Here is a 57,671-nt window from a genome sequence, read left to right as displayed (position 1 = left end):
AAAAACAAGGTTTACCATGGCTAATGGTATTTTAGCATCACTTTTAATTCGTGTTCCACTTGCATATGTATTAAGTATTTATATACCTGAAAGTTTACTAGGAATAGGGCTTGCAGCACCAATTGCAACAAGTATTTCAGTTATAATATCATTTATATATATAAGAAGTGGAAAATGGAAACATAGTTGTATAGAGTAAAATATATGTTATATTAATAGACTTAGCTTTTAAATTTACTTTAAAATTGTTTTAATTAAATTAGTACATTTAATTAAGCTTTTAGTAATATATTTAAAAAAAGTTAGTATAATACGTATATAGTGATATAATAATAATAAAATGTAATTATTGGGAGGATTATTATTATGAGAAGTTTAAATCAAGTTGCCCTAGTAGGCTCCGTGCAAAGACTGTAGGAGACAAAGAACAGTTTGTTCGGAGCCGAAGTAAAATAAGGCTATAGTTTTGTGCAGTCTTTGCTTTTTATTTACAACATAAATTTGTAGATAGAGGAGCGAGGATTTTATGAGATATGAAAAAGCACAAAATATATTACCAGAAGATATGATTGAACTTATACAAGAATATATGGATGGTGGATATTTATATATACCAAGAAAAGATAAGAATAAGAAAAGTTGGGGAGATAATACTGGAGTTAAAGATGAACTAAAAATAAGAAATATGGAAATATATAATAAATATAATGCTGGAAAATCTATTAAGGAATTATCAGAAATATATTATTTAACCGAAACTAGTATTAGAAGGATTATAAGAGAACAAAAATCATATGACCCATAATTAAATATATTATAAGGTATTAGGAATAGTTTATAATTTATCTTATGGTAAGTAGTTTATAAATAAAAATTTTTAAAGACAATATTTCAATAATTGAGATATTGTCTTTATTTTTTTAGAAAACATGTTTAATACAGAAGTATTTGTGTTCTTGAGAAGTGAAGTTATGAAATGATAACATTAATTATAGAAAAAGAATTTTAAGCATGTAAGGAATGAGAAAAATGAGTATTTTAAACGTAGAAAATATGACACATGGATTTGGAGAAAAAACAGTTTTTGATAAAGTTTCTTTTAGACTTTTAAAAGGTGAACATGTTGGATTAATAGGAGCAAATGGTGAAGGAAAAACAACTTTTATGAATATTATAACTAATAAGCTTTTGCCCGATAATGGGAATGTTGAATGGAGCAAAAAAGTTAGTGTAGGATATATGGATCAGCATACAAACCTTAAAGAAGGAAAAGTTGTAAGGGAAGTATTAAAAGAAGCGTTTAATAGGTTTTATAAAATTGAAGAAGAAATGAATAGTTTATATAATAATTTAGAAAAAATGAATGAAAATGATATGATAAAGAATATAGAAAAAGCAACAAAAATTCAAGAATATTTAGAAAAAAACGATTTTTATTCAATAAATTCTAGAGTGGAAGGAACTGCTAAAGGTTTAGGAATTGATGAATTGTTAAATAGAAATGTAAATAAATTAAGTGGAGGACAAAGAACTAAGGTACTTCTTGCAAAATTGCTTTTAGAAAAGCCAGATATTCTTCTTTTAGATGAACCAACTAACTATCTTGATAAAGAGCATATTGATTTTTTAACCGCATATCTTAAAAATTATGAAAATGCATTTATCTTAATATCCCATGAAATGGAGTTTTTAAATAATGTAGTCAATGTAATATGGCATATAGAAAACAGAAAAATGGATAGATATAGTGGAAATTATGATAAATTTTTAAAACTTCATGATGAACGGAGAAAACAAGTAATATCTAATTATAATAAACAACAAAGAGAAATTGAAAAGCTTGAAGATTATATAAGAAGGAATAAAGTTAGAGCGTCAACTGCACAAATGGCTCATTCTAGAGAAAAAAAATTAAACAAAATAGAGCGAATAGAGATAAAGAAAAATTTACCTAAGCCACACTTTTATTTTAAACCTGCAAGGACTTCAGGAAGGTTAATTTTAGAAACTAAAGATTTAGTTATTGGTTATGATAAACCACTTACTAAGAAGTTAAATTTAAAGGTTGAGAGAGGTGATAAAATTGCACTGATAGGTGCTAATGGAATAGGAAAAACTACACTTTTAAAAAGTCTTATGGGTCTTATAGATTCATTAAGTGGAAAAATAGAATATGGTGACTATGGTTTTTGGGGATATTTTGAACAAGAAGTTAAAGGTTTAAATAGAAATACTGCTTTGGAAGAAATATGGAATGAATATCCAAGTAGTACGAAATTTGAAATGAGAAGTGCACTTGCTAAATGTGGCCTTACTGAAGAGCATATTAGAAGTGAAATGACAGTGTTAAGTGGTGGGGAACAAGCTAAAGTAAGACTATGTAAGCTTTTGAATAAACAAACAAATATTTTAATCTTAGATGAACCTACTAATCATCTAGATATAATTGCTAAAGAAGAATTGAAGAGAGCATTAAAAGAATATGAAGGAACTGTGCTTTTAGTATGTCATGAACCTGAATTTTATGATGGATTAGCAAATAGTGTATGGAATTGTGAAGAATGGTGCGTAAATTGTACTTAAAAGGTATATATCATTGTAAGAATATAAATTTTAGATAGACTTTAATATAGTTTTATATGAATAAACTTAAGCTATAAATCATAAATTGATTTATAGCTGAATGATAGAATTTATAGGATGGTGATATGGTGAATAAAAAGAGATTTAGTGTAACTGAAATTGAAGGTATGATAGAATCTTTTAGAGTTATCGTAGATAATAAAACAGGTGTTAATTATTTATATGTTAGTAATGGAACTTCAGGAGGACTGTCTGTGCTTTTTGATTCTAATGGGAAACCAATTGTTACAAATACAAAAATTGATAAAAAATGAACTTAGCAATTACAGTATGTAAGATAATTAAATACAACCAAAATTATAAGGAAAAAATTAATGTTAGCATAGTGGACATGTCCATAAGTTTTGAAAACTTTATCCACTCATCATCTAATTTAATTTTAGCATTTGAGTTGTAGCCATTATAAAAAGAAGAGTAGATAGAATCAGGAAGGTGGATTTAGTATTTTTGATCTACTATCTATATTCAAAGAAGTTACGGCTTCATAAGAAAAAATATTATTTGCAGCTGAGCAAACTAATATTTTAAGTAAGAATGTTACAAAGTCACCTCATATTTTAATTGATATGAAATATAATATGAGAGAAGAATTAGATGTATTTACAATAAAAAATTAAAGATAAACTTCAATTATATAGTTATAAAAAATACGCTTAATCATATGATTAAGCGTATTTTTAGGAAGATGAATTAAATTTATTTAAAATGTCTATTTAATAGACCATTAAAAGCACAACCGTGTCTAGCTTCATCTTTACACATTTCATGAACAGTATCATGAATAGCATCTAAATTTAATTTTTTAGCAAGTGTTGCTAAATCCTTTTTACCTTGACAAGCTCCATGTTCAGCATCAACTCTAGCTTGTAAATTAGCTTTAGTATCAGCTACAACAACTTCTCCTAAAATTTCAGCAAATTTGGCAGCATGTTCAGCTTCTTCCCATGCTATTCTCTTATAAGCTTCAGCAACTTCAGGGAAACCTTCTCTATCAGCTTGACGACTCATAGCAATGTACATACCAACTTCAGTACATTCCCCAATAAAATTAGCTCTTAAACCTTCAATAACTTCAGGATCTATATCTTTAGCAATTCCTATTCTATGCTCATCAGCAAAAACCATAGTATCGCTCTTTTCAACAAATTTATCAGCACCTACTTTACAAACTGGGCAAATTTCTGGTGCACTTTCTCCTTCATGAATATAACCACAAACTGTACAAACAAATTTTTTCATAATATATCCTCCTCAAAATTCAATACTTTTTTTATTTATAATTTATAATGTTTTATTAATCTTTCGTCCTTACAATATTTATTATAAAGCATAAAATAATAATTATCAACAAATAATAATTATTATTTTATAAAATTTTAATATTAAAAAATAAACTTATAAATTAATACAAATGTAATTATTATATAACAATATAAATTCATGGTATTATATAGGAAAACAAGCTCGAATTTAAAACTATTTTTCTAACTGTAAATATATTGATTTCAAAATTATGCTTTATTTTAAGGCGTTTTTGATCTAGTTTCACTCTTATAGCAATCCAAGTTTAACTTTTAAGTTATTCATGTTTCAGTTGATAAATTATATGAAAATTAACGATTAACGATGAACAATTAACAACTTATAGCCCCCTTAATTACATTGGACAAAGTTAATTTAAATATTTACAATTATATTAATGAAATTAGGAGGGTTACAATATGTCAAAAGTTGTTTTTAAAAGAACTTTTTCAGAAGAGCAAAGAGTTGCTTATGTTAAAGAAGTTCTTGAATCTGGTAGTAATATTTTAATAGCTAAAAAATACGATATTAATCCTGTTCAATTAAGTACTTGGGTTAATAATTATCGTAGATATTCTCAAACCTTAAAACCAAAGAATCCGAAGGAAGGTGAAATTGTACCTAACTATAAAAAGGAATATCAAAAGTTTAAAGGTGAAAATGAAGAGCTAAAATTAAAAATAGCAATACTTGAAGATCTTCTAAAAAAAAACAGCCAACGCTAGATGATAGAATTGTAATTGCTCATAAATGGATAAAATTAGGCTATAAAGTTATTACTGTACTAAATATTCTAGAAGTATCTAAGTCGTCTTATTATTATAAAGTAAAGCAAGAAAAAGATCAGAGAAGCTACGCTAATACAGGCCGTAGGATTCCTGGATTTAGCTATAGCTTTAATGGAATAAAAATTAATGACTTAGATATACAAAACTATATAGTTAAAATCAAGTCTCAAAAAACTAGTAAGTTCTATGGCTATAAAAAGGTTACTGTTGTTTTAAGAAACAATTACAATATCAAAATTAACAAGAAGAAAGTTAGAAGGTTAATGAAAAACCTAAGTTTGCTAGATACAGATAGAAAACGTACTCTAAAACGAGTATCTCGTGTATGAGAAAGCAGAGCAGTAACAAAATCAAACCAGTTATGGCAAATGGACATAAAGTATGCATTCATAGCAGGAACAAAGAAAACTGCGTATATAACTTCTATAATAGATGTATTTGATAGAGAAATTGTAAGCACATCAATAGATTTATCTGCAACTGGTGAAGTTGCTAAAAAGGTTTTAATTCAGGGTTTATACTCTAGAGGTATCAAAGATAATCCAAATGGACTAGTCATCCGTACGGATAATGGTAGTCAATTTATTAGTGGTACCTTTGAAAAATCATGCCTTGATGAAAATGTTTTGCATGAAAGAATACCTGTTAGAAGCCCGAATTATAATGCTTTTATCGAATCATATCATAGATATCTACAAGATGAATGTCTTACTGGCAGCATATATTGGAGTTTAGATGAAATACGTAATGATGTAAATGATTTTGTTTATAGATATAACAATGAAAGAATTCATTCCTCAATTGGATATATCTCCCCGCATCAATATTATCTTAACAAGTTAAGGTGTGCTTAAAAATCTAAGTATATACTAGCATAAGTTAATTATGTCCAATTAGCGGGGAGCCATCCGACAATCATTGTTAATTATGGATTTATAGAAAAGGTTAACAAAATAGATATGCACCTGAAATTCAAAAGTTATATTAATTATATGTAATTTTGGGGTTATAGAGTATAAATAGACGATTTAAGTAAGTATATAAATATAGGTGAGATTTTAGATAAAGATATTTTTGCTAGTGCTAATATGAGGAAGAGATTGTATTCGTTAGCTGTTGGATATGGATGGATTTCATCAGAAATTAAAAATGAAATAGTTATGGAGGTTTATAAAAATATAAGTAGGTTGAATATATGTTAATAATAAGAAATTTTAAAAATATCAAGAGAGAGAATTTTAATTTGGATTTAGGAATATAATTGGAGATGATAATAGATGGAGTTTAAAGAAGTAAAAATTGAAATATATGTTCCAGAGGAATATATAACAGAATTAAGAAATGAGCTTAACAATGTAAATGCATGCAAGGTTGGATATTATGATAATGTTATATCAATAACAGATGTTAGAGGATATTGGAGACCATTAAAAGATGCTACCCCTTTTCAAGGCGAAATAGGTGAAATTTGTGAAGGGAGAGAGTGCAAAATGGAATTAAGATGTAGAAGTCAATATGTTAAGAAAGCACTTGAAGTAATAAGGAAAATACATCCTTATGAAGAACCATTAATTAATGTGATACCTATATTAAATGAATTATTTGAATAAAAGAGAATTCATTTATAATATTTTATATTTGCTCTTTAGTTTTTAATCTAAATATTTCTAAACATATAAATGCTTTTGAATATGACATTGCTAATAGTTATAGCGTATTTTCAATTATAAGATAAAAAAGTAAGATTTTATGTAAAAATATTGAAATAAATAGAATATAAAGGTAATATAATGTATGTAACTATAAATTCAAAAGTTGAAAAATATCATAAATAAATACATTGAAAGTTATAGAAACTAAAAAATAGTTATATACTGTAATTATTATAAAAAGAAAGGATGTATTGTGTTAAAAAAAATGAGAAGAAAAGATAAAGAAATAAAAAATAAAGAAGCCATGGAGTTATTAAAAAAGTGTGACCATGGTGTTCTATCTACAGTTGATAGTAATGGATATCCATATGGAGTGCCTATAAGTTATGTATATAAGAATGATTCAATATATTTTCATTGTGCAATAGAAGGGAAGAAACTAGAAAACATATTATGTAATGATAAAGTATCATTTTGTGTTGTTGGAGACACTAAGCTTATTCCAGAGAAATTTACTTTCAAATATGAAAGCGTTATAGTGTTTGGAATAGCAAGTGAAGTTAATGATAATGAAAAAAATGAAGTGCTTCTAGAATTAATAAAAAAATATGCTGAAGATTATGTAGAAAAAGGAAAAGAATATATTATAAACTCTTGTGCTAAAACAAGAGTTATTAAAATAGATATTGAACATATTTCAGGAAAAGGAAATATGTGAAACATAAAAATTTAAATTAATAGTAGTGAATTTTAAAATACTTTTTAGCTTTAAACATGTTGATTTGAAGATAATTGTTTATTTTAAAATTATAAGAATCAATATATGAAATATAACTAAATAAGTATTAAGTATTTATATAAATTAGGGAGAATTTATTATGAATTATTGTATTAATGGGGTACCAACAAAGGAAGAAGCAATGAGTATGTTAAATGAAGCTAAGGATTTAAATCCAGGTCCATGGTTTGAACATTCTATTAATGTAGCAGAGTCAGCAAGGCTTATAGCAGAGGAAATAGAAGAATTAGATTCAGAACTTGCTTATATTTTAGGACTTCTACATGATATAGGTAGAAGAGAGGGTATACATGGCATGAGGCATGGATTTGATGGATTTAAATATTTAAAAGAAAATGGATATGAAATGGCAGGAAAAATTTGTTTAAGCCATACATCTTTTGAGCTTGATAATGAAGTTATTATTGTTGGAAGATGGGATGGAACAGAAGAAGAACATAAGTTTGTAACTGAATATTTAAGTAGAGAGAAAGAATCAGATTATGATAAATTGATAAAGTTATGTGATTATATATCATTACCAAGTGGGCATTGTCTAATTGAAAAAAGACTTGTAGATACCACACTTAGAGGTGGGTTTAATGAATATACAATACCAAGATGGAAATCAACTTTTGAAAATAAGGAATATTTAGAAAACAAGATGAGAAAATCAATTTATGATGTACTACCAAATGTGAAGGAAAATACATTTAAGTAGAAAATAAGTTATTTATCAAAGAACACTTTTAACAGGAATTAAAAGTGTTCTTTAGTATAATTTTAAAAAGAAAGAGGATATAGGGAAACAAGCTCGAATTCAAAACTATTTTTAAAGCTGTAAATATATCGCTTTTAAAAGAAATGCTTACTTTAAAATGATTCGGAGCTAGTCTCACTCTTGAGGGTGTCCAAATTTTTGAAGCAATAATTTTAAAGATGAACTTGAAACCCTATATAGGGTTCCAAGGTGAAAAATGAAATTATTCAAATATTAAATTAGAATGGTAGTAGGAAAAGAAAAAAGTTTTTCAATTGAGAAAGACATTACTTTAAATTTGGAACTCTATAGCATAATTTTAAAAAGAAATAAGATATGAATAAGAACTAGTAAACAATCAAAAAAATTTATTTATAAAAAGTATCATAGGCATTGGAGATGAGGGTTATGTTAACAAAAACCTTTGGAATTAAGTTAGAAAATGAAGTGTATAGAGACAGAGAGGGTGTTTATGCCATTATTTTTAATAATGAAGGAAATGTAGCAACAGTAAGAACAAATAAGGGTAATTTTCTTATTGGTGGTGGAATAAAGTATAAAGAAAATCATGAAGAATGTCTTAAAAGAGAGTGCATTGAAGAAACTGGTTATGATGTAGAAGTAAAAGAAATTTTATGTAAAGCAGATAAATATTGTTTGTCAGAGGATAAAGGAGATTATTTTCACCCAATAGGATATTTTTATAGTGCAAATTTGAAAGAAAAAATAAAAGATCCTATAGAAAAAAATCATAAGTTTGAATGGATTTCTATAAGTGATTTGAATAGTAAAATGTATTTAGAACATCAAAAATGGGCTGTAGAACAAGCTGTCTTAAACAGAATTTAATAATAAATATGTATAAGGAGTATTTCATGATTATTTATAAAGTATCATTAGATGAAATTCAGTGGGATAAACTTTGTGAATTGTATGAGAGAGTAGGATTGTTAAAAAGATTTATAAACAATAATGAATATGAAAAAATTAAAATTGCATTTGAAAGCAGTTATAAGGTTGTAACTGCTTGGGATAAAGAAAAATTAGTTGGTGCTGGAAGAATGATATCAGACGGAGTATGCTATGGTGCTATATTTGATGTGGGGGTATTACCTGAATATCAAAAAAAAGGTATAGGAAGAGGAGTAATGAATGAATTATTAAAAGGTAATGATAATATTCCAATTCACTTAACTTCAACTTTTGGAAATGAAGAATTTTATAAGAAATTAAGTTTTAAAAAACATAAAACAGCATATTCAAGATATCCTTTCAAAACAGATTATGTAGAAGATTAGGGGAAAGTAGAATGTTTGAATTTATATCTAAGTTTGATGAATTAGAAAATGATATAGTTCATTTAAAAATAATTGAAAAGTCTAAAGGAGATAAAAATTTATTGCCATTTTATTATTATGATATATATGAAAATAAATCAAATAAAAATATTGGTAAAATAAGTATAAGAATAGGAGAGAATTATGATTCATACTATAACGGAAATATTGGATATGAAATTGATAAAAGTTTTAGAGGGCATTCATATTCATTTCATGCGTCTAAATTAGTTTTAAACATAGCAAAAGAACATGGTATGGATTTTATTTATATAACATGTAATGAATTTAATTATGCATCAAGAAGAATAATTGAAAGATTAGGTGGAATTTTAAAAGAAATAACTGATGTGCCTAAGGATTATTTTGCATGGTATGATGGAATATGTAGACATTGTATATATAAATTGATATTGTGAAAAAATTAGAGGGATGTGTTTGATATGTTAAATCATAAGGGAACAGAAAATTTAGAAACTAAGAGACTTACTTTAAGAAGATTTAGAGAAGATGATGCAATAGATATGTTTAATAATTGGTCATCGCATAGTGAGGTAACAAAATACTTATCTTGGACACCTCATAATAATATAGAAACAAGTAAAAAACTTGTGGACTTTTGGGTAAATGGTTATAAAAATGAAAAACAGTATAATTGGGCTATTGAGTTAAAAGAATATAAGGGTGTTATTGGGAATATCACTTTATTAGAGATTGATGATGATACTGAAAATTGCGAGGTAGGATATTGTATTGGAGAGGCATTTTGGAATAGAGGGATTATGACAGAAGCATTATTAAAAGTAATTGACTTTGGATTCAATGAAATAGGATTTAAGCGTATAGCAGCTAGATTTGATGTAAACAATATTGCATCAGAAAAAGTTATGAAAAAGTGCAATTTAACTTATGAAGGTACACTAAGAAAAATTGCTAGAAATAATGAAGGAAATTTAGTTGATTGTAGTTATTATTCAATACTTAAAGAAGAATATTATAATAGTGAGGATAAATAATTATGAAAAAGAGAACTAATGTACAAGCATTTGTTTTTTGTTTAAATCCATATTTTAATGTTTTAATTTTAAAACGTACACCAGAAAGAAGTGGTTATTGGCAGCCTGTTTCAGGAGGTGTTGAAAACAAAGAAGAATTAAGAGACACAGTAATTCGTGAAGTTTTTGAAGAAACAGGAATAGTTAATGTAGATGATATTATAGATTTAAATTATACATTTGAATATGAAGAACCAAAGAATGGTGAATTAATGGAGATGAAAGACTATTGCTTTGCAGTTAAAATTAAAAATATTGTAGACATAAAAATATCAAATGAGCATGAAGAATATAAATGGTGTTCATATGATGAAGCAAAAAAATATTTAAAATGGAAGCATAATTTAGTTGCATTAGAAAAACTCTATAATATTCAAAGTAAATTTTAAATGAAATTTCTATAAGATTTCAAATTTGAAAATAAGATTATTTAAGTATCAAATAAAGGTAATGTTATTAATGTTTCAGTTGAGAATTCTAATTAGTTTAATTGAAAATGAATGTAAAATTTGGATTTCCAAACTCTTACTTGGTTCCAAATATAAAAATAGAAAAAATTGTAAGTTTAACAATATCATTTCATAAAGATGTTATTTAAAATTTGAATTTGGAACCCTATAAATAGAGGCAACTGATTTAAGATCAGTTGCCTCTAACGTTTTTGTGATTATAAAATTTTATGGTAAGGGGTGTTTTATTGACATTTGTTTAATAATAAAGTAAAATAAAAAACGCTTACATGAATATGTGTTCAAATATTCCTAAATAATTCATATTTTATAAAAAAATATATTAATTAGAAAATATAGGCAATGTATTCACAAATAAAGTGAAAAATTTCAAGTTTCCTTATTAACTTATTCATTCCAAAACTTGAAATTAAACAAGACAAGCCACAAGGTTTATTTAAAATATTATAACTTTGTGTGGAAAGAGGAGATGTTTTATTATGAGAAAGAAAAGTATAGCTTTAATTTTAGCAATGGTAGGCGCTATAAATATAGCTTTTTACAGCAGTAGTTTTTCAGTAGTTTATGGTGCTGAAAAAACAATAGAAGATGCAAATGCGGAATTAGATAAGGTAATTGAAAATTTAAGAAACTTAGAGAAAGAAACTGAAAAATTACAAAGTCAAATAGATAGTACTAAAAAAAATATTGCTAATATAGAAAGTGAAAATGCTAAATTAGAAAAAGAAAATGAGAAAATAAAAAAAGATATAGAAGCTGCTGAAGTTTCTAAAAAAGAAAAATATGAACTTATAAGATCTGTTATGAAGATTCAATATGAACAAAATGCTACAGGTTATTTAGCGTTATTATTGCAATCTAAAGATTTAAATAATTTTATAATGAGATTTGAAATGGTAAGCAATTTAATAAAAAATAATAATTCATTAGTAGATGAAATTAATGAACTTGAAAGCAACTTAAAAGAAAAGAAAACTAAATTAGAAAATCAAATAAAAGAAATTGAAGAAAAGAAAAAAGTTGCAGAAACTGAAAAAGTAAAACTTGAAGGCTTGAAGAGTAAACAAACTGAAGAAAAGAAAAAGTTATCAAAAATTCAAAGTGACCTAGAAGAAGAAATTAAAACATTAGAAAAAGAAGCAGCAAGTATGGCTAGTGGAGGAAAATATGAAGGCGGTCAAATGATGTGGCCAGTTGTGGGATACTACAATATTTCTTCTTATTTTGGATATAGAGCAGATCCATTTACTGGAGAAACTAAGTATCATAATGCAATAGATATACCAGCACCAGCTGGAACACCAGTAGTTGCAGCTAATGGAGGAACTGTAATTACATCTAGTTACAGCTCATCTTATGGAAATTTAGTTATAATAGATCATGGTGGCGGATTACTTACTTATTATGCACATAATACTTCACTTTTAGTCAGTGTAGGTCAAAAGGTTTCAAAAGGACAAAATATAGCAACTGTAGGAACAACAGGAAATTCTACAGGTAATCATAGTCATTTTGGAGTGCAATTAAATGGTTCATTTGTGGATCCAATGGGTTATTTACAAAAGTAAATGGAGGCTTATTAATGATAAACTTTAAAAATGTTACAAAAAATTATAATGATAAAAATGTAGCAGTAAATAATATAAATATGAAAGTTAGTTCAGGAGAGTTTGTTTTTTTAGTTGGATTATCTGGTTCAGGGAAATCTTCTGTAATAAAAATGATATTAGGAGAAACAAAAGCAACAAAAGGTATAATTAATGTTGATAATTGTAATATTTTTTCAATTAAAGAAAAGGACATGCCTTATTTTAGAAGAAAAATTGGTGTAGTATTTCAAGATTTTAGATTACTACCACAAAAAACAGTATATCAAAATGTTGAATATGCAATGAAAGTAGTTGAAGCAGAGGAAAATGATATAAATAAAAAAGTTCCTCAAATATTAAAATTAGTAGGACTTCATAAGAAAGCAAATTGTTATCCTCATGAATTATCGGGTGGAGAACAACAAAGAGTTGCAGTAGCAAGGGCAATTATAAATGAACCTAAAATATTACTTGCAGATGAGCCTACAGGAAATTTAGATCCAATTACAGCAAAAGAAATTGTGGATTTATTAGTTGATATAAATAATCGTGGTACAACTGTAATTATGGCTACCCATGATACTAATATTGTTAACTCTTTGAAAAAGAGAGTAATTAGTATGAGCAAAGGAGTAATTATTAGTGATAATGAGGATGGTGAGTATATAATTGAAGCTTAAAACTGCAACAGGATTATTTAAAGAAGGATTTTATAATATGCTAAAAAATAGGCTAGTTTCTATTGTAGCTATTAGTACAGTTTTTATATCATTAAGTATATTTGGAATAGTATACATGTTTATAAATATAGTTAATGAAAACATTAATAATATGCAAGGTGAAGTTGAAGTAGTTGCTTTTTTAGATGAAAATATAGAAAAAAGTGAAGTAGCATCATTGCAAAAAGAAATAGAGAATATGGATAATGTTAAAAGTGTAGAATATGTTTCATCAGAAGAGGGACTTAAAGAATACAATGAAAGCTTATCTACACAAGGTGACACAGAAATGGCTCAAATTCTTAATGAAGTAGTGGAAGAAACCAAAAATCCAATACCAGCAAGTTTTTCTATAAAAACTGTAGAGCCTACTAAAAATGAGGAAGTAAAGGAAAATGTAGATTCCTTGGAAGCTATATATAAGGTTAATGATAGTAGTGTAATAACAAGCTTTTTACAAAAGTTTAGTAAGTATACTAAGATTATAGGTGGAGCTTTTATAATTGGATTAGTTGTTGCATCAGTACTTTTAATATCTAATAGTATTAAAGTAGCAATTTTTGTGAGAAAAAAAGAAATTAGTATAATTAAGTACATAGGAGCAACTAATAATTACATACGATTGCCATTTATAATGGAAGGATTTTTAATTGGAACTATAGGAGCACTTTTAAGTGCAGGAGTAATATCCATAATATACTATAGTGCAACAGGAACTATAACCAATGTTCTTAGTCAAATGATAAGTGGATTCGTTATGCCAAGTTTAAGCAGTCTTTTAATTCTATTAGTACCTATAATGATTTTAATAGGTAGTGGAATTGGGATTCTTGGAAGTTTAATATCAATTAGAAAATATTTAAAAGTATAGAATAAAATATAAATCATATCAAAATAATTTATACTATTTTGATATGATTTTTCTATTTTAAAGGAATTGAAAATATTATAAAGAAATATATATTATATGATATAAAGGGGTGATTTATTGATTAATAAATTTATAGTTAAGATAAATTCTTGTTTTGGACAAGAGTTAGATAATTTATTTTTGACACATACACCTAAATCAAAGTCTATTGTAGTAATATTTCCAGGTAGTGATGGAACATGTAGTGATCCAATATTACACTATGCTAGAAAGGCAACATTATTGTCAGGTTGTGATGTATTAAGTTTAGAATATGGATATTATAAAGCAAATAAAACATATGAAGAAAATTTTTTAAAACAAATAGTTTTTGAATCAAAGGAAGTTATCAAAAAGTGTATGAATAATTCATATGAAAACATATTTTTTATTAGTAAAAGTTTAGGAACAGTAATTGCAGGTGAAATTAGTAAATTTATAGGATATGATAAAGTTGATAATTTATTTTTAACACCTGTAATTGATACAATGCAATATATGAAAAATTGTAAATGTGATGTAATTGTAGGAACAAACGATAAATTTTTTAATAAACAATATATTAATGAAATAGAAAAATATGATTTAGTAAACTTATATATAATTGAAGATGCCACACATTCACTTGAAATAGATAATAGTTATATTAAGAGTTTAGAAATTTTGGAGTATGTAACTAAATTATGTGCAAAATTTGTGAGGGTCAAAATTAAAAAATATCTATAACTAATTATTATATAATGCAAATAAAGTTTTGAATAATGTAAGTAGATATTTTTAATTTTTATCCTATAATTATCTAAAAAATGAAATAAATTTGAATAATGTTAATTTTTGTTATATAATTACAAAGAAAAGTTTAAAATTTAGGTGGTGATGTTATGGAAAAAGCATTAAATACTAAGAAATGGGGAATCGGGAGTTTGACAGTGCCATTTTCTTTATTTGCTATTTTATTTTCATTTAGTAGCATAGGTGGTAAAGAAATAGGACGATATTTTTTCGAATTTATAGGAATACCATTTCCTCATGTTATTATATCAACAATTTTTTTAATTGTTGCAGTAATTTTAGGATTTAAACATAAAGATGATTACCTAGCTAAAGGTGGAAGCATTTTGGCTTTATTTATGTTAGTAATGGAGAGTATATGTATAATAGGAACTTCATTAGCTAATTGTGGTATTATCTAAATAGGAATTAAAATGGTAGTATAAGTTATGCTACCATTTTAATTTTTGTAAAAATAATAATTTAATAAAAGGAAATATACGATGAATGATATAAAGATTACGGAAGAGATGTGCAAAAATGCTTTAAATAAATTGAAAAGAAAAAATCCTTATGGCTGGGATTTAAATATTTATAGGGGATGTCAGCATGGCTGTAAATACTGCTTTGCTATGTATTCACATAAATACATGAATTCATCAGAATTTTTTAATGATATTCATATAAAAACTAATATAGTAGATGAGCTTGAAAAGGAACTTAAAAGTAATAGTTGGAAGAGAGAGATTATAAATATTGGAGGTGTAACAGATAGTTATCAACCAATTGAAAACAAATATAAAATTATGCCAGAAATATTAAAATTACTTATAAAATATAAAACACATGCTATAATTTCTACTAAATCAAAACTTATTTTAAGAGATTATGATTTAATAGATGAATTATCAAGGTTAACTTATGTTAATGTGGCAGAAACAATAACCACTATGGATGAAAATATTAGAAAAAAGATAGAGCCATTTGGTGCTAAAAGCTTAGAAAGGTTTGAAGTTTTAAAAGAATTTAGAAAGACTAATGTAAGTACTGGATTACATGTTATGCCCATAATTCCATATATAACAGATAAGTATGAGAATTTTGATGAGATGTTTAAAATTGCAAGTGAATGCAAAGTGGACTATGTACTTCCAGGAACACTGTATTTAAGAGGGAATACAAGAGTATTGTTTTTTAATTTTATAAAAGAAGAGTTTTCTGAATTATATGATGATTTTGGGGCGTTATATAAAAATGGAGGAGCTAATAAAGAATACAAAAATGACTTGTATTTAATGATAAATGAGTTAAGGGATAAATATAATCTTTCAAGTAGCTATACAAAACCAATGAAAGAAAAATTAAATCAATCAGAAAATGTTCAATTATCAATATTCGATTATATATAAATTAAGAGTTTAAAATAGTGTAATTGGGGTTTCGATTTTTTACAATATTATAGGGAAACAAGCTCGAATTTAAAACTATTTTTTAAGTTGTAAATATATTGCTTTCAAAAGAAATACTTACTATAAAATGATTCCGAGCTAGTCTCACTCTTAAGGGTATCCAAGTTTTGGAACTAATAATTATGAAGATGAACTTGGAACCCTATATTGTAATATGTCAATTTAGAAAATCTAGATTTAAATTCTTAATTGAAATATGAATAATTTTAATTTATATTCTTATAAAAATTTGGGGGATGGAGAAATGAATAATGATTTTAAAATATACGTGGAAAATACAAAAAAACCGTGGAATGAATTGTTCTATAAAATGCTTTGGGAGCAGTTACCTAAAATAGAGAATTGCAAGGTGCTTGATTTTGGAAGTGGGCTTGGAATTACTTCAAATTATTTAGCAATTAATAATGATGTAATGGCAATTGAACCGGATATGGATATGGTAAAGACACGATTGTGTGAGAATAATTATAACCAAATTATTGGTGGTATAGAAAAACTTACAAACCAATCTGATAATTATTTTGATGTTATATTATGTCATAATGTTTTTGAGTATGCAAAAGAAAGAGAAGATATATTTAAAGAATTTTATAGGATACTTAAACCAAATGGATTAATATCTATTGTAAAACATAATCATAATGGACGTATAATGCAAAAGGCAATTTTTGAAAATAATATAGATGAGGCGATTTCAATATTTAATGGTGAAGAAGCTAATGCTGCTTATTTTGGAAATATAAATTATTATAATGTAAATGACATAAAAAATTGGTGTTCTGACATGGATATTAACGTTGAAAAAACATTTGGAATTAGGACGTTTTTTGGATTAGGTCAAAATAATGAAATAAAGTATGAAGAGAGTTGGAAAGAAAAAATGTTTCAACTGGAAATGAAAGTTTCAGAAATAGAGGATTATAAAAATATAGCATTTTATAATCATATTTTATTAAGAAAGGGTATCTAATTTAAAATAGCTATATAGTTTATTAGATAAATCACGATGTTATTTAATAGAGGTGGTAGATATGATAGATAAAATTGGAAATAATTTTCAAGTTAATAAAATAAGTGATAATTTTAATAAAATAAATAATACTGAAAATGATTCTAAAGTTGATTTAAGTAAGGAATATAAAGATATTATAGAGATAAGTTCAGAGGCGAGTAGTTATGCACAAGATAAGAATAATTGGGTAAGCAATGGAACTGGTGGACTTACTCCAGTTTTAAAAGGCATGGTTAAAGTAGGACGAGGTGATTTTAATAAAATACAATCAGCGGCTTTAACGCCTCCATTATCTAATAATGTAATGGAGTTAGGAAAAGATGAGAGATGTAGGTGGATTGTAATAGATGGTGTTAGATATGAAACACCATTAGCAGAAAATGAAAAACCTAAAAAACAAAAAACACTTATAGAATTACTAAATGAAAGTAGTAAGAAAATCGATGAAATAAAAGAAAAAGAAAAATCATATGAAAAAGTAGAAGTAATGAATTTAGGTGAAAGTAAAGTAATAACATATGGTGAGTTACCGGAAGAAGCTAAGGCAATGTTATTAAACATATTAGGTAATAATGTATTAGAATAGATAAAAGCTAATTTGAAAAATAAAAAGTATAATATAAAAAGAAGATGGATAGAAATTCTAATATTACTAGTCATCTTTTTTTGTATTGCTAAATTAAAGGGATTTAGTTAGTTATGTAGAAATAATAAATAATTCGCAAAATTCAGTAGACGAAGGAGAAGAATTATGCCTAATTATATTGAAGATTTAAGAAAAATAATAGGAACAAGACCTATAATAATGTGTGGAGCAAATGTAATTATATTAGATAAAAATAATAGAATATTATTACATCATAGAATTGACAATGATATGTGGGGATTGCCTGGTGGTGCAATGGAACTTAAAGAATCATTAGAAGATACAGCTATACGAGAAGTAAAAGAAGAAGTTGGACTCTTATGCAAAGGGCTAAATATTTTCAATATTTATTCTGGTAAGAAGCTTTATTATAAATATCCAGATGGAAATGAAGTATATAATGTAACAGCTACATATATATGTAAAGATTTTGAGGGGGAAATTGTAGTTGATAAAAGTGAAGGAAAGGATGCGAGGTTTTTTGAAATAGATAATATACCTAAAAAAATAAGTCCACCTATAAGATGTATAATAGATGATTTTATAAAACATTATAAAAATATAATTATTTAATCATATTAGTACAAAAAGGAGGATAGGTTATGAACTATTTTTATGCTGCGTTAACAGTATTTTTTATAGTATATGTATTGACACCTATTTTAATAAAGCTTGCAAATAAAATTGATTTTTTAGATAAACCAACAAAAAGAAAAAAACAAGAAAAAGCAGTTCCTTTATTAGGAGGTGTTGGATTTTATATAGCTTTCTTTTGTGGGTGTTTTATATTTATAAGACCATTAGAAAAGGAAGTAATACATATTTTAATAGCATCATTGTTGATTTTTGGAATTGGAATAATTGATGATTGGTATAAAACCAAGGGTAAAGAATTTGGCGTTTTACCTAGGTTAATAATTCAAATTGTAGCAGCTATTATTATATATTATGGGGGAATTGCATTTAAAGGATATACAGACCCATTTAGAAATGAATACATTATGCTTCCTAAAGAAATAAGCTTTATTTTGACTATTACTTGGATTTTAGGAGTAACAACTGTTATAAATTGGTCAGATGGAGTAGATGGACTTGCGGGAACATTATCATCTATTGCAGGTACAACATTATTTATAGTTGCACTTGCAAAAAATCAGACTGATTCTGCAATGATGTCTATACTATTAGTTGGATCATTAATTGGATTTTTAAAATATAATAAATATCCAGCCAAGATTTATATGGGTGATTCAGGAGCTAATTTTACAGGGTTTATATTAGCAATAATTGCTCTTGATGGTGCATTCAAACAAGCTACAGTAATATCAATTGGCATACCTATTTTAGTTTTAGGTGTTCCTATATTTGATAATATATATGTAGTTATAAAAAGAGCTTTGAAGGGCAAACCTATTTATGCAGCAGATGCAAGTCAGATTCACCATAGATTATTAGCAACTGGATTAAAGCCAAAGCAAGTTGTTGTATTTATATCATTAATAAGCATATGTTTAAGTTTGTCTTCAATTATTTTATTGCTACTTAAGTTATAAAATAATTGTTAGAAAGGGAAGAAAATATGAGTAATTATGTATCAGAATTAAGAAATTTAGTTGGACATAGACCACTTATTTTAGTGGGAGCTACTACAATTATTATAAATGATGAGAATAAAATATTATTGCAAAAACGTAAAACTACAGCATATGGAAGATGGGGATTACCAGGAGGACTCATGGAATTAGGTGAATCTATAGAAGACACAGCTAGAAGAGAAGTATTTGAAGAAACAGGGTTAAAAGTTGGAAAGTTAAATCTTATAGATGTGTTTTCAGGACCAGGAAATTTTATAAAAATTGCCAATGGTGATGAATTTCATTCAGTTACTGTTGCATATTATACAAAAGAAGTAAAAGGAATTTTAAATATTGATGAAAGTGAATCATTAGGATTTAATTATTTTCATATTAGCGAATTACCAGATAATGTTGTAAAAAGTCATAGAAAGATGATAAATAAATTTTTAGAATTACATATATAATTTAAATTAATAAAAAGAATGCTATATAAATAAGGTAAAATGTATTTATACAGCATTCTTTTTATTTAACTAATCTTTAATATCATTATTAGAATTACACATTGTTTTAAAATATATAAATTCTATGGGAATATATGTGTTTTTCAGTATATCTGAAAAACACCCTTTTTTAGGCAACTACTTAACATTATTTGCAAAATAGAACTTGAAAACCTGTAGTAATTTATTAATTAAAAGTACTTTTTTGCCCAATTTTCTATTTCTTTTATTGTTGAAGTTAATTCTTTGCCCATGGTTGTTAAAGAATATTCTACTCTAGGTGGATTTTCAAAATAATCAGTTCGTACAATAAGATTGTCATCTTCAAGCTCTTTTAATTTTTCAGTTAAAACTTTATGACTTACGCCATTAGTTATACGTTGAAGTTCTAAAAATCTTTGAGGACCATCATACATATGGCATAACAAAACAGCTTTCCATTTTCCACGAATTAAGTCCATTGCTAAATCCAATAAACATACATAAGTTTTTCCTTTATTAGTGACCATAAATTGCACCTACCTTGTAAACAGATCATAAATTATAGATTTATTATAGTATTAATCTTTATAGTACAACAATATTCACATACGAAAAAGCAATACTAAAAGTTTTAAAGCCAGTTACTAAAAAGTGCATAATTGTTATGAAAGATTTTAAAGAATATACTATGTTCATAAAAGAAAATAGCATTAAGTTAACATAAAAATTAGATAAACTTTGGAGGTATTTTATGAAATCACTTTTTGATAAAACAAAATTACTAGATATGGAAATGAAAAATAGATTTATAAGAGGGGCATTATGGGAAGCATTGGCATCTAATGATGGTCATTTGACAAAGGAATTATCAGATGTATATGAAGAATTAGCTAAAGGAGGAGTAGGAACTATAATTACAGGATATGCATTTGTAACAAAGGGTGAACAACCTAATGAAGGAATGATGGGAATATATGATGATTCTTTTATAGAAGAATATAAATGCTTTACAGATAAGATACATTCCTATGGTGCTAATATCATAATGCAAATAGTTTACGGTGGTTTTATGACAAATTATAATGTGGGAAAAAGAACTATATGGGGACCATCTACTATGCAAAATGAAGTTACTAAAACTTTAGCAAAGGAGATGACAAAAGATGAAATAAAATACTTAGTGGATGCTTATGCAGAAGCAGCAAATAGAGTGAAAAGGTCAGGCTTTGATGGAGTAGAAATTCATAGTGGTCATGGATATTTACTAAGCCAATTCTTATCACCATATTATAATAAAAGAACTGATGAATATGGTGGTTGTATTGAAAATAGAGGAAGAATTATATTTGAAATATATGAGGCTATAAGAAAAAAAGTGGGAAAAGATTTTCCGATACTTATAAAGTTAAATTCTTCAGATTATGTAAAAGAAGGTGGTTTAACTAAAGAAGATAGCTTGTTTGTAGCTACAAAACTTTCAGAAATGGGTATAGATGCCATAGAAGTTACAGGTGGAAATGAATCTATTAAAGAAGTTGTAGATAATAATCTAGGGGCGGCAAGAACTAAAGTAGTTACTTCTAAAGAGAGGGAATCCTATTTTAAAGACTATGCTACTGAACTTGCGGAAAAAGTAAATGTACCAGTAATATTAGTCGGTGGGAATAGACACTTTGAAGTGATGGAAGAATTATTAAATGAAACTAAAATAGAATATTTTACATTATCAAGACCACTAACAGCAGAACCTGACTTAATAAATAAATGGAAAAACACAGATAATAAAAAGAAACCTAAATGTGTATCTTGTAATATGTGTTATAACACCCCAGGAAAAAGATGCATTATGAATATAAAAAGATAAAAATTAACGCAGATGGATAGAAGTTTTAATATTACTAGCCATCTTTTTGTTTAGCATAGATGTGTAGAAGATAATATATTATAAGTATCATACCATTTTAATGCTATTTTAAAATCTGTAAATCTCATAGAAAAATTCTTTTTTATATCTGATAATAAATTAATTTTATATTAAGTAATTGTAAAATATAGGAAAAACTATTGAATGATACAAGTAAATTTTTTACAATAAATACAAGCTACAGTTACAATATGTGTCTAAAGTTGTAGCTATAATTATTGGAGAGGTAATTAAAATGAATAAAGCCTATTATAAAAGTTTAGATTTTTTTATGATGAGAAATCCAATTTTATCTTTTGAAAATTATAAAGATATATTTTGTGCTGATATATCAAGAGAAGAATTTATAGAAAAATTAATTTCAATTTCTAAAGATCCTATAATTCATGAAGCAATTCTTATTTCAAGCACATCATTAAATGAGGCTATAGATAGATTAAATAGTGAGAAAAATATAGCTAAGAAAGAACAAATAATAAGTTCAATTTTAAAATATTTTATAAGAATGACATCAAGAACAACTCCATATGGATTATTTTCAGGGGTAACTACAGGAACTTTTGGAGATAGGACAAGTCTTAAAATAAATAATGTAATATTTCATAAAAAGAGAGCAAGACCAGATATGGAGTGGCTTTATGGAATAATGAAGATCATAGAACAAAATCAAAGTATTCTTCGTAAATTGAAACTTAAATCAAATACACTTTGTTTAGATAATGGAATAAGATTGGACATGCCTTATATAAGTAATTATGGACAAATAAAAAAAGATTTAGAAGAAAGTAGTCTTAGTGCATCTATAAGATTTACATCTCCTGTTAAACTAGTTATGAATGAAGCAAAGGAATTAATACCATTTGAAAAGCTATTTAAAAAAATTTTAGAAGCCAATCCTGGAATAAATGAAAACATTGTAGAAAACTTTATTAATCAGTTATTAGAAAATGAATATTTAATAACTGATATAAGAACACCACTTATAAACAAAGATCCCTTAAGTTACGTAATAGAAAAAATTAAAAATATTGAACAAGCTAGTGAAATATACAATAAACTTTCAAACATAAAAACATTAATAGATAATTACAATAAGCTACCTATTGGAAAAGGAATAAATGAATATAAAGATTTAACTAAGTTAATGAAAGAAATATTTGAATGTGATAATTACTTACAAGTAGATTTAGCTATAGATAAAGAAAATATAGTTTTATGTGAAAAAATTAAAGAAGAAATAATTGATACTATAGAATTTTTAATAAGTATGTCTACTTTAAATGGAGAACAAGAATATATAAAATCTTATAAAGAAGAATTTATGGAGTTTTATGGAATGGATAGAGAAGTTCCAGTATTAGAACTTCTTGATGAAGATAAAGGATTAGGTGCTCCAGCTACTTATACAACACCGTTTAGTTCAAAGCAAGTACAAAAAACAAGAAAACTTCAAGAAGATGAGAAATTTTATAAATTTATTATTAGAGAAGTAGAAAGGTGTATTTTAAAAGGAGATAAAGAAGTTGTACTTAAAAAAGAAAATTTAAAGCTTATGGGTGGCAGAAATATAGAAGACATAAAATTTCATGAAATGCCTAAGTCAATAGACTATTATACATTTTTAAGTGCTAAAAATTATGAGGAGCTTAATAGTGGGAATTTTAGAATGTCTATAAGTCCTAATCCAGGTATTGCTGGAGCAGGAAGAACTTTTGGTAGGTTTATTGATATATTAGGTGATGATATACATGAAAATATGAAAATAATAAATGAAGAAGAAAAAAAATTATTAGGAAATGACTATGTTATAGCAGAAATTGTTGAGTTACCTCAAAGCGGAAGAGTTTCTAATGTAACATTAAACTGGAATGCTAAAGATTATGAGATGGTCATAGCTGATAATTACAGCGAAAATAAAAAGAAATTAGAAATAAAAGATTTATATATAGGTATAGATGGAATTACTAATAAATTTTATATAAGGAGCAAGAGCTTAAACAAACGAATTATAGCAGCATCAAGTCATATGTTAAATATTATGTCAGGTAGTAATATTTACAGATTTCTTAGAGAAATATCTCAGTACGACACTATAGAAGTTTTTCAAAGAATATATGAAAATGGACTAGAAAATTTTAGTTATATACCAAGGATTGTATATAATAGAACAATTATTATGCCAGCAACTTGGAGGATATCTTTAGATGGATTAGGCATTACTAAAACAAGTTCACTAGAAAAATTCAAAATTATTATAGAGAATTGGCGAAAAGAGTATAATGTTCCTAGTTATGTATATGAAAAGGATAGTGATAATAGATTGCTTTTAAATTTAAATAATCCACTTCATGTAGAGGAATTATTTAATATATTAAAAGCTAGGGGAAATGCTGATGTAATTTTAAATGAAGTTGAAGTAGATATAGATAATCTTTTATTAAAAGGTGAGGATGGAGGATATTTTTCTGAGTTTGTATTTCCACTTATTTTAAATAAAGAAAAATATATTGAAAATAAATCAAGTAAAGAAGATGTATTAACTACAAAATATGATTATGTTAAAAATCATGCTAAATTAAATACATTAAATGATAAAAGACAAGTATTTATAGGTGATGAATGGATATATCTTAAACTTTATGGCAATTACAAGAGAATAGATGAATTTTTAGGATTTGAACTTTTAGATTTTTGCAATAGTTTAAAAGAAGAAAATTTAATAGATAAGTTTTTCTTTTTAAGATATGCAGATCCTCAAAGTCATATAAGACTTAGATTAAAGTGTAAAAAAGTAGATGAAGATTTTATAAATATATTGAACAAGTGGTTTAAACATTTAAGGGACGAAGGACTTTTAACTAAAGTAGTTTTTGATACTTACTTTAAAGAAGTTGAAAGATATGGTGGAGAAGAACTTATAGAACTAGCAGAAGATGTTTTTTATAAAGATAGTTTACTAATTCTAAATTTAATTAACTTGCTTAGAGTAGGAAAATTAGATATGGATATAGTTCATATAGCTATGGTTAACATTGTTAATATATTAGAAGGCTTAGGGCTAGATTATGAATTACAAAAGCAAGTATTTGAAAATAGATTTGATCAAAGTAAGTATAGAGATATATTTAAAAAAGATAGAAAAAAATTTATGTCTTTAATTAATTCACAAAATAACTGGGAAAGCTTAAGAAAAATAGAAAATGGAGAAACTTTATATAATTTATTTGAAATAAATAGAGAAGCATTAGAAAATTTTAAAACAAAATTAGAAGAGTTAGACAGTAAAAAACAACTTTGGAACTCAAAGGATAGTATTTTATTTAGTTTAACACATATGCACTGTAATAGACTTATAGGAAACAATATGATAGAAGAAGAAATCATGCATCTTATAAGACATTCGTTACATGCAATAGAATATTTAAGAAAGAAAAATAGTGGAGATTAGAAATAATGGATAATGAATATGAAAAAATTTCGATAAAAGAAATATTTTCTTCTTTCAAGTGTTGGCCTCAAGTTTTTAAGTTTATAAAAAGTATAGACAATAAATATTTAGTTATAATATTTTTTTTAAGTATAGTGCAAGGATTTTTACCTAGTATTACTATAGTTGCTACTCAAAATTTAATTAATGAAATTCAGTTTAAAATGACTCAAAAACAGAAGGGTTTAGTAGCTACATTTTTATTCTTTATTGGTATAAATTTTTTAGCATCTATAATTGGACAAGTAAAAGGATACTTAGAGTCTGTATTTAGGTTAAAGCTTTCTTATAAAACTAGTGTAATAGTTTTAGAAAAATCAACTACTTTAGAACTTGAACATTTTGAAAATTCAGATATATATGACATGATAAGGAGAGCACAAGGGGAAAATGGTGATAGACTTTATGAAGTATTTTCTAAAATGTTAGAGTTGCTTGCTCAAATTATAACACTAGTTTCAACAGCAGCACTTTTAATAATGTGGAAATGGTGGATTGTAATAATAATATTAATAGTTCCTATATTATCGTCTATATACTCAATTAAAATAGGAAATTTGCAATACAAGATTCAAAAAGAAAGAGCTCAAGATTCCAGAAAATCATGGTATTTGACCTATTTATTGACTAATGACATTTCATTTAAGGAAATAAAATTATATAGTTTATCATCTTATTTTTTAGATAAATTTAAATTTATAAATAAAATATTTATAAAACAAGATAAAAATATATTAAATAAAAGAACAAAAATGAATTTTATATTTGAAGTATTAGATCAAGTTATTGGGGCGTTCGTTATGTTTCTAATAATAAGAGCAGGATATGTAGGAGAGATTCTTATAGGAAATGTAATTGCTTATATAAGGTGTATATCTAATGTTCAAAGCAATACATCAGCACTATTATGGAGCTTAGTAAGTTTATATCAAAATAATCTTTATATAAATATGTTTTTTGAATTTATAAATTTAGAGGTTAAACATAAGAAAATTTGTGAAGGAAGAAAAATTGAAAAAATAGAGAATATAGAGCTTGTAAATGTAAGTTACAAGTATGAAAAAAGAAGTAGCTATGCTATAAAAAATATAAATTTGAAATTAGATAAAGATAGCAAAATAGCTTTAGTCGGTCATAATGGTTCAGGAAAAACAACATTAATTAAAATAATATGTGGTTTTTATGATAATTATGAAGGTGATATTTTAATTAATGGTATAAATTTAAAAGAACTAGACTTAGAAAGCTATAGAAGAAAAATGGGAATAGTATTTCAAGATTATAGTAGGTATGAATTATCATTAAGAGAAAATATAGCATCTGGAGATATAGAGAAAATAAATGAGGATTTAAAAATAGTGAATGCTATAGAAAATTCAGATGGTAGTGATATCTTAGAAAATGTATCTGAAGGATTAGATAGCCAATTAGGAGTATGGTTTGATGATGGTGTTCAACTTTCAGGAGGACAATGGCAAAAACTTGCACTAAGTAGAGCTTTTTTTAGGGATTCGGATATCTATATATTGGACGAGCCTAGTTCAGCATTAGATCCTATATCTGAATACAATATGCTTTGTAAATGTTGTGAGCTTATAAAAGATAAGATGGGAATATTTATAACTCACAGGCTTTTTAGTATTAAAAGAATGGCAGCAGAAATAGTAGTATTAAAAAATGGAGAAATAGTAGAAAATGGAACTCATGAAAAGCTTATGAATGAAGATGGATATTATGCTTACTTATATAACATGCAAAATTTAGATGAAAACATTTCAAACTTATAAATGATATCTAAAAAAGATATAAAATATTTTTATGAAAGGAGGTGAGGTAATGCCAAATTACAAAGATTTTGATTTAGATTTGACAAATAAGAAAGTTATAACTAATGAGATTAAGGACAAAACAATACAAGCTAATATAGCTAGGACATATGGACCAGTAAAGAGTTGTCAATATATATGTAGACTTTCAGAGAATATTGAAGATTGTCAATAGAATTGTAAGTTGAAATTTATACTAAAACAGAAAAAATAAATCTGGGAATTTATATTATCCAAAGCATAATAAGAGAGAAAGAAACTGTAGTATATTTTTATAAATAAAAAGCAAAATTAGTACAGTTCCTTTCTCAGTATGCATTTGTAATTTTATATAAAATAAATTTAGTTATGTATGATTACAAATACATATTGAATTTATAAATAAATTTATAATAACTAAAAGTGCTATTTAGGAGATGATAAAAATGGAAATATGTGAATCTAAGAAAAAAGAAATATTAAAATGTTTTGATAAATTTATAAATGTATGTAAAAGTCCTGAAGAATTTCAGAAACGAGTAAAGTTAGTTTTTAAAGCAAGAAATGATGAGATGTTTTTAGAATATGTTGGACCGCTTTTAATCTTAGGTGAGTTTTATGAAATACTTCCTAAAAATGAAAATTGGGATGATATTATATATGAATATATGATGAGGATAAAAGATGGTGTGGAAAAGTATTTACCTAATATATCAATATCACTATTTAATGGGCTAAGTGACATTGGATATAGCATCTATAGTGTATACAAGAAAACAGGATATTATGGCAAATTTTTAAATACATTAAATAGTTATATAGTAGAAGAATTAAATAATTTATTAGATATAGCTGAGAATAATGTAGGAAATATGTATTCAACAGACTATGATACTATTTATGGGTTTGCAGGAATTGGTGGATATCTTTTAATGTTTAAAGAAGATGAAAATATTCTAAATGCTTTAAAAAGAATTATAAAATTATTTGTAAATATGACTATGAATATAGAAGTCAAAGGTTATAAGGTACCAGGATGGTATATTCCAGCAGAAAAATTATTTGATGATAAAAGTAAAGAGCAATATAAAAATGGCAATTTTAATGAGGCGTTATCTCATGGAATATGTGGTCCATTAGTATTTATGTCATTATCATTAAATGAAGGAATAGAGATTGAAGGACAAAAAGAAGCTATTAAAAATATTATAGATGAATTATTAAGGTTTAGCCATAAAGATGAATTTGAAAATATATATTGGACTGGAATAATAAGCTTTGATGATTATATAAAAGGTGAAGAAAATGAAATTAATACAAATAGACAAAGTTGGTGTTATGGAACAATTGGCATTGCTAGATCACTTTATATAGCAGGAAATGCAATTAAAAATCAGGATATTTTAAAGTTTTCAAATGAAATTTTAGAAGGAATATCAGAAATGAACATAGATTCATGGATGCTACAATGTTCACATATTTGTCATGGATATAGTGGAGCATTAGCTATAATGGAAGCTATGAATAAAGATAATAAAAATGAAAAATATGAAAGTTGTATTGAAAAGTTAACTGATATTATTATAGATTCCTTTGATAGTAATTCATTATTTGGTTTTTATAATTACACTACACAAAGAGATAAAACTTTTAATGAAGAAAATCTACAATTAACTTATCAAGATGATCATACTTTTCTTGAAGGTTCATTAGGTACGGTCTTAGCATTAATGACATATTTAGAACCTAATAGAGATTATTGGATGAGACATATAATGATTAAATAGTTTATAAAAACAATTAAGATGCAAATTAATTAAAATTTTGTTTTGATACTCAAAATTATAAATATTGTTTGAATTTTATAAGTTAATAAGAATAAAGAGAAAAATTAGTTAGTATAATCTACTAGAAGGGAGGATATACAATGCCTAAATATAACGATTTTAACTTAGATATTCAAACAGATAATAAAAATTGTCATACTACAAAATTAACTATTGAAGTGAAACACAAAGAAAATAAAGGTGGTAATATGGCAACATGGAGCACTCACTGCTATTAAAAAAATAATTAAATTATTTAATTGCAATTCTATGTAAATTTTAAAATGACTTTGAAATTATTTATCATAAAAGTTAAATGTTATAACTAATTTGATTTACTCAAAATGTAGCTATTAAACATGAGAAATAAACCTAATTATTAAATTTATTTCACGATACTTTTAAAACAAGTAATGTATAAAGTCATGACAATATTTATGTAGAGTTGCAATTTTTTATTATATTATAAAATCCATGAAAGGAGGTGAAACAATGCCAAATTACAAGGATTTCGATTTAGATATACAAAATAATAAAGGAAGTTCAAAAACTTCTTTAGGTAAAGAGTTATCAAATACAGGAAATTATTATGATCCATTAAGTGAATGTCGTTGTAAGCCTAAAACTTACACAAAGAGATTAAAAACTTGCAATGTAAAGGAATGTATGTATTAATTTAAAATTTAATTTTAATAAAGGGGGATAACGTAAATGCCAAATTATAAAGATTTCGATTTAGACTTAAGAAACAATACAGTTAAAGGTAATAATTCCAAAAATGAAAATATACAAGGAAAGAAAAAAACAGATGGATGTTACACATATGGAAATAGAAGCTGTCCAAACACTATGTGTGCATATTAAAAATAAAAAAATCATAAATAAAAAAATATAGATATTTAATTATAACCTTATAGATCATTTAAAGTTGACTTTAAAAATGACTGATATAAAAATTAAATTAGAATAATGTTATTCAAAGAAATTGTTTTTCAACTGATAAAGAAATTAATTTAATTTTGAGTTTTGAATTCTAGGATATATCAATGGTCAATTTAAATAGTTATATAGGGTTATAATTTTAAAAATATAAAATTTAAGGAGTGAAGATGAATGCCAAATTATAAAGATTTCGATTTAGATATACAAAATAATAAGTCAAGTGTAAATAGTATCAAAACAACAACAATGCCACCAACATTTAGTTATGAATATGATCAATATAGTGAGTGTGTTTGTAAACCTAAAACACGAAATAGTTGTGTAACTTACTGTAATGGAAGCTGTAATCAGCATACTGATTGTACATTATAAGTTGCTTAAAGTCAGAAGGGATGAATTGAATACCAAATTATAAAGAATTTGATTTAGATATTCAAAATATTAGAAATAAAACAGAAAGAGAAGTTCATGGATTTTCAACAGAACCAATAACATTTACGAAAACACCGGATATATATAGTGAATGTCGTTGTACAAGTAGATGTAAGACTGGTCGCAACTGTTAAACTATAATAATATTTAAAATTATATACTAATAAAAGGAGGGATTTGAATGCCGAATTATAAAGAGTTTGACTTAGATATAAGGAATTCTAAAAATGGAATAAATATGTATGGACCATCAGCAGTTATTGTTCCTGCAACAGATGGTGGTGGTAAAAAAACTGTTTGTGGAAGGACTTGTAATGGAAGTGCTTGTAATCCCAATAGTTGTCAAACTCGTTGTATAAAACCAGCAGATTAAATTTGAATATAAAAATAAATAGATACAAAAAGGAGTGAAGGTAAATGCCAAATTATAAAGATTTCGATTTAGATATACAAAATAGTAAGTTAGGTGTAGATAGTAGCAGAAAAGTATTACCACCAACATTTAGTTATGAATATGATAAATTAAGTGAATGCCGCTGTAGACCTAAAACACAAACTTGTGCAACTCACTGTAGTTGTGCAACTTACTGTAATGGAAGCTGTAATCAGCATACTGATTGTGCATTATAAGTTGTTTAAAGTTAGAAGGAGTGAATTGAATGCCAAATTATAAAGATTTTGATTTAGATATACAAAATATAAAAATGAATAAAATTAATGATAAAAGAAGATATCCTATTTCAGATAAAAGAGATGATATGAGTATGTGTGTTTGTAAAAAAACTGATGTATGTAAAACACATGAAACTGATAGTTGCAATAATGGTCTTTGTTTTGAATCAGGTAAGTGTACTTGGGTATAAAAGGTAAAATTATTGGTAAGAAAATATATCCTATTTCAGATAAGAAAGATGATATGAGTATATGTAAATGTGCAACTTATAATAAAATATGTAAATCTATAAAACCGTGTCCTAAGCTATTGATTAGAAAAATAATAAATTAGAAGGTATTTAAATGCCAAATTATAAAGATTTTGATTTAGATATAAGAAATGTTAGATTTCAAGGTAGAATAGATGATAGACCAGGAAGGACAAGCATAGAGGTAAAGGAACAAAGTATATGTATAGCTTGCAAACCTAAAACTGGAGGAAGTGGAAGTGGCGGTGGATCTAAAACACATGAAGATTCAGCGTGGTAGTTGGTTAATACAGTTATTTTAAAAGACAATAGTAATTTTAAATATAAAACAGAAAAAATAAATAAATAGAAGGAGTAGAAGATAAATGCCGAATTATAAAGAGTTTGATTTAGATATAAGAAATGAAAAAAACAATTTAAAATCAATGAATAGTAAGAAAAGAAGTGATGGAGGAACTTGCTATTATAGCTGCGGATGTAAGACAAATGAAGGAAATAGCTGTGGAAAAGTATGTTTTACTGATACAATTGTATGTGGTACTGATTTTGATGGTAGATAATATTAAAATATAGTTTGAAACTAAATAGTATAGGAGGTATTTAAATGCCAAATTATAAGGATTTTGATTTGGATTTACAGAATAATAAATTATCAAAAAAATATGAATCAGTAAATAGAGGTAATAAAACCTATAATAGGGATTGTGGATATAAGACACACGAGCCTGACAGTTGTGGTAATAGCTGTTTTACATCAGCTAAGTGTGATTGGGCATAAGACATTGCTTAGAGTATTAAGAAAACAGTAGTTAAATAAGTATATTTTTAGATTAATATAAAAACTAAAATAGAAAGTTCTCCTATAAAACAAGATTTTATAGGAGAACTTTTTCTTGTTATATAATAATTTAAATTTAGTTATTTAAATTGATATAAATGAATGTAAAATCTAGAGCATATGTGATTAAATAGATAATATAAAATAGCAAATTAGGAACAATGTAACCTTAATTTTATTGTTAAAATATAATTACCACGTGGGGATAGGTTGGTGATGATATGAATTATAATACAGTTGTATTAGAGAGTATTGAATATATTGAAAAAAATATAAAGTTTGATTTAACGCCAGATATGATAGCTAGAAAATGTGGATATTCAACATTTCATTTTTGCAGAATTTTTAATATTCACAAGGGAATCACATTAATGGAGTATGTTAAAAAAAGAAGACTTTCACTAGCAGCAATAGATTTATTTAGTGGAAAAAGAATAATTGATATTGCTATGGATTATGGATTTGACACACATAATGGATTTTCAAAAGCATTTAAGAAAGAGTATGGCTTTACGCCTACTCAATATTTAAAACGTATGAATGGATATTTTAAGGAAGAATCAACTATAAAAATTGGAGGTTATATTATGAATCCTATTATTTTAAAAAAGGCTGAGTTTAAGGTGGCTGGATATGGAATAAAAACTAATGTTACTAATGGAAATTATACTAAAGATGTGGCATCATTTTGGGATAATTATGATGGAGAAAATTTAGAAAGCAAAATGTATAAAATTTTGAATCCACCTAAACATGGAGAAGTAGGATTGTGCATTCCATCAAATAAGGAAAATGGGGATGCAACCTATCTTTTAGGTGTCATTGTTGAAAATTTTAAAAATGTTACAGATGATATGATAACAGTAGAAGTACCAGAAGCAACTTATGCTGTATTTACAACTCCACCAGTAGACACAAGTGATGATTTGGAGCAAGAAAATTTTGCTGAAATTATAAAACAAACTTGGAAATATATATTTGAAGAGTGGTTTAAAGATAGCGGATATGAGCTTGATGAAAGTAAAATGGATTTTGAGTTTTATGATGAAAGATGTCATGGAAGAAAGGACACTGTAATGGAAATATATGTGCCTGTGATAAAAAAATAAAATAATATATTTAAAAAAGCACTTTAAAAGTGCTTTTTTTATCTTACAACATTAGAAAATGAAGTGTATAATTAAGATATTTAAAATTAGAATGTAGCAATTAAAGAAAATTCATATAAAGGATGTAAAATTTAAAGATAAAAATGTTTAATCTAAAACGAGGAGAAAGAAAAATATGATAAATAGACAATTCAATCAATTTCCAGTATTGGATAGTGAAAGATTAACTTTAAGAAAAATAGAATTTGAAGATGAAATTCAGTTATATAAATTATTAAGTGATGAAGATGTAGCAAGATTTGATTATTTTTATCCTGTTAAATCCCATGAACAAGTAATTAAATTTATTGAAAGATATAATGAAGAGTTATATGAAAATGAAGAAATTACATGGGGAATAGTATTAAAAGAAAATAATAAGTTAATTGGTATATGTTGTTTAGGGGATTTTGAAGAAGGTGCTAGAAGAAGTGAAGTTGGATACAGTATCATTCAAGATTATTGGGGAAATGGTTATGCAACTGAAGCTGTTAAAACATTAATTAAATTTGGATTTAACTACATGAATTTAAATAGAATTGAGGCAATTATAACACCAGGTAATGATGCTTCAGTTAGAGTATTAGAAAAATTAAACTTCACAAAAGAAGGACTAGTAAGAGAAAGAGACTTAATAAAAGGGAAGTTAGAAGATGGAATAATAATGTCTATATTAAAAAGAGAATATTTATAAAATATAGGTATAGTAAGTAAAAAACTCATGGGGAAGGGGATTTTATGTTAAATAATAATAAAATAAAAAGCTTTGAAAACAATATATTATATAAAGGTCATTTAGAAAACGAAAAGTACAACAAAACAACTATTTTTGATAGAATGAAATATTACAGAACTTCAGCACTAAGTATAGCTTTTATTAAAGATTATAAATTAGAATTTTCAAAAGCATATGGTACTAAAAAAAGAAATAGTGATGAGAAAATAGATGAAAATACTTTATTTCAAGCAGCATCTATAAGTAAGGCAGTTTTTTCAGTTGCAGTTATGAGGTTAGTTGAAAGAAAAGTTTTAAGTTTAGATGAAGATGTAAATAATTACTTAACTTCATGGAAAGTACCTAAAAATGGTAATTGGCAACCTAAGATAACATTAAGACAAATTTTAACTCACACAGCTGGAACAACAGTACAAGGATTTGAAGGATATAATTTAAATGATGAAATCCCAACAACTATACAAGTATTAAATGGAGAATATCCAGCAAATTCAGAAGCTGTAATAGTAGATACTATACCAGGATTAAGTCATAGATATTCAGGAGGAGGATTCACTATTGCACAACAAGTGTTAGTAGATGTTTTAAAAAAGCCTTTTCCAATTATTATGAAACAATTAGTTTTAGATGATTTGAATATGAATAATAGTACTTATGAACAACCAATATCTGTAGACTATATAAATAATATATCATGTGGTTATGGATATACTGGTGAGGAAGTTGAAGGTATGTATTATGTATATCCTGAAATGGCAGCAGCAGGACTTTGGACAACACCTTCTGATTTATGTAAATTAGGGTTAGAAATACAAAATATTTTAAATGGCAAGAAAGATGGCATATTAAAACTTGAATCAGTAAATGAAATGTTAAGAAAACATTGTGATATAGAGGGGAAAATAGTTAGAGGAATTGGATTTGCTTTAGTTGAAGATGAAAATAGAAAAAATTCAAAATTTTTACATAGCGGAGAAAACTATGGATTTGAAAGTGAATTTGTGTTTTATAATGAAGGTGGAAATGGCTTTGTGATTATGATTAATTCAAATCAGGAAAAATTATTACAAGAAGTATCAGAAACACTAGAAAAAGTATATGAACTGGAAGGTAGTAGCAAAGAGCAAATTGAAATAGAAAATAGAAGTATAGATAATTATAGTGGTCAATACATCAATAAACAAAAAACTAAAATATATGTAAAAGATGAATTAGAAAAACTATATATTCAGGTTGAAAATCAAGAAGCCATAGAGTTTAAAAGAAAAACTAAAAATACTTTTATATCAGAAGAAGTTAATACGAAAGTAGAACTTAACATTGATAAAGGTGGAGAAAAATATATAATTTTACAGCAAAACGAAGAAGAAAATAAATATGAAAAGATAGATTAAAAAGTTTATTAATATTTTAAATTTTTAAAATACATTGACAAATAAATTTTAATCTGTATTATAATATATAAATGCAATGAAAAGGAAAGTAATTTTAAGAATACTTTTACAGAGAGCTTTTAGTGGTGAGAAGAAGCAAAGGATATTAAAATGAAAATGGCCTTGGAGCGGTGCACCGAAATTTTTTATGAATTAAGGCTGCAACGGGTTCACCCGTTATAGTGATAAAGTATAATCATTAATATAATTAATGACGTACTTGAGAAGGTGTATACTGTGAAGTATACATAAAATAGGATGGTAACACGAAGGTTAACTCTCGTTCCTAAGATTAATTTCTTAGGTCGGGAGTTTTTTTATTTGCAAAATTAAAGGAGGAATAAATATGAATATTTTTATTGGAGGAGCATGGCCTTATGCTAATGGATCGCTACACATAGGTCATATAGCAGCATTATTACCAGGAGATGTGATTGCACGGTATTATAGATTAAAGAAAGATAATGTTTTATATGTTTCAGGTAGTGATTGTCATGGAACACCTATATCTATTAGAGCTAAGAAAGAGGGAGTAGAAGCTAAAGATATTGCAAATAAATATCATAGTGAGTTTAAAAAGTGCTTTGAAAAACTAAATTTTTCTTATGATTATTACACAAGAACAGACGATGAATTTCATAAAACTGAAGTACAAAAAATAATTAATTTATTGTATGAAAAAGGATTAATTTATGAAAAGGAAGTTGAGCAAATTTATTGTGAGAATTGTAAAGAATTTTTGCCAGACAGATATGTAGAAGGAAAATGTCCAAAGTGTAGTTCTATAGCAAGAGGGGATCAGTGTGATAATTGTGGAGCATTATTAGAACCACTTGAATTATCAGAAAGAAAATGTAAACTTTGTGGAGAACAACCAACAATAAGGAAAAATAAACAGTTATATTTTGCATTATCAAAGTTTGAAAATATTATAAGAAATAACATGGAGAAATCAAAAGAGTATTGGAAAGTTAATAGTGTAAACAATACAGAAAGATATTTAAAAGAAGGATTATGTGATAGGGCAATATCAAGAGACTTATCATTAGGAGTGGATATTCCAATTAAAGGATTTGAAAACAAGAAGGTGTATGTTTGGATAGATGCTGTTTTAGGATACTTAACTGCTAGCAAGAAATGGTCTATAGAAAATAATAAACAATATAAAGAGTTTTGGAATGAAAAGACCATTTCATATTATATTCATGGAAAAGATAATATACCATTTCATACTATAATATTGCCAGCATTAATAAGTGGAATTGGATATAGAAAATTACCAGAGAGAATAATATCTAGTGAATATGTCACTTTAGAAGGTAAAAAAATATCTACAAGTAATAATTATGCAGTATGGATAACAGATATAGTAGAAAAATATAATAGTGATTCCTTAAGATACTTCTTTATAATAAATGGCCCAGAAAAAAGAGATACAGATTTTTCATGGAGAGAATACGTTAATAGTAATAATGGAGAGTTACTAGGTGCTTATGGAAATTTAGTAAATAGAACATTGGTGTTTATAAAAAAATACTTTGATAATATTGTACCAAATGGAACTATAGATGAAAATATAAAAGGTAATATTAAAGATTTATATGAGAATATTGGAAAAAATATTGAGTTTGGAAACTTAAAAAATGCACTTGAAGATATATTTAATTTTATAAGAAATATGAATAAATATTTTGATGAAAATCAGCCATGGAAAACTATACAATTAGATATAAATAAATGTAAGAATACCATATATAATTTGATATATACAATAGTTAATTTAGCTAATTTATTGATACCATTTTTACCAGAATCATCATATAAAATTATGAATTGGTTAGGAATAGAGAATAATACTTGGAATAGTATTGAAATTCAAAATGGTATTTTAATAGGAGATTTTGAAATATTGTTTGAAAGACTCGATAAAAAAGTAATAGATGATGAGAAAAATAAATTATTTAAATAAAAATATAAAGGAGCAATACATTAAAATTTGCTCCTTTTAATAGTTTAAATTTAATATGCTCTACCAGTTACTTCGTAAACATCTACTTTTATATAGTCTAATTTATTTATAGCACATTCATCAAAGTAACAATTGTTAGTGCCATATTTTTCTTTGAATTTATTTAATATATAAGTTTTTTCAGAAGAGTTTTTGATAATGGTAGCATTACCGTTGGCAACAATAGAGTTATAAACTTCGTTACAGCATTTCTTATAGCATTTATTTATAGAAACACATACAATTCCTGTGTCTTTCATGTTATCCATTTTTTCACCATTAGTTCCACTTATAAAATAGAAAGTTAATTTACTATTTTTATAATCAAATACATACCACATTGGAACAATTTCAAGGTTATTTAAGCTCATTGTACCTAAATTACAAATCTTTTGAGATTTTAAAACACATAAAATTTTACTCATTGAAAGGGGTGTGTACTTACATATGTCCATATTACAATACTCTCCCACACAAAAAATTTAACCTAATATTTATTAAGTTATACTTTATTTTATGAAAAATGAAATATAATGTTTCTATTTGAATATTTTAAAACTTTATTTTTTCTTTATATTTTAAGCATTATTTCTAGAGATTTGGAATTTAAAATTGTAAATATAGGGTTTCAAATTGAAAAATGAAATTGTTCGTATTCTAATTGAGAAAGATCAATTCAAAGTATAGTACAAAAATTAACAATGAAGGATAAAACTGAAGTCTCAGTTTATTTGAATCAATTTTTATGATAATTTGCTAAGCAAATTAATTGAAAACAATATAAAAACGTAGTTTTTAGGTGTTTCTATTCATAAATATTAAGAACGAAGTGAATAATATTAACCATCATTGTTAATCGTTAACTGTTAATTGGTTCCAAACATGATAATAGAATAAATTGTAAAATTAATAGTATCATTTGATAAAGGGATTACTTTCAATTTGGAACCTTATACAATTTAAATTAGGATGTGAAGAAATGATAAGTGTAAAAAATTTATGTAAAGATTTTTATTTTGAAGATAAAAGTCAAAGTGTATTAAAAAATGTTAGTTTAGAAGTTGGCGGTAATGATTTTATAACTATTATGGGTCCATCTGGTGGAGGAAAGTCAACATTATTACAAATACTTGGCTTACTTACAAAGCCAAGTAGTGGAGAGTTTTATTATGATGATAATGAGATTAATTTTAAAAATGAGAAATTATTAAATTTATATAGAAGAAATAATATAGGTTTAATTTTTCAAAATCATAATCTAATATCTTGTTTGTCACCAGTTGAAAATTTAATAATAGCTATGAATACAAAAGAAAGTTATAAAGAAAAAAGCATAAAAGCAAAAGAATTACTAGATAAAGTAGGGCTTTCAAAGAAATATAATGCAAATATTTTATCCTTGTCTGGTGGAGAAGCACAAAGGGTTTCTATAGTTAGAGCATTAGTTAATAGTCCAAAGGTAATATTATGTGATGAGCCAACAGGAGCATTAGATTCAACTAATAGTAAAAAAATAATGGATTTATTAATAAATATAAAAAATGAGACAAAGTGTATACTTATTATAGTTACTCATGATGAAGAAATTGGAAGGCTAGGAGAAAGAAGAATTTATTTGAAAGATGGTGAGATATATGAAGTGGATAGAAATATTTAAATTATATAATATAAAGAAAATTAACAAGGAAAAAGTACTTTACATATTTACTATGATATCAATTTTAATAGCTGTAAGCATTTCTCTTATTATACCTCAAGTTAATTTAGAAAATGAAAAGTATATAGAAAGTAATATAGAAATTATAAATGGTGGAGATTTAAATATAAATGTTGGTGAAAACCCACAAAAAGAGTTTGATGAAAAATTATTAGCATTAAGAAATGAAGGAGTAAAAGTAGAAACATCAAATATTATAAACTGTTATTACAAAAAGGATTCTAATAAAATAATGGGAAATGTTGTAATTGGAGATTATTCATTGAATGATGATGAGATAATACTTCAAAGAACTTTAGCTAAAGTTTTAAATGTAAGAGTGGGTGATTCTGTTAAATTTGATACTCAAGGTAATGGTGTCTTTGAATATAAAGTTAAAAATATTGAGGAAGTTTCTAGTGGTGTAGATAGGGATACAGAATTACTTGGATATGGTAAGGTTCAAAGTAATGATAAGTTAGATAAAATATTAGGAAAAAAAGTTATCAATATAGAGGGTAAAAATGGTGAAAAATTAAAAGGTGATTTATTAGAAATAGATGATTCTAATATTTATACAACAATACAAGATAAAAGGAATGAAATGAAAAGTGAAATATCTGTGCAAAAAACTACACTGGGAATTTTAAGTACCGTTAGTTATATATTTTCAAGCTTAACTATAATAAGTTTTGTTGTAATGATTATTTTAAAAAGAAAAAAAGATATTGCAATTTTAAAAGTAATATCTATAGATACAAAAGATATAAAAAAATCATTGTTATTAGAAATGTTATTTTTAATATTAGTGCCAATTATAATGAGTGCATTTTTAAGTTATTATGGTTCAAATTTAATACTAAGATGGTGTGGAGTAATTGTAAGCGGTATTAATATAGAAAGAATTAATTTAATATTAAAAGGTATGTTTTTTAATATTGTAGTGTTTTTCATATTGGTCAATATAGCAATGAATATTTTAAAAGGTATAAGTTCAATGTGTGTATTAAGAGAAGATGAAAAATATATTAAAAAGCAAAGTAAGAAAATAGGAATAACTACTATAATCACTATTCCATTACTTTTAGTTATATATTCAAATTATTTTAATAGTGTAGAAAATTTAGGTAGTAGTATTTTGGTTGTTTTAGTTATATTAATTTTTTTAGGTATAATATCTTTAATGATAAAAATATTATCTAGGATTAAGTTTAGAAATTCTATTATAATGTATAGTGTAAAATCTATAAAAAACAGATTCTTTTCATTTGTACTTATAGTTATGAGCTTAACTCTTACATTATGCGTTATATTAATAGGTTTTAATTTAGAAGACTCTATTAAATGTAACTTTCAGTCTTCATTAGAAGAAAGTTTACCTTATGATTATTATATAGAAAGTAAAGATTATGATAATATAGAAAAAATTTTAAAAGATTATAATATAAATGGGTATATTAAAGCTTCAAGTATAAGTGGAAAAGTGAAAAATAACAATTTTAATAGTATGTATAAAAATTTGTATATAAGTGAAATTGATAAGAATGATTATAAATTAAAATATAACATAATTATGGGTGATAATCTTTTTGAAGGTGAAGAGGGAGTAATAATTTCAGATGAGATGCGAGAGCGAAATATGCTTGATATTGGTGATGTTTTGGAAATAGAAACAAGCAAAGGCATCATAAAAGAAAAGATAAAAGGTGTATATAAAAGTGGTGGAATAAATACATCTTCAATATTAAAGGAAAATGTAGAATTTGGAGATGAAGTAAATTACTTAGTTAAGTCTAAAAGTGATGATTTTATAGAAAAATTAAATAATAGCATTGTATTAAGTATCAATGATGTAGGTGAAAAATTTGCAATGGATATGGGAAGATTTCTAAGGATGTTTAGAATTTTATCAGTAATATGTATCTTTGGAACTGTACTATTCAATATTAATATGGTATGTATGAATTGTAATAAAGATGAAAAAGATGAAGAAATGTTAATAACATTAGGTTTTGGAAAATTATCTATAATAAAAGTACAAGCTATAAAAATCTTACTTTTGATTTGTTTCAGCTCAACATTATCAATAGGAATTTATAGTATTGGTATTAATATGTTTTTTAAGCTATTAATTAATAGTAGTGGAAAAGTAAGTTTAAATATAATAGTCTTAAATATTATTGTTTCTATAATCATAGCATTCATATCTTTTATTTTACCAATAAGAAAAATAGTAAAAAAGAAAGAACTCACTTTGCTTAGAGAAGAATACTAAGATTATAATAATGTATATAAACTATAGGGTTATAAAGTTAAATTATTCATGTTTCAAGTGATAATTCTAATTAAAAGTGAATATTAAAATTGAGTTTCTAATTAGTTGAAAACATAGTTTTTAGGTATTTCTATTTTTAGATATTAGGAATGAAGTGAGTAATATCAACCATCACTTTTAACTTTTCACTCTTACTTCTTACTTGGTCCAAATATAAAAATAGGGATAAACGCTAATGTTAATAGTATAATTTGATAAAGATATTATTTTAAATTTGAACTTAGAACCATATGTAGGAGGTTTTAGAAATTGAAGAAGAAGCTTTTGATAATTGAAGATGATATAGATATAGCACTTATGATAAAAGAATATTTAAAGAAGGAAGATTATGAAGTATTTATAGGAAATGATGGTGAAGAAGGCATAATTATTTTTAAAGAAAATGATATAAATCTTATTATGTTAGACGTAATGATGCCTAAGATGGATGGTTATGAAGTTTTATCAAAGATTAGAGAATTTTCAAATGTGCCTGTAATTATGTTAACAGCTAAAGGGCATCAAATGGATAAAGTTATTGGGTTTAAAAAAGGATGTGATGATTATATAGTTAAGCCTTTCGATTTAGTAGAATTAAATTTAAGAATTAAAGCTATTTTAAGAAGAAGTGAAGTTATATTAGCTGAAGATAGTTCAATAATAAAATATAAAGATATAATTATAAAAAAATATGAGTATAAAGTTTTGAAGGATAAAAGTGAATTAAAGTTAACAAAGAAAGAGTTTGATATTTTAGTTTTACTTATGGAAAACCAAGGAAGAGTTTATACTTCAGAAGTTATATATAATTTAGTTTGGAATGAAAAATATTTAGAAAATGATAATTCTGTGATTACTCATATTAGAAATTTAAGGGAAAAATTAAATGACACAGTAAAAGACTCTAAGTATATTAAAACTATATGGGGAGTGGGGTATAAAGTTGAAAAAATTATTTAATTTAAAAGGAGAAATAGTTGTACGAATAATTATTTCAATTATATTAGGTTTCATTTTTTCAGCTTTATTGTCTAACCTCTACAAAAATATATTTTATACTGAAGATAAGTTAATAAGTTTAGCAAATGAAAGAAACACAAGTGAATTAAATATGATAAAAAATCAATTGCACATAGAAGATGGCAATGAAGAGGTAGTTTGTGAAAATATAAAAAGATTAGAGAAAATGACACCAGAGAGCTCCTTTATAAATAGAATATTTATTGTTGACAATGAAGGAGTAGTAAAAAAATCTAACGGAAAATTTAAAATATATAAGTTTAATTTAGATAAAGGTGAGGGAACATATTTAGTAGTTAATGAATATAAATTTATGGCAACTAATGTAATGAAATTAAATAAAGATAGATATATAGTGTATTTAAATGAAAACAATATATATGATGATAAGTTAATGTTTGGACTTTTAATTGTAATATCCTTTATGATATTTTTAATTTTTATTAATGGAAGAATTAAATATATAAACAATATAAGTAAAGATGTTAGAAAAATAGCAACTGGAAATTTATCTAATAGAGTAAATTTAAAGTATAATAATGAACTGACTTCTTTGGCAAAAGATATTAATTATATGGCAAAAGAATTAGAAAATAAGGATTTGACTGAAAAAGAGTTTATAACTAATATTTCACATGATTTAAGGACACCATTAACTACAATTTTAGGCTATTCTAAAATGCTTGAACAAAGGGTTTACTCAAATGAAGAGGAATTAGAAAGATATGTTTCAATAATTAATAAAAAGGGAATTTATTTAAAGAATATGTTAGATGATTTTTTTGATTATACTAAACTATGTTCTAAAGATATGGAGTTAGAAAAGGTCAAAATAAATCTAAATGAGATGATTATGCAATTATTAGATGGAGAGGAACTATATTTTAAAGAAAAACATTTAAATCTAAATGTTGCTTTAGAAAATGATGCTATATATACCTATGGAAATTCAATTCTTATAGCACGAGCAATTGATAATTTAATAAGTAATGCACTAAAATATTCAAAAGAAAATACTGAAGTAGAAATAAAACTGCAAAGAAATACAGTAAATAAAAAGGAATATGGAGTTTTTTCTATAAACAATGTATCAAAAACTAAAATGTCAAAAGATGAAATTAATGATTTATTTAAGAGATTATATAAAATGGATAAATCGAGAAAAGATGAAGGTAGTGGATTAGGACTTGCCATAACTAATGAAATAGTAAAAGTACACAATGGATTTATACATACAAAATCTAATGAAAATAAAATAGAGTTTTCAATAGGTTTTGTTTTAGAAAGTTAACGTTATTATTCAATTTATAGAACTGCTAAGGTTTGTATAAAAAAACTTAGATGTTCTATAAATTGGATATTTTTTTATTTTTTATAAATTCATATAGCATAATAATAAATTCTAATACAAATACTTATTATATGTAATTTGAAAATTAGAAGGTAGGAGATTTTTATATGCTAGAGTTAAAAAATATTTATAAAAGTTATACAACTGGAGATTTTAAGCAAATAGCTCTTAATGGAATAAATTTAAAGTTTAGAGAAAAGGAGTTTGTAGCAATTTTAGGACCAAGTGGTTCAGGGAAAACTACATGTTTAAATATAGTAGGCGGTCTTGACAATTATGATGATGGAGATTTGATTATAAACGGTAAATCAACTAAGAATTTTAAAGATTCTGACTGGGATGCCTATAGAAATAATAGCGTAGGATTTATTTTTCAAAGTTATAATTTAATTTCTCATCTTAGTATTATGGAAAATGTTGAAATGGGAATGACTTTGAGTGGAATTTCTAATGAAGAAAAGCATAAAAAGGCAACTGAAGTGCTAGAAAAAGTTGGACTAAAAGAACATATACATAAAAAACCTAATCAGTTATCTGGTGGACAAATGCAAAGGGTAGCAATAGCTAGAGCGCTTTCAAATGACCCAGATATAATACTAGCAGATGAGCCGACAGGTGCACTAGACACAAAAACAAGTATTCAAATTATGGATATAATAAAAGAAATTGCAAAAGAAAAACTTGTAATTATGGTTACACATAATCCAGAACTTGCTAAAGATTATGCAGATAGAATAGTTGAATTTAAAGATGGTAATGTTATATCCGACAGTAATGAAGCAAGTGAAAGTGCTATAAATGAAGATTACAAATTAAAAAAGACAAGTATGAGTTTTATAACAGCATTAAAACTCTCAGGAAGAAATATAGCAACTAAAAAATGGAGAACAGCACTTACAGCATTTGCATCAAGTATTGGAATAATAGGTATAGCTTTAGTATTATCACTATCTAATGGATTTAAAAAACAAATATCAGAATTTGAAAGTAACACATTATCAGGTTTTCCAATAATGATTACAGAAAGCACTTCAGAAGTTGATGTAGAGTCTATGAAGGAACAAAGAAATGAATTTCTTGGTATTTCTAAAGATGAAGATAGTGTAAAAGAAAAGGTTATATATCCCTATGATCCATTAGAAGGAATTGAGGTACATACCAATATATTTTCAGATGAATATATAAATTATATAGAAAATATGAGTTCTGATTTGCTTGCTGGAATTTCATATACAAGGCTTGTAAATATGAATATATTAAGATTAGATGGTGATATTTCAAAACCTGTAAATCAATCATTAATAAACTTTTCAGCATATCCAGATACTTTAAACAGCAATGGTGACAGTTATTTAGAAAATAATTATAATTTATTACAAGGTTCATATCCTAGAGAAATTACTGATTTAGTTATGGTTGTGGATAATAAGAACAGAGTAGATTATTCAATTTTAGATGAACTTGGAATAGATTCAAGCAAAGAAAGTGTTAGTTTTGATGATGTTATAGGAAAAGAATTTAAAGTAATATTTAATAATGATTATTACAAGAAAGTAGGAGATACGTTTATTATAAACAGTAATCCTAGCAATTTAATAGATTTATATAACAATAAAAATGCTATTACTATAAAAATAGTAGGTGTTATTAGGGCAAATGATAGTAGTAAAATCGATATAATTCCAGTAGGAATAGCTCATTCAGATGAATTATCAATAAAGTTCATAGATAATGCACAAAACTCAGAAATAGTTAAGGAACAGAAAAAAGTTAATTATAATGTATTAACTGGTGAAAAATTTTTAGAGAATAATTCAGTAAATCCTATGATGAACGTAAATCAAATGATAAGTGGTCAAATTGCATCAGCACCTATAACTAAGGAGTCTGTACTTGCAAGTTTTGGTGCTATAGGTACACCATCACTAATTACTATTTATCCAAAAGATTTTAATGATAAAGATGAAGTGTTAGATTATTTAAATAACTGGAATAATGGAAAAAGCAAAGAAGATTCAGTTATATATACAGATATGGCTAAAACATTTACAGATTTAATAGGTGGACTTATGAATGCTATAACATTAGTTTTAATTGCCTTTGCAGCTATATCATTAGTTGTTTCTTTAATTATGATAGGCATTATAACTTATATATCTGTACTTGAAAGAACTAAAGAGATAGGAGTTTTAAGAGCTTTAGGCGCTCGTAAAAAAGATATTACTCGTGTTTTCAATGCTGAAACATTTTTAATTGGAACATGCTCTGGAATTTTAGGTATAATTATTGCATACTTATTAACAATTCCTATAAATAATATTATTTACAATATGACTCAGTTAGAATCAGTAGCAAAGCTTAATCCAATGCATGCAATACTTCTTGTAATTATAAGTGTTTCGTTAACTATGTTAGGTGGAATGATTCCAGCCAAAATGGCAGCTAAAAAGGATCCTGTAGAGGCTTTAAGATCAGAATAAAATGTTTTTTAAAATTGGGATGGGAGGATATTTTTATGACTAAAGATATTAGAAGAGGATATGCTTTAAATGATGAAAAAGAGTTTTCAGATGAAAGTATTAATAAATTGATTATTGCTGGAGAAGATTTATTATATCTTTTAAATAGAGATTATAAAATTAAAGGAGCATCTACATTTGTAGGAAATCATTATCTTTTATCTGAAAGACAAAGACTTGCACTTGTAAGAGGTATTTCAAAAGAAGAAAATATTACATTAAGAAAATCTAAGGAAATAAAGTGTGATTTATTAGGTGAAATAGTACATATAGATGGATTTAATACAATAATAACATTAGAAGTAGCATTGTCTAAATCAATAGTTATAAAGTCTATGGATGGAACTATAAGAGATTTAGCAGGACTTAGAGGTACATATTCAGTTATAGATAAAACTTATGTAGCTATTAAATTAATTAAAAATATGCTAGAAAAATATAAAATTAGTAAGGCTATATTTTATTTAGATGCACCAGTTTCAAATTCAGGTAGATTAAAAATGAAAATATTAGAAGAATTATCTTTTGCAAACTTTGAAGTTGAAGTGGAAAATATAAATGGTGTAGATAAAGTATTAGAGACAAAAGAAAATGTCATATCTAGTGATGCTATTATATTAGATAAATGCAAAAGCTTTTATAATTTAAATGATAAAATTTTAAAGGAGTTAAATATTGAACTTAATGTTATAGATTTTAGTAAATTATATATTTAAGATAATAAAAAGAGATTGAAAATATAGTGATTTTCAATCTCTTTTCATTATAAGTGTTTTAATACTTATAAAAGTGATAGTTTGATAGTTTATATTAATAATAAGAGTAGCTATTTTATTTACCTATATTGGATATTAATATAGAACGCTGATAAAAACCTAGCGATACAATAATTAAGTATGGAACTATAAAACAAAGTATAGGTAATAATTTAGAATTTGTTTTTGATTGGATACTATATTGTAAGGTGAATTTTTTAGAGAAATTTGGAAATAATTTTTTAAAAACTTTAAAAAATAAATAGCCAATCATTGTACCTAAAGTATTAAATATTAAGTCATCTATATCAGTAGTACGAATTAAAAATAATTGAGAACATTCAATTATTAAAGATACTAAAAATCCAAATATAACTGTTTTTGAAAATTTTCTAAAATCATTCCATAATAATGGTAAAAAGAAACCTATTGGACAAAACAGTAATATGTTACCTATTATATTTAAACATACACCTAAAATTGCTATTCCAATTGAAATATGTTCAGTTTTCATTAAATTAGGAATGTCTAAAATCATTCCTATAGATTCGTTAAATGGAATTAAGGATATTTCCTTTAACCTAATATCTGTATGAAATCCACTCATAGGTGAAATGCCTGTTATTGAAAATATAGCCAAAATAAATAAAGTAAATATAAACAATCCAACTATGGATAAAGGTTTATATTTAGTTTTTATGTTGTTTTTCAAAAATATAACAATTAAAACCATTATTGGAATAGTTATAATTATACTTTTAAATAAATCACCATCCCCCATGCTATTGCTCCTTTAATGTTTTATTAAACTACAATAATTATAACAAAGCGAAATTAATAAAATAATACAAATAGATTACAATAAAGTAAAATAATATAAAAAATATTAAATAAAAATAACTTTAAAAATTATAAAATTGGATTATAGTTTTTTATGAAATAAGCTTAAGGTAGAACTTTAAGCTTTTTATCTATAGTATATATTATATAAGATGGGGGCTTTAAGATATAAATGTTTATACTAAAAATTCATAGGGGATGAGGATTATGGAGAAAGAAGATAAAGTATATTTAGAGGGCTTAAAAAATTGGCTTAATGAAACTAAGGATGAGCCAGTTGAAAAAATGGAAAGCTTTTTTACAAAACGAATAGATGGATATGAAAAACATATGATAAATATATGGAGGGAATATTATAAATGTATGTCTAATTTGATTCCTAAAAATACACAAAATATATTAGATATTGGCTGTGGAACTGGAATTGAACTAGATTATATATTTAAAAAGTTTCCAAGCATTAATGTAACAGGTATTGATTTAACAAAAACTATGTTAGATGAACTTGAAAAAAACATGGTGATAAAAATTTAAAGTTAATTTGTGGAGATTATTTCATAGAGCCTTTTGGTATAGAAAAGTATGATACAGTTATATCATTTGAAACTTTACATCATTTTAAGCAAGAAAAGAAAGTAAATATATTTGAAAAAATTTATAAGTGCTTAAAAAAAGGTGGATGTTATATTGAATGTGATTATATTGCAAAAACAGAAGAAATAGAAAATTTACTATTTTTAGAGTGTGAAAGAAGAAAAGAAAGAGATAATGTTGGCAAGGATGTTTTTGTTCATTTTGATACACCTTTAACTTTAGAACATGAAATTAATGCTATGAAAAAAGCAGGATTTGAAAAAGTAGAGCTATTAGAAAATTTTAAAGAAGAAAATACAGTAATAATAATTGCAAGAAAATAAAACTAATATATTTTTAAAGAAAGTTTTCAACAAAATGAAAGCTTTTTTTATTTTGCAGAAATTATATAAATAATATCAAAAATAAACATCAGTTAAAAAATTAAATAAAAATTCGATCTAGAATTTAGTTTATAGAAGAATGACTATGAAAATATGCTTTTTTATTACATATATAATCATATATATAATATTTTGAATAGATATATAATAATTTAAATGTATATGTAAAATTTTAATTATACTATAATATAAATATAAAAATATACGAATATAGAAGTGCATCTGAAGTTATTAAGGTAGGGGTGAAAATTATATTTAACAATAAAAAGTTTAATTTATTTATTTATATTGGAACTATGATATTACTTTGTATTGTTGTAATTAAGTTTAAACAAAATGAAATATATTTTGATGATTATATTATTATAGATAAAATAATAAAAAATAATGATGACAAGAAAATTTTAGATAAAAGTTATGTTGATAGTATTGAAGAAAAGGTTATTAATAATGAGGAAAGTTTTGAAAAATATCTTATATTAGGATATTGTGATTATTATAACGACAGAATTTCTGAAGCTAAAATAAAATTTGAAAAAGCTATTGATTATATAGAAGATGAAAAAGATTTATTATGTATTGCATATAATGGACAATTTTTAATTGAATGCTTATCAATAAGTGGAGATTATGAAAAAGCTAGGGAGGTTTATGAACTTACGTGTAGATATATACCTACTAGACAATATAATCTTGTTTATAAACCTATTCTTAATATGGCTAATGGATTAACTTTTGCATCTGGTGAAAGTGAAGTTGGAATAAAAGAATTGGACAATATAACTGAATATTTATCATATGCATCTGATGAGATTAAAATTCAAATATATAAAACATATTATCAATGTTATCTTTTTGATGAAAATTATTCAATGTCAGTAAAATATCTATTAAAAGCAATAAAATTATCAGAAAAAATAGGGGATAATTACAATTTGGCTCATTTAATGAGTGATTTAGGGACAATGTACTGTGAACTTAGAAATTATAAAGAAAGTGAAAAACATATTTTATATGCCTTAGAAATAATAAAGGAAAATAATATGCAAAATACATATTTACAAAATTATGTTCTAATGAGTTTATTGAATTTGAAATTAGATTTAGAAGAATACGAAGAAGCATTAGAGATAGCATATGAAATAGAAAATTTTCATGGTGAATTGGGTGCTGAAATCTCAAAAGATTTTAAAGAAATGATTGATTTATTAGAGATAAATAAGCATATAAATAGAGAAGAATTTGAAGTTGCAAGCAATTTACTATCTAATATATCTAAAATGATAGATAATAAAGAAACAGATAGTTTTTATACATATTATTTTTATTATGTGACTTTAGGGAAACTACATGAAAAACAAGGTCATTTAGAAGGTGCTGCAAAATGTTATGAGAATTCTTTGAATTTATCTAAAGAGTTTGATATTTTAGAAGTGAATTTAATAAATAGAATTATAAATACATATAGAAACTTAGGAAATAAGGAACTTGAAGCTAAGTATCAAAATATATTAATAAATAAATATCAAGATGATGAAATTATTAGAAATCAAGAAAATATAGATAATATAATCAATAATGTTGAAAAAGAGTATGAACTAATAAAAAATAATGATAATAAATTAGTAGTGTATAAGATTTTATTGATAATTATTATATTATCATTGATGATAATTAAATTCTTAATGAGAAAATTAAAATTTTTAGAAAAGCAAAACATAACAGATGAACTTACTGGTATTTATAATAGAAAATATTTTGACTTCTATTTTAATGAGATTATTTTAAAGGATAATAGTATTTCTGTAATTATGATAGATATAGATGATTTTAAAAAAATAAATGATAATTATGGACATGATGCAGGAGATTTTGTGATAAAAACTATAGCTGGGATTATAACGAATTTTTTGGAAGAGGATGATTTAGCATTTAGATATGGTGGAGAAGAATTTTGTATTTTAACAAGAAAAACAAAAAATGAAGTTATTGATTTAGCTGAAAATATAAGAAGTTTTACTGATTCAGTTAAACTAAAAGAGAATTTGAAAGTCACTATTAGTTTAGGAATAGGATTTAAAGGAAATGGTTTTGATATAGTCAAAAATGCAGATGAAAAATTATATATAGCTAAAAAAAATGGGAAAAATAAAGTTGTATATTAAAAGAACATTATCTACTTTGATAGTGTTCTTTTTTATATATTTTTTGTTTATAGATATTATTAAGAATGGAATCAATAAAATTTAATAAATATTTTATATTTATAGAAAAACTAGTGTTAATATAGGGCTTTATTATATAAATAATATAGTAGTAAGCAATTTCAAATTACAATAAAAAAATGATATAATATGATTTATGTTAATATATGAAAAAATATATATTATTAGGATATAAGATAAAAATTGGTATATAAAAGGTATTTTTAGTGTCAGGGGTGAGTAATCATAGCAAGCATATCAAAATCGAGAGAAAAAATATTTGTAGTAATCATATTAATATGTAGTTTTGGGTTAGTTGGATTTAATAAAAATAATAATAAATATGAAATAATAGATAGAATAGTAGATTCTGCTAATGATAATAAGATAATAAATAATAAATATATTGAAGATGTGAGAATTAAAATAATAAATGAAAAAGATACTTTTGAAAAATATTTCATACTAGGGTATTTTAGTTATTATAAAAATGATTTTGATAATGCTAAAAAGTATTTTGAAGAGGCTATGAAGTATATAGAAAGTGAGAAGAATTTACTTGCAATTTCATATAATGGAGAATTTTTAGTTAAATGTTGGGCATTTGAAAGGAACTATGAAAAAGCAAATGAAGTTTATAATAAAACTTTTAAATATATACCTAAAAATCAATATAGTTATGTGTATAAACCTATTATGAATATGGCAAAATATCTTGCAGTTGCATCAGGAAAAGGTTATATAGGAATAGGTAAATTAGAATATATAAAGAGCAATATACATAATTTATCAAGTGAAATTAAATTAGAATTATATAAAAATTATTATGAGTGCTACAGTATAGATAAAAATTACTCAATGGTTGTAAAGTACATATTAAAGGCAATTAAACTTGCTGAAAAATTAGGAGATAGGTATTCTTTAGCACAATTAACAGGAGAGTTAGGAAGTAATTACTGTGAGATTAATGATTATAGAAGTGGAGAAAAATCAATAGTAGAGGCATTTGAAATGCTTGATAAGAGTAATGATAAAAATGTTTATTTAAAACATTATATTTTAATGAAATTAGTTAAGTTATATGAAGATACAGAGCAGCATGAAAAGGCGTTAAAAACAGTTTGTTATATGGATTATTTGCAAAAAGAAAATAAGGCCAATGCTACAGATGATTTTATAAATATGCGAAAAATAATTGAAGCTAATGTTAATATAAAAAAAGAACATTTTGATTTAGCTGAAAAATTATTAAGTGATGTAAAATTAAAAAATAAAAATATTATTACAGAAATATATACTAATTATTACTATATATTAAGTTTGGGTGATTTAAATTTAGCAAAATGCAATTATGAAAAAGCTATAGAATACTATAAAGAATGTTTAAAACTTTCACATGAATTTGACAGGAGAAAAATTAAAGTATATGAAAAGCTTATCAGTACTTACCATAAAATAGGTGATGATAAGTCAAGAGCAAATTATCAAAAATTGTTAATAGAAGCATACAAAGAAGATGAATTTAAGAGAAATGAAGATAATAGAAGATATATAGTGGATAATTTGCAAAAAGAAGATGAATTAATCAAAAGTAATGATAGAAAAATAATTTTCTATAAAAGTTTGATGATTTGTATTATTACTGTATCTTTTGTGATAAGTTTTTTAATAAAAAAATTAAAAAGTTTAAAAAAACAAACTATTATAGATGGACTTACTAGAATTTATAACAGAAGATGTTTTGATTATCAGTATTACAAAGCAATAGCTAGAAATGAAAATATATCAGTTATAATGATAGATATAGATGACTTTAAAAAAGTAAATGATATGTATGGACATGATACAGGAGATTTAGTATTAAAAAATACTGCAAAAATTATTGATAATTTATTAGATAATGGAGAACTTTTATTTAGATATGGTGGAGAAGAATTTTGTATTTTAGTGAAAAATAAACATATAGAATATGTTATAGATTTAGCAGAAAATATACGAAGTCTTATGGAGATGGTTAGATTAAAAGATAATCTAAAAATTACACTGAGTTTAGGAATAGGTGTTAAAAGTAAAAATAAGGATGTACTTAAACTAGCAGATGAAAATTTATATTTAGCTAAGAATAATGGTAAAAATAGAGTAGTATATTAAATTTAATATTATAATAAATTTAAAGAGAGAAGAAGTATTTTTCTTCTCTCTTTAATAATTTTAAATTTTATAAATTACAGTGTAAAATAGAAAAATAGATACATTGGATAAACACTTGTATGAATAGTGTTTGGTGGAAAGAATATTAAAATTCCAATGTATCTATCTATAAAGATATGAAATATTATATAGGCATATTAAGTTTGCCTATATTTAATAGTATACTTTTAAAATAGAAAATATGACTAATTAGGAGTATTACTTTTAATTAATTTTAGTTTTAAATAGATATGTATTTAAAACTATGAAATGGTTATAAGATAAAAAATTAAAGTTATTAGATATCATAGGAAAAAAATTAATTTAAAGAAAAGTATTGACATTAACGTAACGTCAAGGTTTAATATTTAAGTATAGTAAATTTAAATAAATAATAAAATATATCCATAAATTAGGTTTAAAATGAGGTGAATTTTGTTAGTATGAAAGAAGAAGTGAAGGATACTTTAACTGTTGGTGAGTTTGCCAAGAAATCTGGAATAACAATGAGAACTTTAAGGTATTATGATAAAATTGGACTTTTAAAGCCATCATCATATAATGAAGCAGGGTATAGACTTTATACAAAAGAAGACTTTCCTAAACTTCAACAAATATTAACATTAAAATTTATTGGATTATCTTTAGACGAAATAAAAGATATTCTTAAAGAAGATTTAAATGATAATGATTTTAAAAGATCATTACAAATACAAAAAAAGATAATTAAAGAAAAAATAGATCATGAATTTAATGTAATTCATGCTATAGATGAAACTTTAAATATGATAGAAGAAGATAAAAATTTAAATTGGAATAAGTTTATTAACATAATAAGTCTTATAAATAAAGATAATAAATGGATAGAACAATATAAAAATGCATCAAATTTGAAGGCTAGAATAAATATACATGATAAATTTAGTCATAATAAAAAAGGCTGGATGGAATGGTTCTTTGAAGAATTACCATTAGATAAACCATGTAAGATTTTAGAGTTAGGCTGTGGCGATGCAAGTTTATGGGAAAAAAATTACGACAAAATACCTGATAATTGGGAAATTTATTTAACTGACTTTTCAGAGGGAATGATTTTAGATGCACAATTAAATTTAGATGAAAAAGTGAAAAGATTTAAATTTAAAAATATGAATGCTGAAGATATTTCTTTTAATGATGAAACTTTTGATATAGTTATAGCTAACCATATGTTATATCATGTAAAAGACATAGAAAAGGCTTTATTGGAAATCAAAAGAGTATTAAAAAAAGATGGTTATATGTATGCGTCAACTGTGGGAAAAAAGCATATGATGGAGATGAGAGAGTTTTTAAGAGAGATAGATAAAAGCATTTTAGAGGCAGAAAGTTTTAATTTAACTGATAAGTTCAGACTTGAAAATGGATTTGAAATTTTGTCAAAATTTTTTAGAGAAGTAGAAAGTAAAAGGTATATAGATAATCTTAAGATAACAGAAGAAAAAGCATTAATAGATTATATAGTTTCTATGGAAATTGATATAGTAAAAAAACTTAATGATACTAAATTAGAAACTTTAAAGAAAATATTAAAGGAAGAAAAAGAGCATAATAAATATATTTATATATCAAAAGATACAGGATATTTTAGAGGCAAAAAATAATTAAAATACTTAAAAAGTATTAAAATTTTGAAAAATAGATAAAAATAATAATAAAAAGGAGAGATTTCAAAATGAGAAAAATACCTTTTTCACCACCAGATATAGAAGAAAATGAAATAGAAAAAGTAGTTGAGGTCTTAAGATCAGGTTGGATTACTTCAGGACCAAAAGTTGCTAAATTTGAAGAGGAAATGAGTAAGTACTGTAATGCCAATCATGGTGTAGCAGTAAGCAGTGCAACTTCAGGTATGGAGCTTATACTAAAAGTTTTTGATATAAAAGAAGGCGATGAAGTTATAACAACTCCTTATACTTATACAGCAAGTGCAAGTGTAGTTTTACATAGAAATGCAAAATTAGTATTTGTAGATGTAGAAAAAGATACATTCCTAATGGACTTAAACAAATTAGAAAATGCAATTACAGATAAAACAAAGGCTATAATAACTGTAGATTTTGCAGGTGTACCATTAGATTATGATAAAGTAAGAAGTATACTTAAAAAATTAAATAGAGAAGACATAATATTAATAGGTGACTCAGCTCACTCATTTGGAGCATCATATAAAGGAAATAAAGTTGGAGCTCAATATGATTTCCATGTATTTTCATTCCATGCAGTTAAAAATTTAACTACAGCAGAAGGTGGAGGAATAACATTTAATGATAATAACTTCCACGGAAAAGAAGATTTATATCGTGAATTAAAATACACATCATTACACGGACAATCTAAAGATGCATTATCAAAAATGAAAGCAGGAGCATGGAAATATGATATATTAACAGATGGATTTAAATGTAATATGTCTGATTTACATGCTGCAATAGGACTTGGACAACTTGAAAGATATGAAAATATGCTTGAAAAGAGAAGAGCAATATTTAGTACTTATAGTAGTGCATTAAAAGATAAAGAATGGGCTATTATACCATTTTCAAAAAATGAAGAAATGGAAACATCATATCACTTATATCCATTAAGAATAAAGGGCTTTGAAGAAGTAGATAGAGACAAAGTTATTGAAGCATTAGCTAAAAAAGATATAGCTACAAATGTTCACTTTACACCACTTCCTATGTTTACATTATATAAAAACTTAGGATATAAAATAGAAGATTATGAAAATGCATATAATCAATATAAGAATGAAATATCTCTTCCAGTGTATTCTACATTATCTTTAGATGATGCAGAATATCTAGTAAATGAGTTAATAGCTATAGTAGAAAAAATAATAAGTGAAAAATAAAGGAGATAAGAAAATGAAAGTAGGATTTTATACTTCAAAAAGAGAATATGAAGAAAAAATGGCTGAATTTAATGAAGCAATACTTGGTTCAATAAAAAATGGAGTTCAAACTTTAGGTGAAGAAGTAAAAGCTTTTGAAAAAGAAATACAAGATTTTGCAAATGTAAACCATGCTATTGGTGTTGCATCAGGAACAGACGCATTAGTTATGGCATCTGATATATTAGGATACAAAGATGGAAAGGAAATAATAACTTCTCCATTTACATTCTTAGCATCAACTTCATGTCTTGCAAAGCATAAAGGAAAACCAGTGTTTGTAGATATAGATGAAGATACTTTCAATATAGATACTACAAAAATTGAAGAAAGAATAACAAAAGATACAGTAGGAATACTTCCAATACATCTTTTCTGCCAAATGGCTAACATGGATGATGTAATGGATATAGCTAAAAGACACAATTTATCTGTTCTTGAAGATGCTGCAGAAGGTTTTGGAATGCAATGGAAAGGAAAAGGAGATACTTATAGACACGCTGGAACTATAGGTGATATGGGTATGTATTCATTTTTCCCAACTAAAACACTAGGAGCTTATGGCGATGGTGGTATGATAGTTACAAATAGTGATGAATTAGCAGAAACTACTAAAATGTTAAGAGTTCATGGAGCTAAGAAAAAATATCACTATGAATATATAGGATATAACTCAAGACTTGATAACATTCAAGCTGCAGTATTAAGAGTAAAATTAAAATATATAAATGAATCAATAGAAAAGAGAAATATGATTCATGATGCATATGTTGAAAGATTAAAAGATATTCCAGAAATAACATTACCAAAAATAAAAGGTGATCAAATACCAGTTTACTATGTATTTAATATAACTTGTGAAAAAAGAGATGAGTTAAATGAATATCTAAAAGAAAATGGTGTAGGAACTAGTATATACTATCCAATTCCATTACACATGCAAAACTGCTTTAGTTATTTAGGATATAAAAAAGGAGATTTCCCTGTAGCTGAAAGAGTATCAGAAAGAATACTAGCACTTCCAATATATCCAGAATTAACAATGGATGAAGTAGATTATGTTTGTGAAAAAATAAGAGAATTCTACAGAAAATAATTATATATAAATAGAAATAGCTGCTATAAACTTAGTTAGTAAAAGTTAAGTTTATGGTGGCTTTTTTTATTTCCAAAACTAAACGGCTATAAGTGAACTGAATTCAGAGCTATGTAATTAAATTCTAGTCTATTTTTCATAACTCTTCTTCAGCAATTCACATTAATAAAATGCCATTATTGATGTGAATTATTTCCTTGATTTATGAAAAATATACATTGAATTTTGAATTACATATTTCTAAATTTAGTTCACACGACGTCCTGTCTAGGCAGTCGCTGAACCCGTCCTTGGGTTCAGGTCTTGAAA

The 57,671-nt window shown here is 25.3% G+C and carries 62 protein-coding genes, 1 pseudogene and 1 other annotated feature (1 of these 64 running past the window's edge); of the genes and pseudogenes, 59 read left to right on the top strand and 4 right to left on the bottom strand.

The annotated features are described in order from the left end of the window. The 5 genes from BN346_RS05885 to BN346_RS21560 form a co-directional block, all read left to right on the top strand. Positions 1-199 carry the end of an MATE family efflux transporter gene (locus tag BN346_RS05885; protein ID WP_034440457.1) on the top strand. 1,148 nt of this gene lie to the left of the window's left edge, so the window shows 199 of its 1,347 coding nt (coding positions 1,149-1,347); the start codon falls outside the window, past its left edge; its stop codon occupies positions 197-199. Between the two features lie 327 nt (positions 200-526). Continuing rightward, positions 527-805, top strand: a complete 279-nt coding sequence (locus BN346_RS05880; RefSeq protein WP_034440456.1) for a CD3324 family protein — start codon at positions 527-529, stop codon at positions 803-805. Between the two features lie 224 nt (positions 806-1,029). Then, complete coding sequence (locus BN346_RS05875) at positions 1,030-2,583, top strand: ABC-F family ATP-binding cassette domain-containing protein (RefSeq protein WP_034440453.1); 1,554 nt, start codon at positions 1,030-1,032, stop codon at positions 2,581-2,583. Positions 2,584-2,708: 125 nt separating this feature from the next. Further along, the gene (locus tag BN346_RS05870) at positions 2,709-2,897 is read left to right on the top strand and encodes a DUF6440 family protein (RefSeq protein WP_034440451.1); all 189 of its coding nucleotides are present in this window, start codon (positions 2,709-2,711) and stop codon (positions 2,895-2,897) included. Beyond that, entirely contained in the window at positions 2,894-3,040 is a 147-nt protein-coding gene (locus BN346_RS21560; protein ID WP_158644458.1) for a hypothetical protein, read from the top strand. The genes BN346_RS05870 and BN346_RS21560 overlap by 4 nt, the downstream gene beginning before the upstream one ends. A 299-nt stretch (positions 3,041-3,339) precedes the next feature. On the opposite strand, the gene BN346_RS05865 is transcribed toward BN346_RS21560, so the two are convergent. After that, entirely contained in the window at positions 3,340-3,882 is a 543-nt protein-coding gene (locus BN346_RS05865; RefSeq protein ID WP_034440450.1) for an NADH peroxidase, read from the bottom strand. Between the two features lie 482 nt (positions 3,883-4,364). Here BN346_RS05865 and BN346_RS05860 point away from each other — a divergent pair, with 482 nt between their 5' ends. The 22 genes and pseudogenes from BN346_RS05860 (at position 4,365) to BN346_RS05760 (ending at position 19,942) form a co-directional block, all read left to right on the top strand. Further along, positions 4,365-4,670, top strand: coding sequence for a transposase (locus BN346_RS05860; protein WP_034440448.1), 306 nt, complete (start codon positions 4,365-4,367; stop codon positions 4,668-4,670). An 8-nt stretch (positions 4,671-4,678) separates the two neighbouring features. Further along, the gene (locus BN346_RS22310) at positions 4,679-5,062 is read left to right on the top strand and encodes an IS3 family transposase (protein WP_101541682.1); all 384 of its coding nucleotides are present in this window, start codon (positions 4,679-4,681) and stop codon (positions 5,060-5,062) included. A gap of 27 nt (positions 5,063-5,089) precedes the next feature. Beyond that, a pseudogene (locus BN346_RS05855) lies at positions 5,090-5,587 on the top strand (transposase); the annotation flags it as partial. Between the two features lie 423 nt (positions 5,588-6,010). Continuing rightward, the gene (gene cutA, locus BN346_RS05850) at positions 6,011-6,343 is read left to right on the top strand and encodes a divalent cation tolerance protein CutA (protein ID WP_034440447.1); all 333 of its coding nucleotides are present in this window, start codon (positions 6,011-6,013) and stop codon (positions 6,341-6,343) included. A 295-nt stretch (positions 6,344-6,638) separates the two neighbouring features. Next, positions 6,639-7,103 carry a pyridoxamine 5'-phosphate oxidase family protein gene (locus BN346_RS05845; protein WP_034440446.1) on the top strand — a complete coding sequence of 155 codons (465 nt, stop codon included), beginning with the start codon at positions 6,639-6,641 and terminating at the stop codon, positions 7,101-7,103. A 160-nt stretch (positions 7,104-7,263) separates the two neighbouring features. Further along, on the top strand, positions 7,264-7,884 hold the full coding sequence (locus BN346_RS05840) for an HD domain-containing protein (RefSeq protein WP_034440444.1): 621 nt from the start codon (positions 7,264-7,266) through the stop codon (positions 7,882-7,884). 447 nt (positions 7,885-8,331) lie between these two features. Beyond that, on the top strand, positions 8,332-8,772 hold the full coding sequence (locus BN346_RS05835; protein ID WP_034440442.1) for an NUDIX domain-containing protein: 441 nt from the start codon (positions 8,332-8,334) through the stop codon (positions 8,770-8,772). Positions 8,773-8,798: 26 nt separating this feature from the next. Beyond that, on the top strand, positions 8,799-9,221 hold the full coding sequence (locus BN346_RS05830; protein WP_034440440.1) for a GNAT family N-acetyltransferase: 423 nt from the start codon (positions 8,799-8,801) through the stop codon (positions 9,219-9,221). An 11-nt stretch (positions 9,222-9,232) separates the two neighbouring features. Next, entirely contained in the window at positions 9,233-9,679 is a 447-nt protein-coding gene (locus BN346_RS05825) for a GNAT family N-acetyltransferase (RefSeq protein ID WP_034440438.1), read from the top strand. A gap of 24 nt (positions 9,680-9,703) precedes the next feature. Next, positions 9,704-10,276, top strand: a complete 573-nt coding sequence (locus tag BN346_RS05820; RefSeq protein WP_034440436.1) for a GNAT family N-acetyltransferase — start codon at positions 9,704-9,706, stop codon at positions 10,274-10,276. A 2-nt stretch (positions 10,277-10,278) separates the two neighbouring features. Further along, positions 10,279-10,704: an NUDIX hydrolase gene (locus BN346_RS05815; protein WP_034440434.1), complete on the top strand. Its 426-nt coding sequence runs from the start codon at positions 10,279-10,281 to the stop codon at positions 10,702-10,704. A gap of 560 nt (positions 10,705-11,264) precedes the next feature. Continuing rightward, positions 11,265-12,353, top strand: a complete 1,089-nt coding sequence (locus BN346_RS20435) for a murein hydrolase activator EnvC family protein (RefSeq protein ID WP_051540077.1) — start codon at positions 11,265-11,267, stop codon at positions 12,351-12,353. Positions 12,354-12,367: 14 nt separating this feature from the next. Next, positions 12,368-13,054, top strand: coding sequence for a cell division ATP-binding protein FtsE (gene ftsE / locus BN346_RS05805; RefSeq protein WP_034440432.1), 687 nt, complete (start codon positions 12,368-12,370; stop codon positions 13,052-13,054). Beyond that, a complete protein-coding gene (gene ftsX / locus BN346_RS05800) occupies positions 13,044-13,964 on the top strand; it encodes a permease-like cell division protein FtsX (protein ID WP_034440430.1) in 921 nt (306 codons plus the stop codon). Before ftsE ends, ftsX begins: the two co-directional genes overlap by 11 nt. A 117-nt stretch (positions 13,965-14,081) precedes the next feature. Then, entirely contained in the window at positions 14,082-14,729 is a 648-nt protein-coding gene (locus BN346_RS05795) for an alpha/beta hydrolase (RefSeq protein ID WP_051540075.1), read from the top strand. A gap of 155 nt (positions 14,730-14,884) precedes the next feature. Next, the gene (locus BN346_RS05790; protein WP_034440428.1) at positions 14,885-15,196 is read left to right on the top strand and encodes a hypothetical protein; all 312 of its coding nucleotides are present in this window, start codon (positions 14,885-14,887) and stop codon (positions 15,194-15,196) included. An 81-nt stretch (positions 15,197-15,277) separates the two neighbouring features. Continuing rightward, positions 15,278-16,183 (top strand): SPL family radical SAM protein, encoded by a 906-nt coding sequence (locus BN346_RS05785; RefSeq protein ID WP_034440425.1) that lies wholly within the window; start codon positions 15,278-15,280, stop codon positions 16,181-16,183. Positions 16,184-16,487: 304 nt separating this feature from the next. Continuing rightward, the gene (locus BN346_RS05780) at positions 16,488-17,213 is read left to right on the top strand and encodes a class I SAM-dependent methyltransferase (protein WP_034440424.1); all 726 of its coding nucleotides are present in this window, start codon (positions 16,488-16,490) and stop codon (positions 17,211-17,213) included. 61 nt (positions 17,214-17,274) lie between these two features. Further along, positions 17,275-17,841 (top strand): hypothetical protein, encoded by a 567-nt coding sequence (locus BN346_RS05775; protein WP_034440421.1) that lies wholly within the window; start codon positions 17,275-17,277, stop codon positions 17,839-17,841. Positions 17,842-18,006: 165 nt separating this feature from the next. Beyond that, the gene (locus BN346_RS05770; protein ID WP_034440419.1) at positions 18,007-18,474 is read left to right on the top strand and encodes an NUDIX hydrolase; all 468 of its coding nucleotides are present in this window, start codon (positions 18,007-18,009) and stop codon (positions 18,472-18,474) included. A 29-nt stretch (positions 18,475-18,503) separates the two neighbouring features. After that, positions 18,504-19,454, top strand: a complete 951-nt coding sequence (locus tag BN346_RS05765; protein WP_034440418.1) for an MraY family glycosyltransferase — start codon at positions 18,504-18,506, stop codon at positions 19,452-19,454. Between the two features lie 26 nt (positions 19,455-19,480). Beyond that, positions 19,481-19,942, top strand: coding sequence for an NUDIX hydrolase (locus BN346_RS05760; protein WP_034440416.1), 462 nt, complete (start codon positions 19,481-19,483; stop codon positions 19,940-19,942). A 230-nt stretch (positions 19,943-20,172) separates the two neighbouring features. Here BN346_RS05760 and BN346_RS05755 read toward each other — a convergent pair whose 3' ends face one another. Continuing rightward, positions 20,173-20,490, bottom strand: a complete 318-nt coding sequence (locus BN346_RS05755; RefSeq protein ID WP_034440413.1) for a winged helix-turn-helix transcriptional regulator — start codon at positions 20,488-20,490, stop codon at positions 20,173-20,175. 224 nt (positions 20,491-20,714) lie between these two features. Between BN346_RS05755 and BN346_RS05750 the strand changes: the two genes are divergently transcribed. The 19 genes from BN346_RS05750 (at position 20,715) to metG (ending at position 37,426) form a co-directional block, all read left to right on the top strand. Then, the gene (locus BN346_RS05750; protein ID WP_034440411.1) at positions 20,715-21,827 is read left to right on the top strand and encodes an NADH:flavin oxidoreductase; all 1,113 of its coding nucleotides are present in this window, start codon (positions 20,715-20,717) and stop codon (positions 21,825-21,827) included. A 295-nt stretch (positions 21,828-22,122) separates the two neighbouring features. Continuing rightward, entirely contained in the window at positions 22,123-25,335 is a 3,213-nt protein-coding gene (locus BN346_RS05745; RefSeq protein WP_034440409.1) for a lantibiotic dehydratase, read from the top strand. A 5-nt stretch (positions 25,336-25,340) separates the two neighbouring features. Then, on the top strand, positions 25,341-27,161 hold the full coding sequence (locus BN346_RS05740; protein ID WP_034440406.1) for an ABC transporter ATP-binding protein: 1,821 nt from the start codon (positions 25,341-25,343) through the stop codon (positions 27,159-27,161). Between the two features lie 49 nt (positions 27,162-27,210). After that, the gene (locus BN346_RS21555) at positions 27,211-27,375 is read left to right on the top strand and encodes a hypothetical protein (RefSeq protein ID WP_158644457.1); all 165 of its coding nucleotides are present in this window, start codon (positions 27,211-27,213) and stop codon (positions 27,373-27,375) included. Between the two features lie 250 nt (positions 27,376-27,625). Further along, complete coding sequence (locus BN346_RS20430; RefSeq protein WP_051540073.1) at positions 27,626-28,966, top strand: lanthionine synthetase C family protein; 1,341 nt, start codon at positions 27,626-27,628, stop codon at positions 28,964-28,966. Between the two features lie 140 nt (positions 28,967-29,106). Then, positions 29,107-29,244 (top strand): hypothetical protein, encoded by a 138-nt coding sequence (locus tag BN346_RS21550; protein WP_158644456.1) that lies wholly within the window; start codon positions 29,107-29,109, stop codon positions 29,242-29,244. Positions 29,245-29,497: 253 nt separating this feature from the next. Next, positions 29,498-29,680: a hypothetical protein gene (locus BN346_RS05730; RefSeq protein ID WP_034440405.1), complete on the top strand. Its 183-nt coding sequence runs from the start codon at positions 29,498-29,500 to the stop codon at positions 29,678-29,680. A 36-nt stretch (positions 29,681-29,716) separates the two neighbouring features. Continuing rightward, positions 29,717-29,869: a hypothetical protein gene (locus tag BN346_RS21545; protein WP_158644455.1), complete on the top strand. Its 153-nt coding sequence runs from the start codon at positions 29,717-29,719 to the stop codon at positions 29,867-29,869. A 249-nt stretch (positions 29,870-30,118) separates the two neighbouring features. Then, positions 30,119-30,319 (top strand): hypothetical protein, encoded by a 201-nt coding sequence (locus BN346_RS05725; protein ID WP_034440402.1) that lies wholly within the window; start codon positions 30,119-30,121, stop codon positions 30,317-30,319. A gap of 241 nt (positions 30,320-30,560) precedes the next feature. Beyond that, positions 30,561-30,752 (top strand): hypothetical protein, encoded by a 192-nt coding sequence (locus BN346_RS05720; protein WP_034440400.1) that lies wholly within the window; start codon positions 30,561-30,563, stop codon positions 30,750-30,752. A gap of 44 nt (positions 30,753-30,796) precedes the next feature. Beyond that, positions 30,797-31,009, top strand: coding sequence for a hypothetical protein (locus BN346_RS05715; protein WP_034440398.1), 213 nt, complete (start codon positions 30,797-30,799; stop codon positions 31,007-31,009). Positions 31,010-31,038: 29 nt separating this feature from the next. Next, positions 31,039-31,242 (top strand): hypothetical protein, encoded by a 204-nt coding sequence (locus tag BN346_RS05710; protein ID WP_034440395.1) that lies wholly within the window; start codon positions 31,039-31,041, stop codon positions 31,240-31,242. Between the two features lie 154 nt (positions 31,243-31,396). Continuing rightward, on the top strand, positions 31,397-31,582 hold the full coding sequence (locus BN346_RS05705) for a hypothetical protein (RefSeq protein ID WP_034440392.1): 186 nt from the start codon (positions 31,397-31,399) through the stop codon (positions 31,580-31,582). A gap of 85 nt (positions 31,583-31,667) precedes the next feature. Then, positions 31,668-31,862 carry a hypothetical protein gene (locus tag BN346_RS05700; RefSeq protein WP_034440390.1) on the top strand — a complete coding sequence of 65 codons (195 nt, stop codon included), beginning with the start codon at positions 31,668-31,670 and terminating at the stop codon, positions 31,860-31,862. A gap of 44 nt (positions 31,863-31,906) precedes the next feature. Next, the gene (locus tag BN346_RS21540; protein WP_158644454.1) at positions 31,907-32,080 is read left to right on the top strand and encodes a hypothetical protein; all 174 of its coding nucleotides are present in this window, start codon (positions 31,907-31,909) and stop codon (positions 32,078-32,080) included. Between the two features lie 281 nt (positions 32,081-32,361). Continuing rightward, positions 32,362-33,249 (top strand): AraC family transcriptional regulator, encoded by an 888-nt coding sequence (locus tag BN346_RS05695; RefSeq protein ID WP_034440388.1) that lies wholly within the window; start codon positions 32,362-32,364, stop codon positions 33,247-33,249. Positions 33,250-33,424: 175 nt separating this feature from the next. After that, entirely contained in the window at positions 33,425-33,982 is a 558-nt protein-coding gene (locus BN346_RS05690) for a GNAT family N-acetyltransferase (RefSeq protein WP_034440386.1), read from the top strand. Between the two features lie 44 nt (positions 33,983-34,026). Further along, positions 34,027-35,418: a serine hydrolase domain-containing protein gene (locus BN346_RS05685; protein WP_051540071.1), complete on the top strand. Its 1,392-nt coding sequence runs from the start codon at positions 34,027-34,029 to the stop codon at positions 35,416-35,418. A gap of 67 nt (positions 35,419-35,485) precedes the next feature. Next, positions 35,486-35,748: a binding site (T-box leader), on the top strand. 55 nt (positions 35,749-35,803) lie between these two features. Continuing rightward, complete coding sequence (gene metG, locus BN346_RS05680; RefSeq protein ID WP_034440385.1) at positions 35,804-37,426, top strand: methionine--tRNA ligase; 1,623 nt, start codon at positions 35,804-35,806, stop codon at positions 37,424-37,426. A gap of 50 nt (positions 37,427-37,476) precedes the next feature. Here metG and BN346_RS05675 read toward each other — a convergent pair whose 3' ends face one another. After that, entirely contained in the window at positions 37,477-37,890 is a 414-nt protein-coding gene (locus tag BN346_RS05675) for a pyridoxamine 5'-phosphate oxidase family protein (protein WP_158644453.1), read from the bottom strand. 554 nt (positions 37,891-38,444) lie between these two features. On the opposite strand from BN346_RS05675, the gene BN346_RS05670 reads away from it, so the two are divergent. The 6 genes from BN346_RS05670 (at position 38,445) to BN346_RS05645 (ending at position 47,081) form a co-directional block, all read left to right on the top strand. After that, positions 38,445-39,122, top strand: coding sequence for an ABC transporter ATP-binding protein (locus tag BN346_RS05670; protein WP_034440380.1), 678 nt, complete (start codon positions 38,445-38,447; stop codon positions 39,120-39,122). Beyond that, the gene (locus BN346_RS05665) at positions 39,100-41,436 is read left to right on the top strand and encodes an FtsX-like permease family protein (protein WP_034440378.1); all 2,337 of its coding nucleotides are present in this window, start codon (positions 39,100-39,102) and stop codon (positions 41,434-41,436) included. The genes BN346_RS05670 and BN346_RS05665 overlap by 23 nt, the downstream gene beginning before the upstream one ends. A 309-nt stretch (positions 41,437-41,745) precedes the next feature. Next, positions 41,746-42,435, top strand: a complete 690-nt coding sequence (locus BN346_RS05660) for a response regulator transcription factor (RefSeq protein ID WP_034440376.1) — start codon at positions 41,746-41,748, stop codon at positions 42,433-42,435. Further along, entirely contained in the window at positions 42,419-43,786 is a 1,368-nt protein-coding gene (locus BN346_RS05655; protein WP_034440375.1) for a sensor histidine kinase, read from the top strand. Before BN346_RS05660 ends, BN346_RS05655 begins: the two co-directional genes overlap by 17 nt. Before the next feature lie 167 nt (positions 43,787-43,953). Continuing rightward, positions 43,954-46,326 carry an ABC transporter ATP-binding protein/permease gene (locus tag BN346_RS05650; RefSeq protein ID WP_034440373.1) on the top strand — a complete coding sequence of 791 codons (2,373 nt, stop codon included), beginning with the start codon at positions 43,954-43,956 and terminating at the stop codon, positions 46,324-46,326. Between the two features lie 35 nt (positions 46,327-46,361). Continuing rightward, the gene (locus BN346_RS05645) at positions 46,362-47,081 is read left to right on the top strand and encodes a DUF434 domain-containing protein (protein WP_034440371.1); all 720 of its coding nucleotides are present in this window, start codon (positions 46,362-46,364) and stop codon (positions 47,079-47,081) included. A gap of 115 nt (positions 47,082-47,196) precedes the next feature. Here BN346_RS05645 and BN346_RS05640 read toward each other — a convergent pair whose 3' ends face one another. Further along, positions 47,197-47,901 carry a VanZ family protein gene (locus tag BN346_RS05640; protein WP_034440369.1) on the bottom strand — a complete coding sequence of 235 codons (705 nt, stop codon included), beginning with the start codon at positions 47,899-47,901 and terminating at the stop codon, positions 47,197-47,199. A gap of 266 nt (positions 47,902-48,167) precedes the next feature. Here BN346_RS05640 and BN346_RS22050 point away from each other — a divergent pair, with 266 nt between their 5' ends. From BN346_RS22050 to BN346_RS05610, 7 genes are all read left to right on the top strand, one after another. Beyond that, a complete protein-coding gene (locus tag BN346_RS22050) occupies positions 48,168-48,494 on the top strand; it encodes a class I SAM-dependent methyltransferase (protein WP_242838398.1) in 327 nt (108 codons plus the stop codon). Positions 48,495-48,499: 5 nt separating this feature from the next. Continuing rightward, entirely contained in the window at positions 48,500-48,877 is a 378-nt protein-coding gene (locus BN346_RS22195; protein WP_341350016.1) for a class I SAM-dependent methyltransferase, read from the top strand. A 356-nt stretch (positions 48,878-49,233) separates the two neighbouring features. Beyond that, positions 49,234-51,102 (top strand): tetratricopeptide repeat-containing diguanylate cyclase, encoded by a 1,869-nt coding sequence (locus BN346_RS21145; protein ID WP_148361082.1) that lies wholly within the window; start codon positions 49,234-49,236, stop codon positions 51,100-51,102. Positions 51,103-51,555: 453 nt separating this feature from the next. After that, entirely contained in the window at positions 51,556-53,292 is a 1,737-nt protein-coding gene (locus BN346_RS21140) for a GGDEF domain-containing protein (protein WP_034440364.1), read from the top strand. Positions 53,293-53,774: 482 nt separating this feature from the next. After that, a complete protein-coding gene (locus BN346_RS05620) occupies positions 53,775-54,974 on the top strand; it encodes a MerR family transcriptional regulator (RefSeq protein ID WP_034440362.1) in 1,200 nt (399 codons plus the stop codon). Between the two features lie 71 nt (positions 54,975-55,045). Then, a complete protein-coding gene (locus tag BN346_RS05615; protein ID WP_034440361.1) occupies positions 55,046-56,227 on the top strand; it encodes a DegT/DnrJ/EryC1/StrS family aminotransferase in 1,182 nt (393 codons plus the stop codon). A 13-nt stretch (positions 56,228-56,240) separates the two neighbouring features. Next, positions 56,241-57,362 (top strand): DegT/DnrJ/EryC1/StrS family aminotransferase, encoded by a 1,122-nt coding sequence (locus BN346_RS05610; RefSeq protein WP_034440358.1) that lies wholly within the window; start codon positions 56,241-56,243, stop codon positions 57,360-57,362. The last annotated feature ends 309 nt before the right edge of the window (positions 57,363-57,671 follow it).

Origin of the sequence: Clostridium ihumii AP5 (genome assembly GCF_000612845.1) — a bacterium.
Lineage (GTDB): Bacteria > Bacillota > Clostridia > Clostridiales > Clostridiaceae > Clostridium_J > Clostridium_J ihumii.
The sequence above is the reverse complement of the archived record's forward strand: the minus strand, read 5'-3'. Positions and strand labels throughout refer to the sequence as shown.

Coding starts and splice junctions, on each gene's coding strand:
- BN346_RS05880 (WP_034440456.1), top strand. CDS start 527: ATGAGATATGAAAAAGCACAAAATATATTACCAGAAGATATGATTGAA.
- BN346_RS05875 (WP_034440453.1), top strand. CDS start 1,030: ATGAGTATTTTAAACGTAGAAAATATGACACATGGATTTGGAGAAAAA.
- BN346_RS05870 (WP_034440451.1), top strand. CDS start 2,709: ATGGTGAATAAAAAGAGATTTAGTGTAACTGAAATTGAAGGTATGATA.
- BN346_RS21560 (WP_158644458.1), top strand. CDS start 2,894: ATGAACTTAGCAATTACAGTATGTAAGATAATTAAATACAACCAAAAT.
- BN346_RS05865 (WP_034440450.1), bottom strand. CDS start 3,882: ATGAAAAAATTTGTTTGTACAGTTTGTGGTTATATTCATGAAGGAGAA.
- BN346_RS05860 (WP_034440448.1), top strand. CDS start 4,365: ATGTCAAAAGTTGTTTTTAAAAGAACTTTTTCAGAAGAGCAAAGAGTT.
- cutA (WP_034440447.1), top strand. CDS start 6,011: ATGGAGTTTAAAGAAGTAAAAATTGAAATATATGTTCCAGAGGAATAT.
- BN346_RS05840 (WP_034440444.1), top strand. CDS start 7,264: ATGAATTATTGTATTAATGGGGTACCAACAAAGGAAGAAGCAATGAGT.
- BN346_RS05835 (WP_034440442.1), top strand. CDS start 8,332: ATGTTAACAAAAACCTTTGGAATTAAGTTAGAAAATGAAGTGTATAGA.
- BN346_RS05830 (WP_034440440.1), top strand. CDS start 8,799: ATGATTATTTATAAAGTATCATTAGATGAAATTCAGTGGGATAAACTT.
- BN346_RS05825 (WP_034440438.1), top strand. CDS start 9,233: ATGTTTGAATTTATATCTAAGTTTGATGAATTAGAAAATGATATAGTT.
- BN346_RS05820 (WP_034440436.1), top strand. CDS start 9,704: ATGTTAAATCATAAGGGAACAGAAAATTTAGAAACTAAGAGACTTACT.
- BN346_RS05815 (WP_034440434.1), top strand. CDS start 10,279: ATGAAAAAGAGAACTAATGTACAAGCATTTGTTTTTTGTTTAAATCCA.
- BN346_RS20435 (WP_051540077.1), top strand. CDS start 11,265: ATGAGAAAGAAAAGTATAGCTTTAATTTTAGCAATGGTAGGCGCTATA.
- ftsE (WP_034440432.1), top strand. CDS start 12,368: ATGATAAACTTTAAAAATGTTACAAAAAATTATAATGATAAAAATGTA.
- BN346_RS05790 (WP_034440428.1), top strand. CDS start 14,885: ATGGAAAAAGCATTAAATACTAAGAAATGGGGAATCGGGAGTTTGACA.
- BN346_RS05785 (WP_034440425.1), top strand. CDS start 15,278: ATGAATGATATAAAGATTACGGAAGAGATGTGCAAAAATGCTTTAAAT.
- BN346_RS05780 (WP_034440424.1), top strand. CDS start 16,488: ATGAATAATGATTTTAAAATATACGTGGAAAATACAAAAAAACCGTGG.
- BN346_RS05775 (WP_034440421.1), top strand. CDS start 17,275: ATGATAGATAAAATTGGAAATAATTTTCAAGTTAATAAAATAAGTGAT.
- BN346_RS05770 (WP_034440419.1), top strand. CDS start 18,007: ATGCCTAATTATATTGAAGATTTAAGAAAAATAATAGGAACAAGACCT.
- BN346_RS05765 (WP_034440418.1), top strand. CDS start 18,504: ATGAACTATTTTTATGCTGCGTTAACAGTATTTTTTATAGTATATGTA.
- BN346_RS05760 (WP_034440416.1), top strand. CDS start 19,481: ATGAGTAATTATGTATCAGAATTAAGAAATTTAGTTGGACATAGACCA.
- BN346_RS05755 (WP_034440413.1), bottom strand. CDS start 20,490: ATGGTCACTAATAAAGGAAAAACTTATGTATGTTTATTGGATTTAGCA.
- BN346_RS05750 (WP_034440411.1), top strand. CDS start 20,715: ATGAAATCACTTTTTGATAAAACAAAATTACTAGATATGGAAATGAAA.
- BN346_RS05745 (WP_034440409.1), top strand. CDS start 22,123: ATGAATAAAGCCTATTATAAAAGTTTAGATTTTTTTATGATGAGAAAT.
- BN346_RS05740 (WP_034440406.1), top strand. CDS start 25,341: ATGGATAATGAATATGAAAAAATTTCGATAAAAGAAATATTTTCTTCT.
- BN346_RS21555 (WP_158644457.1), top strand. CDS start 27,211: ATGCCAAATTACAAAGATTTTGATTTAGATTTGACAAATAAGAAAGTT.
- BN346_RS20430 (WP_051540073.1), top strand. CDS start 27,626: ATGGAAATATGTGAATCTAAGAAAAAAGAAATATTAAAATGTTTTGAT.
- BN346_RS21550 (WP_158644456.1), top strand. CDS start 29,107: ATGCCTAAATATAACGATTTTAACTTAGATATTCAAACAGATAATAAA.
- BN346_RS05730 (WP_034440405.1), top strand. CDS start 29,498: ATGCCAAATTACAAGGATTTCGATTTAGATATACAAAATAATAAAGGA.
- BN346_RS21545 (WP_158644455.1), top strand. CDS start 29,717: ATGCCAAATTATAAAGATTTCGATTTAGACTTAAGAAACAATACAGTT.
- BN346_RS05725 (WP_034440402.1), top strand. CDS start 30,119: ATGCCAAATTATAAAGATTTCGATTTAGATATACAAAATAATAAGTCA.
- BN346_RS05720 (WP_034440400.1), top strand. CDS start 30,561: ATGCCGAATTATAAAGAGTTTGACTTAGATATAAGGAATTCTAAAAAT.
- BN346_RS05715 (WP_034440398.1), top strand. CDS start 30,797: ATGCCAAATTATAAAGATTTCGATTTAGATATACAAAATAGTAAGTTA.
- BN346_RS05710 (WP_034440395.1), top strand. CDS start 31,039: ATGCCAAATTATAAAGATTTTGATTTAGATATACAAAATATAAAAATG.
- BN346_RS05705 (WP_034440392.1), top strand. CDS start 31,397: ATGCCAAATTATAAAGATTTTGATTTAGATATAAGAAATGTTAGATTT.
- BN346_RS05700 (WP_034440390.1), top strand. CDS start 31,668: ATGCCGAATTATAAAGAGTTTGATTTAGATATAAGAAATGAAAAAAAC.
- BN346_RS21540 (WP_158644454.1), top strand. CDS start 31,907: ATGCCAAATTATAAGGATTTTGATTTGGATTTACAGAATAATAAATTA.
- BN346_RS05695 (WP_034440388.1), top strand. CDS start 32,362: ATGAATTATAATACAGTTGTATTAGAGAGTATTGAATATATTGAAAAA.
- BN346_RS05690 (WP_034440386.1), top strand. CDS start 33,425: ATGATAAATAGACAATTCAATCAATTTCCAGTATTGGATAGTGAAAGA.
- BN346_RS05685 (WP_051540071.1), top strand. CDS start 34,027: ATGTTAAATAATAATAAAATAAAAAGCTTTGAAAACAATATATTATAT.
- metG (WP_034440385.1), top strand. CDS start 35,804: ATGAATATTTTTATTGGAGGAGCATGGCCTTATGCTAATGGATCGCTA.
- BN346_RS05675 (WP_158644453.1), bottom strand. CDS start 37,890: ATGAGTAAAATTTTATGTGTTTTAAAATCTCAAAAGATTTGTAATTTA.
- BN346_RS05670 (WP_034440380.1), top strand. CDS start 38,445: ATGATAAGTGTAAAAAATTTATGTAAAGATTTTTATTTTGAAGATAAA.
- BN346_RS05665 (WP_034440378.1), top strand. CDS start 39,100: ATGAAGTGGATAGAAATATTTAAATTATATAATATAAAGAAAATTAAC.
- BN346_RS05650 (WP_034440373.1), top strand. CDS start 43,954: ATGCTAGAGTTAAAAAATATTTATAAAAGTTATACAACTGGAGATTTT.
- BN346_RS05645 (WP_034440371.1), top strand. CDS start 46,362: ATGACTAAAGATATTAGAAGAGGATATGCTTTAAATGATGAAAAAGAG.
- BN346_RS05640 (WP_034440369.1), bottom strand. CDS start 47,901: ATGGGGGATGGTGATTTATTTAAAAGTATAATTATAACTATTCCAATA.
- BN346_RS22050 (WP_242838398.1), top strand. CDS start 48,168: ATGGAGAAAGAAGATAAAGTATATTTAGAGGGCTTAAAAAATTGGCTT.
- BN346_RS21145 (WP_148361082.1), top strand. CDS start 49,234: ATGATATTACTTTGTATTGTTGTAATTAAGTTTAAACAAAATGAAATA.
- BN346_RS05620 (WP_034440362.1), top strand. CDS start 53,775: ATGAAAGAAGAAGTGAAGGATACTTTAACTGTTGGTGAGTTTGCCAAG.
- BN346_RS05615 (WP_034440361.1), top strand. CDS start 55,046: ATGAGAAAAATACCTTTTTCACCACCAGATATAGAAGAAAATGAAATA.
- BN346_RS05610 (WP_034440358.1), top strand. CDS start 56,241: ATGAAAGTAGGATTTTATACTTCAAAAAGAGAATATGAAGAAAAAATG.